Consider the following 57,671-nt stretch of genomic DNA (forward strand, 5'->3'; position numbering starts at 1 on the left):
CGGCAGTAGCGCCACTCCCAGCGGTCCTCGAAATGCGCCAGATGCGCGGCGACCTCCGCGTCGATCAGCTCCGGTGCGACGCCCTTCCAGCGGTCCGCCCGATCGGCCCGGGCGGCGTCGATGTCCGGGTAGGTCTCGTCGGCGCGCATGTCCTCGGCGGTCTCCAGCATGTCGTCGGGGTCGAGGCCGATGGCCGGGTCGAGTAGCACCAGGCGTTCGACCCGGTCCGGCGCCGCACGGGCCAGATGCACCGCGATGGCCCCGCCGAAGGAATGCCCGACGACGGCGACGTCGGCGATCTCGAGCCGGTCGAGCACCTCGATGGCATCGCGGACGTGCTGCTCGATACCCCAGGGCGGAGACCACGGGGAGCGGCCGTGCCCACGCAGGTCGACACCGATCCAGCGCAGCTCGGGTACCGCCTCGGCCAACGGCCGCCAGCGGGCGCCGTGCCCGGTCGCGCCGTGCAGGGCCAGGACGGGGATGCCATCGGGCGAGCCGAACATGTGGACGTTCAGCCGGCGGGCACTCTCGGGCAGCATCATCATGATGCTGCCATTTTGGGCCCGGCGCCCAGCGCCGACCTTGTCGGTGGCCCGTGGTTGCATCCTCCCGTGGTTCGTTCCTCACCGTCGCGATCCGCCCCGGCCCCGGAGCAGGCGCCCGCGCTGGTGCGCCGGCCGCGGGTCCCCGCGCCGGAGCCAGGGTGGGACGCCGCGTCCCGGCGGGTACTCGACCATCGGGAGGGCCCGCTGCGGGTGGTCGGCGGCCCCGGGACCGGAAAGACGACGCTGCTGCTCACGGCGCTGGCCCGGCGTGTGCGGGAGGGTGTGGCACCGGAGCGGATGTTGCTGCTCGTCGGCAGCAGGCGCGCCGCCGGAGAGCTCCGCGAGCGGCTCACCGAGCTGATCCACGGTACGGCCGAGGCCGGGCCGCGCACGACCCGCGAGATATTGGTGCGCACCGTGCACTCGTATGCCTTCGGCGTGTTGCGGCTGTACGCGGCGCGCAACGGCGATCCGCCGCCGCGGCTGCTGGCGAGCGCGGAGCAGGACGCCATGGTGCGCGAGCTGCTGGCAGGGGAGCTCGGCGGGGTGGTTCCCGACTCGGGCTGGCCCGAACGGCTGCGCCCGGCGCTCGGCCTGCCCGGCTTCGCCGCCGAGCTGCGTGAACTGCTCCTTCGTGCCGCCGAACGCGGACTCGGCCCCGCGGAGCTCACCGAGCTCGGCGAGCGCCACGACGTCCCGGAGTGGACCGCGGCCGGCCGGTTCTTCCGCAGCTATGAGCAGGTGATCCTGCTGCGCGGGGCCGTGGGCCGCAGCGCTCCGCAGGCCACCGCGCCCGCGCTCGACTCCGCGGAGCTCGTCGCCGCCGCACTCGACGCGCTCGCCTCCGATCAGGATCTGCTCGCCGCCGAACGCGCCCGCGTGCGCCATCTTTTCGTCGACGACGCCCAGGATCTCGACCCGCAGCAGATGGAGCTGGTGCGGGCGATCGGTTCGACGGCCGAGAGCATGCTGCTGGCCGGCGACCCCGACCAGGCGGTGCTGAACTTCCGCGGCGCCGACCCGAGGGGGCTGCGCGCCGTCGAGGCCGAGACGGCGGTGCTGACCGTCGACCATCGCGGTACCGACGTGCTGCGGGCCGCGGCGGCGCGGCTGGTGGGCAGGCTGCCCGGCGCCGGGGAGGGACGGACCCGCAGCGGGCCGCCGGGGGCGGCGCAGGCCGATCCGGACTCGCTGCGGGTGCGGGTGTTCTCCACCGCGGCGAGCGAGGCCGCCTGGATCGCCGACCAGTTGCGTCGCGCGCATCTCAACGACGGGGTGCCGTGGTCGGAGATGGCGGTGCTGGCGCGGTCGGCCCGGCGCGCCCTGCCGGCGTTGCGCCGGGCGCTGATCGCGGCCGGGGTCCCGATCGCGGCACCGCCGGACGAGCTGCCCCTTGCCCGCCAGCCCGCCGTGCTGCCGCTGCTGCTGGTGCTGCGCGGAGCGATCCGTCCGGAGCAGATCGACGCCGACGCCGCCGGCGCGCTGCTCACCTCGCCGCTGGGCTCCGCAGACCCGATGCGGATGCGCCGGCTGCGCCGGGGACTGCTGCGGCTACACGCGGCCGGGCAGCCGCCCGAGACCCGGCGCGCCGGGTCCGCGCAGCAGCCCGCGGACCCGGCGCCGGAATCGGAGTCCGAACGGGCCGGGAGCGATGCGCTGCTGGTCGAGGCGTTGCGGTCGGCGGCGGCGGGGCATCCGGATCCGCTGGCCGCGCTGCCGCGCAGCGAGACGGCTCCGCTGCGGCGGGTCGGCGCCCTGCTGGCCACGGCGGCGGCCGCGGCGCGCGCGGGACAGACCGTTGAGGAGGTGCTCTGGCGGGTCTGGCAGCAGACCGGGCTGGCGCAGCGGTGGGCCGAGGCCAGCGCGCGGGGCGGTCCGGTCGGCGCGGCCGCCGACCGCGACCTCGACGCCGTGCTCGCCCTGTTCGACGCCGCCGCCCGGTACACCGACCGGCTGCCCGGGGCCGACGTCGCCGGATTCGCCGACTACCTCGCCGACCAGCAGTTGCCCGGCGACACCCTGGCCCCGCAGGCCCCCCGCGGCGAGGCCGTCTCGCTGCTCACCGCGCACGCGGCCCGCGGCCGGGAGTGGCAGGTCGTCGCGGTCCCCGGGGTGCAGGAGGGCAGCTGGCCCGATCTGCGGCTGCGCGGCAGCCTGCTGGGCACCGAGCGACTGGTCGACCTGATGGCCGGCGTCGCCGAGCCCACGGCCGGTGCCGTCTCCCGGGTGGCTCCGCTGCTGGCCGAGGAACGCAGGCTCTTCTATGTGGCGTGCACCCGCGCGAAGCACACCCTGCTGGTCAGCGCGGTGCAGGGGGAGGACGAGCAGCCGTCCCGGTTTCTCGACGAGCTCGATCCGCTGCCGGCGGGCCCGCAGGAGGGCCGCACGGTGTATCGCCCCGGCCGAGCGCTGGTGCTCGCGGAGCTGGTGGGCGAGCTGCGCCGCGCGGTGTGCGAGCCCGAGACCGGGGACCCGGCCCGCGCGGACCGCCGTCGCCGGGCCGCCACCCAGCTCGCCCGGCTGGCGGCGGCGGGCATCCCCGGGGCGTCGCCCGACGACTGGTACGGCCTGGCCCCGCCGTCCAGCGACGCGCCGCTGCGCCCGCCCGGGGAGATCATCCCGGTCTCGCCGTCGGATATCGAGAGGATCGACGCGTGTCCGCTGCGGTGGGTTCTCGAACGCCACGGCGGCTCGGAGATCGGCGCACTCGCGGCCGTCACCGGGTCACTGGTGCACGCCCTGGTGCAGGCCCGCGCCGCCGGAGCCGACGCCGCGGAACTGGAGTGGGCGTTGCGTTCGGCCTGGTCGCGGCTGGACGCGGGAGCGCCCTGGTTCGGGCGCCGCGAGCTCGCGCGGGTGCGCGCCATGCTCGCCGCCTTCGACGCCTGGGTGCGCTCCAGCCGGGCGGAGGGGCTGCGGCTGGTGGCGGTCGAACAACCGGTGCAGCTCGATCTGGAGGGCCCCGCCCCGGGCGGCGTCGAGGCCGGGACACCGTCCGGAACCCCGCGGCGGCTGCGGTTGCGCGGCCGGGTCGACCGCCTCGAGGTCGACGCGCGGGGCAGGCCGGTCGTCGTCGACGTCAAGACGGGCAAGACGGCGCCGAGCGCGCGGCAGGTGGCCGAGCACCCGCAGCTGGCCGTCTACCAGCTGGCGGCCGCGCTCGGTGCGTTCGGCCGGTTGATCGACCAGGTGGGTGAGGGGATCGCACCGGGTGGGGGACGGCTCGTGTACCTCGCCGACCGCAGGTCCGCGGGTCAGCCGAAGGAGCCCGCCCAGCCGCCGCTCGGGGAGGCGGAGCTGACCCGCTGGCAGGAGGTCGTATGGCGTTGTGCGGACGAGACCGCGGGTGCCGTGTTCGTCGCGCGGGTCGGGCCGGACTGCGCTCGTTGTCCTGTTCGGAGCAGTTGTCCGGCGGATGAGTCCGGCCGTCCGGTGGTCAGCGGATAGGCCGTTCGCGGTAACTCTCGGCCCGTCTTCATCAACGGAATGTGATCGGCGCTGGCGGCGGCCCGACCGGGCCGAGGGCGGATCGGCCGCGCGATGTAGGTGGGATCCACGGTGCGGGGTACCGTCTGCTGCGGCCGGGCCGTTCACAGCTCCCTGCTCCCCGACCAGCGGCCGGGCCGGAGGTGACGTTTTCCGTGTCCGCTCGACGTCGGCGTGTGGCCCGTGCGGCTGGTGCTGCGATACTGGCCCTGCTGCTCGCGGCGTGCGGCAACCTGCCCGAGCCGGTGCTGGCGGTGGCTCCCGAGCCCGGTGGGGAGACACTGGCCGATCCGCCGAGCACGCTCCCGCCCATCCCGACCACCAGCGCGACCCGCACCACGGCGCCGTCCGCTCCGCCCACGACCACCCGTGCGCGGTCCAGTGCCTCGGGCCAGGCGGCCGGTTCCGGCCAGGCCGACGGTTCCGGCCAGGCCGACGGGAGCGGAGGGCCCCGGGTGGGCTGGAAGCAGATCGGCGGCGACGAGTTCAACGGTCCCGCGCTGAACACCGCCGTCTGGACGCCGTACCACAGCGCGGGCGGATTCGGGCACGGCCTGCGCCGCCCCGAGGCGATCAGCCAGTCCGACGGGCTGCTGCGGATCACGGCCAGCGGCGACGTCTCCGGTGGGATGGCCTACCACCCGGGCCAGTTGTACGGGCGCTGGGAGTTCCGGGCCCGCACCGACAAGGGACGCGGTTTCGGCTCGGCGATCCTGCTGTGGCCCGATTCCGAGCAGTGGCCGCAGGACGGCGAGCTGGACATCATGGAGGTTCCGTCGGAGAACCGGGACCGGGCGCACGTCGTGATCCACTGGGACGAGGGCGGCGACAAGGTCTTCGGCTCCAGCCACCCCGGTGACTACTCGCGGTGGCACACTTTCGCGCTCGACTGGCTGCCGGACCGGATCACCTGGTACGTCGACGGCGTCAAGCGGTTCGAGACGACCGACAAGAAGATCATCCCGACTACGCCGATGCATCTGGCCATCCAGCTCGACCAGGGCCCGAAGGCGAACTGGATCGAAGCGCCGGACGAGACGACGCCCGACGAGGTGCGGCTCGAGGTCGACTGGGTGCGGATCTACCGGCAGTGACCGCGAACCGGCCGCTCGCAGGTCACGCGCGAACAGGCGGTGCTCGGTCGCTGTCGGAGCGTTCGGGTAGAACGTCAGCGTGCAGCTGACCCCGGCGGCCCTCGCCGCCGCCCTCGGCCTGCCGCCGCCCACACCGGAGCAGGCGGCGGTGATCGCCGCGCCGCCGCGACCGGCGCTGGTGGTTGCGGGCGCGGGCGCGGGCAAGACCGAGACGATGGCGGCCCGCGTGGTGTGGCTGGTCGCCACCGGTCAGGTGTTGCCCGAGCAGGTGCTCGGGCTGACGTTCACCCGCAAGGCCGCCCAGCAGCTCGGGGCGCGGGTGCGGTCGCGGTTGCGCAGGCTGGCCGGCTCCCCGCTGCTCGACGAGCTCGACCCCAGCGGGCAGCGCAAGGCACACCTGCTCGCCGGGGAGCCGACGGTCTCGACCTACCACGCCTACGCGGGGCGGCTGGTGGGCGAGCATGCCCTGAGGCTGCCCGCCGAACCGGGCTCGCGGCTGCTGGGGGAGACGGCGGCGTGGCAGCTCGCCCACCGGGTGGTCTCGACGTGGGCGGCCGACCTGGAGATCGACCGGGTGCCCGCCACCGTCACGGCCTATCTGCTGGCGCTGGCCGGTGAGCTGGGGGAGCATCTCGTCGAGCCCGCCGCGGTCCGCAGGCTGGCCGAGCGGATGATCGCCGTGCTGACGGGTGCGCCGCGAGCGAAGGGCCAGCGGGCGGAGCCGGCGCAGGCCTACCAGCGGTGGATCGACACCCAGCGGATGCGCGTCGAGCTGCTTCCGCTGGTGGAGGCCTTCGCGGACCGTAAGCGCGCCGAGCGCGCCATCGACTTCGCGGACCAGATGGCCATCGCCGCGCAGGTCGCCCAGGCGCATCCGGAGGTGGGCGCGATCGAGCGGGAGACCTATCGCGCGATCCTGCTCGACGAGTACCAGGACACCGGGCATGCCCAGCGGGTGCTGCTGCGGGCGTTGTTCGGACGGCCGCCCGGCGAGCCGCCGCGCCCCCAGCCGCTCGCGGTCACTGCGGTGGGTGACCCCTGCCAGTCGATCTATGGCTGGCGCGGGGCGAGCGCGGGCAACCTCGCGCGGTTCCGCACCGACTTCCCGGTGCCCGGCGGCGGACCCGCCGACGAGTACGGACTGCTCACCAGCTTCCGCAACCCGCCGGAGGTGCTGGCGCTGGCCAATACGGTGTCCGAACCCATCCGGACGGCGCCCGGGGCCGTCGCCGTCGGACGGTTACGGGCCCGGCCGGGCGCGGGGCCGGGTGACGTCCGGGTGGCGCTGCTGCCCGACGTCGCGAGCGAGATCGACTGGATGGCCGACGCGATCGCGGCGCAGTGGCGCGCCGCGCAGCAGACGCAGGACGACCCGCCGACGTCGGCGGTGCTGGTGCGGCGGCGCGTCGACATGGATCCCATCGCGGCGGCGCTGCGCGCCCGGGGGCTGCCCGTCGAGGTGGTCGGACTCGGTGGGCTGCTCGACACCCCCGAGGTCCGTGACCTGGTCAGCGCCCTGCGCGTGGTGGCCGATCCGCTGGCCGGGCCGGCCGCGGTCCGGCTGCTCACCGGGGCCCGCTGGCGGCTCGGGGTGGCCGACCTGGCCGCGCTGTGGCAGCGCGCCCGCGAGCTCGCGCCACCGCTGCCCGGCCGGGGCCCCGGTCCGCTCAGCCCGACCGAGCTCGCCCTGGGAGCGCTGCCCGGTGAGCAGGCCGAGCAGGCCGGGCTGGTCGATGCGCTCGACGACCCCGGTCCCGCCGAGCGGTACTCGCCCGCCGGGTTCGACCGGATCCGCAGGCTGGCCCGCGAACTGGCCTGGCTGCGGTCGCGGGCCTCGGCGCCGCTGACCGACCTGGTCGCCGACGCCGAGCGGCTGCTGCTGCTCGACGCGGAGACCGCGGCCCGTCCCGGACCGGTCGGCCGGGCGCATCTGGACGCGTTCGCCGATGTGGTGGCCGAGTTCGCGGCCGGCGCCGAGATCGCCAGTCTGCCCGCCCTGCTCGACTATCTGCAGACCGCCGAGCAGGCCGAGGACGGGCTCACACCAGGGGAGATCGAGGTGGCTCGCGACCGGGTGCAGGTGCTCACCGTGCACGCGGCAAAGGGCCTGGAGTGGCAGGTCGTCGCCGTCCCGCATCTGGTCTCGCAGGTCTTCCCCGGACGCAAGATCAGCGGAAGCTGGCTCACCGACCCGTCCCAGCTGCCGGTGCCGCTGCGCGGCGACGCCGCCGACCTGCCCGGCCTGGACCTGCCGGAGGGGGCCGACCGCAAGGAGGTCACCGAGGCGGTCACCGACCATTCCGAGGCGCTCGACGAACGGCGGCTGGTGGAGGAGCGGCGACTGTTCTACGTGGCGCTGACCCGTTCCGAGCGGGTGCTGCTCGTCTCCGGACATCGCTGGGCGGCGGTGGGGGACAGACCGCGCACGCCCTCGGAGTTCCTCCTCGAGGTGCGCGCGGCGCTGGAGGCCGCACGGGGTGGCGGCCATGCTCCGGCGGTCGAGCAGTGGGCGGAGGAACCGGAGCCCGACGCGGCCAACCCGCTGGCCGGGCGGCAGCGGAGCGCGCAGTGGCCCCTGGACCCGCTGGGCGAGCGCTCGCCCGCCGTGCACGCCGCGGCCGCACTGGTGCGGCAGGCGATGCGGGAGCCGGCAGCCGGGACGGGTCCCCCGGAGCCGGAGGGGGCCGACCCCGAGGGCTGGGCCGCCGACGTCGAGGTGCTCCTGGCCGAGCGGGCCGCCGGGCGGGCCCGCCCGGCGGTGGCGCTGCCGCCTCGGTTCTCGGTGAGCCAGCTCGTCGAGCTGGCTGCCGACCCCGACGCGCTGGCCGCGCGGTTACGCCGTCCGCTGCCGCTGCCGCCCAACCCGCACGCACGCCGAGGCACCGCGTTCCACGCCTGGTTGGAACAGCGCTTCGGCGCGGCCCAGCTGCTCGACCTGGACGAGCTGCCCGGGGCGGCCGACGACGACGCGGCCGCCGATGCCGAGCTGGCCGAACTGCAGGACGCGTTCCTCGCGTCCACCTGGGCGGACCGGCGACCGGTGGAGGTCGAGGTCCCGTTCGAGACGGTGATCAGCGGGATCGCCGTGCGCGGCCGGATGGACGCGGTGTTCGCCGACCCCGACGGCGGCTTCACGGTCGTCGACTGGAAGACCGGGCCACCGCCGGACAGCTCGCGCATGCCGGCCATGGCCGTCCAGCTCGCCGCCTACCGGCTCGCCTGGGCGGGGCTGGCCGGGGTCGAGCTGGAGCGGGTGCGGGCCGCGTTCCACTACGTCCGAGTGAACCGCACCGAGCGCCCGGTCGATCTGCTCGACGCCCGGGGACTGCAGGAACTGCTCGACGCGGTTCCGCTCGCCTGAGGCTGCGTCCCGCTACCGCAGAGCCGACCCGGTGCCCGGGGGCGGCGCGGTCGCGGGCAGCGGCACGCGACCGCGCCGGGCTCAGGCGGCCGCGTGCACTCCCGGCCGGCGGTCGGCCCAGGGCATGGCCCGCTCGAGCTGGCCGGCCAACGCCAGGAGCGTCGACTCCCCGCACAGGTCGGCCGCGAACTGGACACCGATCGGCAGCCCACCCGCGGTGGTCGCCAGCGGGAGGCTGATCGCGGGCGCGCCGGTCAGGTTGAACAGCGGGGTGAACGAGGCGACGTCGAAGATCCGCCGGGTCCAGGCCTCGTGGTCGAGGTCGGCGTTCGCGTCGAGATAGCCCAGCGGCAGCGGCGGGGTGTTCGTGGTCGGGGTGAGCAGGACGTCGTATCGCTGGTGGAACGCGCCCATCATCCTGCTGATCCGGTTGACGATCCCGAACGCCTCGCCCATCTCGATGACGGTCAGCGCACGCCCGTACTCGTATCCGGCCAGCACGGTCGCCTCCAGCGTGTCCGCGCTGGGGGCCAGGCCCGACATGGTGCTGATCGCGTGCACCGACTCGGCGACGAACCCGCCCCACACGCGGTAGTGGGCGAGCATGAACTCCGCCCAGTCGAACTCGGGCGTTGCGCGTTCGACGTGATGACCGAGCCCCTCCAAGGTGGCGGCCACGCCGTCCACGGCGGCGGCGACCTCCGGGTCGACGGCCGTGCCGGCCCACGATTCGGTGTGCACGGCGATGCGCAGCGGGGCGGGATCGTGCTCCGGCTCGCGCGCGTAGGCACGCTCGGGCGCCTGCAGGCGGTACTTGTCCCCCGGCGCCCAGCCCGCCACCTCGTCGAGCAGGGCCGCGGCGTCGCGCACCGACCTGGTGACGGTGAACTCGCAGGCGAACCCGGAGAGCGCCTCCTGGTAGTCGGGGCCGATCGGGACCCGGCCGCGGGTCGGCTTCAACCCGACCAGCCCGTTGTAGGCGGCGGGGATGCGGATCGAGCCGCCCCCGTCGTTGGCGTGCGCGACGGGCACCGCCCCCGCCGCGACGAGCGCGGCCGACCCTCCGCTCGACCCGCCGGCCGACCGGGTGGGATCCCACGGGTTCCGCGTCGAACCGTGGATCAGCGGCTCGGTGTTGGCGTTGTACCCCATCTCCGGAGACGTCGAAAGGATCATGGTCGCCAGGCCCGCCTTCCGGAACCGGGCCATGAGCTCCGTGTCGTAGGGGAACGTCAGCCCGGTGGGACCGGTGATCCGGCTCCCCATGCGCGTGGGGACGTCCGCGGCGTGGCAGACCAGGTCCTTCAACGCGAACGGGACGCCGCCGAAGGTGCCGCTCGCGTCGTGGTCGAGCGGTGAGTCGAACGGCTCCGAGGCGCCGGCGTTCAACCGCGGCAGGACGGTCCGCAGCGCCTCGAGTGCCGCGGCGTGCACCTCGGCGGCCGTCACCTTGCCCGTCCTGATCAGCTCGGCGATTCCGGTGGCGTCCTGCGCGACGTAGTCGTCGAGATGCATCCGTGACCTCCTGGACCGTCGGGATTTCCCCGACCGTGCCGCCCCGGGCGCGCCCGAGCAATGGGCAGATCGGCCCCACTTCGGCAGCTGATCGCCACCAGGCCGGCTAGTGCACGACCGCCTTCGCCATGCCCGCACCGGTCAGCGACCGGACCTCCATCTCCGCATACTTCTCCCGATCCGCCTTCTCCCGGCCGACCAGTGTCCCGACGTAGCCGAGCAGGAACGACAGCGGGATCGAGACCAGGCCCGGGTTGTCCAGCGGGAACCAGTGGAAATCGACGCCCTGCAGCATCGAGGCGCTGCGGCCCGTCACCGGGTCGACCGGCTTACCGGAGACCACCGGGGAGAAGGCGATCAGCACGATGGTGACCGTCAGGCCGCCGTAGATGCTCCACAGCGCCCCGGTGGTGTTGAACCGCCTCCAGAACAGCGAGTACAGGATGGTCGGCAGGTTCGCCGATGCGGCGACCGCGAAGGCCAGCGCCACCAGGAACGCGATGTTCTGTCCGTTGGCCAGGATGCCGCCCGCGATCGCGACCAGGCCGATCACCACCGCGGTCCGCCGGGCGATCGTGACCTCGGTCTGTGCGGCGTTCTCCACCTGTCCACGTTTGATCACGTTCACGTAGATGTCGTGCGCGAACGAGGCGGACGCCGTGATCGTCAGACCCGCGACCACGGCCAGGATCGTCGCGAACGCGATCGCCGCGATGATGCCCAGCAGAACCGTCCCGCCGAGGTGGTAGGCCAGCAGCGGCGCGGCCGAGTTGGCCGCGCCCGGCGCCTTCTTGATCTCCTCCGCGCCGACCAGCGCACCCGCGCCGTAGCCGAGCACGAGCGTGAACAGGTAGAACAGCCCGATCAGCCAGATCGCCCACACCACGGAGCGGCGGGCTTCCCGCGCGCTGGGCACCGTGTAGAAGCGCATCAGGATGTGCGGCAGGCCCGCGGTGCCGAGCACCAGGGCCAGGGCGAGGGAGAGGAAGTCGAGCCGGGTCAGTCCGGACTTGCCGTACTGCTTACCCGGGCTCAGCAGCGCCTCGCCTGCCTGGCCGGCCCGGTCGACAGCCGCGCCGAGTACCGCGGACAGGTTCATGCCGTACAGGCCGAGCACCCACAGCGTCATGATCGCGGCACCCACGATCAGCAGAACGGCCTTGATGATCTGCACCCAGGTGGTGCCGCGCATGCCGCCGATCAGCACATAGGCGATCATCACGGCGCCGACGATCCCGATCACCACGGCCTGGCCGGTCTTGTCGGTCACGTTGAGCAGCAGCGCCACCAGGCCCCCGGCCCCGGCCATCTGGGCCAGCAGGTAGAAGAACGACACCGCCAGCGTGGAGGTCGCCGCGGCGGCGCGGACCGGACGCTGGCGCATCCGGAAGGCCAGCACATCACCCATCGTGAACCGGCCGGTGTTGCGCAGCAGCTCCGCGACGAGCAGCAGGGCGACCAGCCAGGCCACCAGGAATCCGATCGAGTACAGGAAGCCGTCGTAGCCGTTGATCGCGATGGCGCCCGCGATGCCGAGGAACGACGCGGCCGAGAGGTAGTCGCCGGAGATCGCGATGCCGTTCTGCGGGCCGGAGAAGCCGCCGCCCGCGGTGTAGAAGTCCGAGGCCCCGGCGGTGGCGCGCTTGCTCACCCGCACCACGATCACCAGGGTGACCACGACGAACAGACCGAAGATCGAGATGTTCAGGAGCGGGCTGCTGCCCTCGACGCCCTGGGCGAGGATCATCGCAGGTCCCCCTCGATCTCGGCGCGGATCCGCCCGGCGAGCGGGTCGAGCTTGCGGTCGGCGTAACGCACGTAGGCGCCGGTGATCGCGAATGTCGAGACGAACTGCAGCAGGCCGACGACCAGCCCGACGGTGATGTTGCCGAACAGCTTGATCGCCATGAACTCGGGCGCGTAGTTGGCCAGCAGCACATAGAGCAGGTACCAGGCCAGGAAGGCGGCGGTCAGCGGGAAGACGAAGCTGCGCAGCCGGCGGCGCAGCTCCTGGAACTCCGCGCTCGACTGGACCGTCTCCCAGTCCCGGGCCTCGAGTGGCGGTGGGAATTCGGTGGTGCTCACGCCTGCCTCCCAGGAACCTCGATGGTGGTCGGGCACAGGAAACGGGCTGGCGCGCGGCGCGTGGAAGTGGTCGCGGACACACCGTCGAGGAAAGCGACGAACGGCCGACGAACGGTCAACGAACCCGACGAACGGCATGCGGTGGGGGAGGCGGGCGGCGCTCGTCGAGGTGCAGCCGAAGCATCACCTGCTCAGCCCAGGCCGGCGGGGTCCCGCGCAGGGAGATCAGCATCATCGTCGCGAACGCCAGCGGAACCGAGCACAGCGCGGGCTGGGTGAGCAGCAGCGCGAACACCCCCGGTTCCAGCCCGGCCACCAGCCCGGCGCCCATCACGCCTGCCGACGAGAGCAGGCCGACCACCATCCCCACCGTCGCGCCGCGGGTGGTGAGCCGCGGCCACCAGATGCCGAGCACGAGCAGCGGACAGAACGTCGATGCCGCGACCGCGAACGCCGAGGTCACCAGTGCGCCGACGTCGACCCGGCCCGCGGGCAGCGCGAGCAGCACGACGACGCCGGCCGCGACCGGCGCGGTCAGCCGCAGCCTGCGCAGGGTGCCGGGGACGAGGTCGTGGGACAGCGCCCCGGACAGTGCCAGCAGCAGACCCAGCGACGTCGCGAGGAACGCGGCGAACGCTCCGGCCGTCAGCAGCGCGGTGAACATCGTCCCCACCCATCCCGAGTCGACCTGGCCCGGGAGCGCGACGACGACGGTGTCGGTCGCCCCGGACAGGTAGAGCTGCGGCAGCAGCACCCCGCCCAGCAGCCCGTAGATCGGTGGGAACAGGTAGAACGTGCCCAGCATCGCGACGGTGATCGCGGCGGTGCGCCGGGCACTGCGGCCATCGGGGCTGGTGTGGAAGCGGATCAGCACATGCGGCAGGCCCATCGTGCCCAGCGCCGTCGCAACCAGCACGGACCAGGTGGCCAGCAGCGGATAACCGGCGCCGTCGGCGTCGAGCAGGGGGCGTTGCCAGGCCTCGCTGCCGGGCGCGGCGGCGCCGCGCACCTGGGGCACCCGCGCGCCCGCCGGGAACTCCCATCGGGCACCGCCCGCCGCGACGTGGTGGCCGGGGGCCAGCGTCGTCGGCGGCCCGTCCTCGATGCGGACCGGGGTCGGTTCGGTGAGGGTGAGCCGGGAGTCGACCCGGAACTCGATGGCCGTCGCCTCCGGGAACGTCGTGAACTCGACGGGCGAGAGGGCCTTCTCCCGGACGGTCGGGCCGACCGCGAGCAGCAGCCAGACCGCCGGGACGATGAACAGCAGCAGTTTCAGGACGAACTGGAACGCCTGCACATAGGTGGCCGCACGCATCCCGCCCAGCGCGAGGGTGATGCTCACGGCCGCACCGGCGAGCACCACGCCGACCCAGTACGGGCTGCCGCTGACCAGGGTGAGGACCTGTCCGGCGGCGGTGAACTGCGGCACCAGGTAGAGCACCGCGATGACCAGCACCACGATCGCGCACAGCTTGCGCAGCGCCGGGGAACGCAGCCGGGCCTCGGCGAAGTCGGGCACGGTGAGCGCGCCGGTGCGGCGCATCGGCGCCGCGACGAGGGTGAGCATCGCCAGGTATCCCGCGGTGAACCCGACCGGGTACCACAGCGCCCCCACCCCGTCCTTGACCACCAGCCCGGCGACCCCGAGGAACGACGCCGCGGACAGGTACTCGCCGGAGACGGCCGCGGCGTTGAGGGTGGGGGAGATGCGTCGGGAAGCGACGAGGAAGTCCGATGTGGTGCGCATTGCCGCGATCCCGCGGGCGCCGATGAGCAGCGTGGCCAGCACCACCGGCACGATGGCGAGCGTGATCACCGTTCGGTCCCGTCCCCGGCGTCCTCGGCCCGCTCCGCTCGGCGCAGCTGCCAGAAGGCGAGCCCGGCGAGCACCGGGTAGGGCAGGACGGCGACGGCGAGCCAGGCCACCGGCACCCCGGCGAGGCGGATCTGCTGCAGCCAGGGCGCGAGGCTCAGCAGCAACGGCAGTCCGGCGAGCACCGCGAAGACCCCGAGCAGGCCGATCCCGGCCCGGCGCAGTTGCACCCGCCGGATCCAGCGGGCCTTGGCCAGCTCGCCGGGGGCGAGCCGGGGCACCGGGCCGGGCGGGAGCCCGCGGCGTCCGGACATCGCGATCCGGGTCTGCGGGCTGGTGACCGCGACCCGGCGCTGCCGGTTCACCGGCGCGAGGCGGTGCCGGCCGGACGGGGGCGCGCGGCCGTACCCGTCGTGATCGGCGTTTCGGCGCCGGGGACCGCGCGATTCGCGGCTCCGGCCGCCGAAACGGCGATCATCGCCGGCCCCGGGGCTCGAAGTCGCCGCGGGTGGCCGCCTCGAGGAGCAGGTTGCGCAGCTCGCGGGCATGCCTGCGGCTGACCGGCACGTCACCGGCGTCGGTATGGGCGAGCAGCCCGCCGCTGACGTCGCTGCGCAGTTCCTGCACCGCGTGCACCGCCAGCAGGAAGCTGCGGTGCACCCGCACATAGCCGACCTCGCCCCAGTGTTCCTCGAGCCGGGAGATCGGGATCCGCACCAGATGCGAGCCGTTGCGCGTGTGCAGCCGGACATAGTCGCCCTGGGCCTCGGCGAAACGCACGTCGGCACGGCGGATGAATCGCGTCCGTCCACCCAGCTCGACCGGCACGGCGGCGAGCCGGTCGACCGGCGCGGGCATCGCTGCGCCCTCCGGCGCGACGACCCGGCGCACCCGGCTGAGCGTTTCGGCAAGCCGCTCGGGCGCCACCGGTTTGAGCAGGTAGTCGACCGCTCCGACGCCGTAGGCCGACACGGCATGCTGGTCGTAGGCCGTCACGAACACGATCACCGGCGGGTCGGTCATCCGGGCCAGCAGCGAGCCGAGCGCGAGACCGTCCATCCCGGGCATGGCGATATCGAGGAAGACGGTATCGAACTGTTTCGCCTGGATCAGCCGCAGCGCGGTGAGCGCGTCCTCGGCCGCCTCGACCGACGCGACCCCCGGGTAGCGGCGCAGCAGCCGGCACAGCTCGTCGAGGGCCGGGCCGACGTCGTCGACGGCCAGCACCCGAAGCCCATCGGACGGCGAACTGCTCACTGGGCCACCACCCCCGGGTGAAATCGCGGCACCCGCATCACGACCCGGGTCCCGGCACCTTCGGCGGTTTCGATGACCAGACCGTAGTCGGGGCCGTAGATGGTCCGAAGTCTGCGGTCGACGTTGACCAGGCCGAGGCTCGGCCCCGCCGGCTGCCCGGCGAGCACCTCCCGCGCGTGCTGCGGGTCCATGCCCGGGCCGTCATCCTCGACGGCGATGACGCACTCGCTACCCATCGCCTCCCCGCTGACCTGCACCGATCCGCCGTGCTCGGCGCGCTCCACGCCGTGCTGCACGGCGTTTTCGACCAGCGGCTGCAGGGCGAGGAACGGCACCGCGACCGGCAGCACCTCCGGTGCGATACGGACCTGGACCCGCAGCCGGTCGCCGAGTACCGCCCTGGCGAGCGCGAGGTAGGCCTCGATCGCGCGGAACTCCCCGGCCAGGGTCGTGTAGTCGCCGTGCCGGGCGAGGTTGTGCCGGATGAACTCCGCGAAGTCGAGGATCAGGTCGCAGGCCCGGTCGGGATCCGAGCGGACGAACGAGGCGATGGTGGTGAGCGTGTTGTAGACGAAGTGCGGCGAGATCTCCGCGCGCAACGCTCGAAGCTCGGCCTGCTCGGCCGCCGCCGCCGAGGCCTCCAGCCGGCCGCGCTCCAGCGCCTCACCGACCCAGGCGGCGGCCTGCCGCGCCGCGGACGGGCGGACCGGCCCCGCGACGACGAAAACTCCCGACAGCTCCGCGCGGACCCGTAGCGGCAGCGCGACCAGCCCGTTCCGTCCGGCCTTGCGGTCGGCGCGCAGCACGGTCTCGGCGAGCTCGACCGCGTCCGGACGCGGGGTGCCCGACCAGGTCTGCTCGCTCTGCAGATCGACGAGGCCGACCGCCTCCGCGTCGAGCAGCGCGCGCAGCTCGCGGGCGGCGGCGCCGGCCCGTGGGCCGGTCAGCCCGTCGCGCAGGTTCGCTGCGATCCGGCTGCCCGCGGCGAGGGTGTCCAGCGCATCCGGGGCGGGCAGCCTGCGGATCCACCGACGCCAGCGGCGCGCGGCTCCCGGCGGGTCTGCGCGTGACTCTGCGCCTTGGGCAGCGATCACCTGGTGAGCCTAGCCTGTGAGTGCGTAACAGTGTTCTAACACTGTTACGCACTCACAGGCGGATGGTGCAGCGCTCGGTCCTCATCCGGTGGTCCAGCTTGGCGGGGTCGGCATTGCGGCACTGCACCAGCGACGCACCCACGGCCAGCACCGCGAGCAGCCCGTCCCGCAGCCCGTCCAGGGTGGACCACTCCATGGTCGACAGCACCCGGTCGCCCGCAGCGAGCCCCAGCTCGGTGGCCCGGCGCCGGGCGTCGGCCAGGACCTCGGCGACGGTGCCCCCGGCCAGTGCCGGGGCATCGTCCTCGACCGCCTCCCACGGTACGAAGTCGTCGCCCTGCACCCGCACCTCGGTGGCGAAGTCGATCACACCGGGGGGTAGTCCGGACAGGCCACGGCCGAACGCGTCGAGGGACAGCGCGACCACACCACCCGGCGGCGCCACGGCCAGCGCCAGATCCACCCGGTCCTCGTCGCAGAGCAGCCATTCGGCGTCCGCCGGATCGGTCACGACGTGACCCCCGCACCACCACACCGCCAGCAGCGCCGCGACGGTCTGCCAGTGCGCGGGCAGCAGCAGGGCGACCGGGGTGCCGGGCTCGACATCGCACTCCTCCCGCAGCAGGTTGGCCGCCTTCGCCGCCCAGTTGGCCGTGGTCACCGCGGACAGCTCGATGCGCTCGCCGGTGGCGTCGTCGTAGTAGGTGATGAGCGGACGGGCCGGGTCGCCGATGAGCGCGGGTCCCAGGACGGCGGCGGTCAGGGTCACGGGGGTGCCTCGCAAGCTCACTCCAGCTCGATCCAACTCGGGTCAGTCAATGCACGGTACGCCGCCGGCGTTGATCGTCGGTGCGGAGCCGTCCGGCGCAGCGGCCGCGCTGGTCCCGGGGGCCGGCTGAGCGGCCGGAAAATCGCCGCCCAGCACCACCTGCACCGCTGTGGCGGGTGCGTCCTGCGATGCCCGCTCGACGGCCAGGCCACCCAGCATGTCCGCCACCGCGCGCGCGGCGGGCTCCGCGTCGTCGCCCGCGTAGTACACGACCGAGGTGGCGCGGTGGGTCGCGTTCTGCACGGTGCCGCGGCGGTACCCGGCCGCGCTCAACCGATCGGCGACGTTGCCGGCCAGCCCCGTCGCTCCCGAGGCGTTGCTGACATCGACGGTGATCGAGGCCGGATCGACACCGGACGAGCGACCGGCGGTCGCCGGTTCGGCCGGGGCGGTGGTATCCGTGGCATGGACCGTCTCGGCGCTCGCCGCGGCCGCGGTGCGCTGCGCGATCGCCTCCCGGACCTGCGCCGGGTCGACCAGCACGACGTCGCCGCGAGCGTTGTTCTCCCCACCGAGGGTCGGGATGGTGGCGAAGTCGATCCGGCCCGCCGCGATCCCCGCGGCGCGCTGGGCGAAGGTGAGCAGGTCCCAGCCCGAGTCGATCACCAGCGACTTGTGCACGACGTCGACGAGCCTGCTGAGCGTCGCGGGATTGGACAGCGTCCCGCTGGAGAGAAGCTTGCCGGCCACCGCGGCCAGGAACACCTGCTGGCGCCGGATGCGGGACAGGTCACCCTCCGGCAGTCCGTGGCGCTGCCGGACGAACGACAGCGCCGCCGCCCCGGAGATCGTCTGCCGACCGGCCGGGAACCGGGCACCCGACAACTCGTCCTCGACCGGGGCCTTGAGACATACCTCCACGCCGCCGATCGCCGTGGTCAGGTTGTAGAAGCCGAGCAGGTTGATCTCGGCGTAGTGGTCCACATGCAGGCCGGTGAGCTGCTGGACGGTCGCGATGAGCGCGCTGCGACCCGCCGCGGCCGACTCCCGCTCGACCTCCGCCGGGTCCTTGCCTCCCGTGGCGACCAACCCCTGGGCGGTCAGCGCCTTCGTCGCCGGATACGCAGCGTTGATCTTGTCCCGGCGGTAGCCGGGGATGTCGACATAGGTGTCGCGGGGAATCGAGAAGGCGACCGCGCTGCCACCGCGGGCAGGCAGATGCAACAGGATGATCGTGTCGGAGTTGAGCACGCCGGTGTCCGGGCCGCTGTGCAGGGTCCGGACGATCTCCTCGGGCAGCGGGTTGCCCTGGGCATCGGTGCGGCTGTCGACGCCCACGAGCAGGATGTTCAGGCCGTCCCCCGAGCGATCACCGAAGATCACATCGGTGGTGGTGAGTCCGGCGACCAGGTCCCGGTAGAGGCTCCAGCCGGTTGCGGTGACCACGAGGACCAGCGCCGAGAGCACCGCGGCGCCGATCCGGAGTCGGCGCGGCCAGTCCGGCCGGGACCCCGGCCCGGGTGACCGGGTGAGCCGGGGGCGCCGCGCGGGCCGGGTCGGCCGCCCGCCCGCCCGCCCGGTCGCGAGGCGGGCCGCCGGGGACCGCCGGATACCGGATGGGTGCGACGGGCGGCCCGGCAGACGACTCCCGCCGCTCCGCTGATCCACCAGCCACCTCCGCTCCGCGTCCACTGGCCGCCAGTCACCGCCGGATGCGGAGATTCCTTCGGAGCCACGCCGACTGGTCGCTCAGAGTGCAGCACCGCGCGCCCAGCGGCGCGGCAGCGGCTCGGCGTGTCGCGACCGGCCCGCGTGAGGATCGGCACGCGTCGATACCCTCCGGGCGTGCCCGAGCCGTTGTCGCTGCTGCTGCCGGTCTGGGCGGGCGACCGGCCCGACTTCCTCGCGGACGCCTTCCGCTCCACGGTGGACGAGCAGACCCGGCGCCCGGATCAGGTCGTGATCGTCCGTGACGGTCCGGTCGACGCGCGGCTCGCGGCGCGCATCGACGAACTGGCCGCAGCCAGCCCGGTGCCGGTCGAGATCGTGGCCTTGGAGCGCAACGTCGGTCTCGGACCGGCGCTCGACGCCGGGCTGGAGGCCTGCGCCCACCCGATCGTCGCGCGGATGGATGCCGACGACATCAGCCTCCCGCACCGCTTCGCCGTGCAGTTGCCGATCATCGAAGCGGGCGCCGACCTCGTGGGATCCGGGTTGATCGAGTTCGGCGACCACGGCGGTGAGGAGCTCGGCCGACGCACCCCGCCGACCGATCCCGCCGGCATCGCCGCCCGCGCCCGCTTCGCCGACCCGTTCAACCACCCGACCGTCGTCTACCGACGTGACCTCGTGCGCTCCGTCGGCGGCTACACCGACTTCGCGCTGATGGAGGACTACCTGCTGTGGGCAAAGCTGATCATCGCAGGTGCCCGGGTGGCCAACGTCGCCGAACCGCTGGTGAAGTACCGCGTCGGGGCGGGGGCCTACGCCCGGCGCGGCGGCCTCGCCCAGCTGCGCGCCGAGCTGGCGATCCAGCGGCGGTTCCGGCGGCTCGGGTTCACCACCCGCGCCCAGTACGTCCGCAATGTGCTGGTGCGCGGGGGCTACCGGCTGGTGCCGGTGGGGCTGCGGCGGATGGCCTACCGGAGCCTCATCGCCGGGTACGGGGCGGGTGACCGTGCGCGGCGGCCGACCCGCCGAGGTGGAGCCGGCTGACGCGCGAGTTTCGCCCGCTAGGGTGAACCGCCGTGGAGCCCCACCTGATCGGCTACGGCGATGAGCTGGCTGTGATCACGGTGAGCCGGTCGGCCGAGGAACCGGTGGAACGGCTGCGCGCCTCCGCGGTCCGCGCGACCGGGCGGCCGTTCCGCTTCCTGGAGGCGACGACCGGTAGCGCTCGTGCCGCGCCGGAGGTGTTGGCGATCGGCGAGGACATCGGTTACCCGGGGGCGGTCAACCGCGCCGTCCACGGACTCGACCCGCGGGTGGGTTGGGTCGCGGTGGCCGAGCCGGACGTCGTGTGGGGCGACGGTGCGCTCGACGCGTTGCTGGCCGCGGGCGAACGCTGGCCGCGGGCCGGTGCACTCGCTCCCCGGCTGACCGATCCCGGCGGGGGCTCCCCGGGCGTACCGCTGCCGGGCCGGTGGGTCGCGGATGCGCTGCTGGCGCCGGCCTGGTCGAGGGCCGCGGAGCCCGTCCGCTGCGGCGACGGGTCCGACGCCGAGGGGCCGGCCGGGCTGCTCCGGGGTGCGTGCCTGCTGGTGCGGCGCATCGCGTTCGACTCCGTCGACGGTTTCGACGCCCGCTACCCGGTTCCGCTCGCCGAACGCGATTTCACCGACCGGCTACACCGGGCGGGGTGGCTGACCGTGGCGGTGCCCGGCGCGTCCGCGGTCCGGACCGGCACCGGGGCCGGGCCCGCGATGCCGCTCGATGAGCAGCACCGCCTCGCCCGGCGCTATCTGTCCGAACGACATCGTGGGCTGCGGCAGGCGCCGCGGCGCGCGATGTACGCGGCGTTGCTCGCGGCGCGGTGCGCGGCGCTGCGCCGTACCTGACCCTGCGAACGAGAGAGCGAAGGACCGTGCTGGACGACGTCGAAGCGGTGGTACTGGTCGGGGGGAAGGGCACCCGGTTGCGGCCGCTGACCCTGTCGGCCCCGAAACCGATGCTGCCCACCGCCGGGGTGCCCTTCCTGGCTCATCTGCTGTCCCGGATCCGCGCCGCCGGCGTCCGGCGCGTCGTGCTCGGCACGTCCTACCTGGCTGAGACGTTCTCGGCGTACTTCGGCGACGGCGCCGCCCTGGGGCTCGACCTGCGCTATGTCGTCGAGGACCAACCGCTCGGCACCGGCGGCGGCATCCGCAACGTCGCCGACCACCTCACCGCCGCCGACGTCCTCGTCTTCAACGGCGACGTGCTGTGCGGCACGGACCTCGGCGCCATCGTCGATACCCACCGCCGCACCGAGGCGGACGTGACCCTGCAGCTCGTGCGGGTCCAGGACCCGCGCGCCTACGGCTGCGTGCCGACCGATGCCGACGGGCGGGTGCGGGAGTTCCTGGAGAAGACCGACGACCCGCCGACCGACCAGATCAACGCCGGCTGCTACGTGTTCCGCCGCCCGGTGATCGATACGATCCCGCGGGGGCGTCCGGTGTCCGTGGAGCGCGAGACCTTCCCCGGGCTGCTCGCCGCGGGGGCCCGGGTCGTCGGCCATGTCGACAACGCCTACTGGCGGGACATGGGCACCCCGGCGGACCTGGTCCATGGCTCGGCCGACCTGGTGCGTGGGGTGGCGCCGTCGGCAGCGCTGCCCGGTCCCACCGGCGAGGCGATGCTGCTGGGGGGTGCGAAGGTCGCCGGAGGCGCCCTGGTGTTCGGCGGGACGACCGTCGGGCGTGACGTGCGCATCGGCGCGGGCGCGCGGGTCGAAGGCTCGATGCTGTTCGATGGCGCCGTGGTCGAGGAGGGCGCGATCATCGAACATTCCGTGATCGGAGCGGGGGCCCGGGTGGGCGCGGGCGCGAGCGTCATCGACACCGTCGTCGGTGACCGGGCGGTCGTCGGCGACCACTGCGAACTGCGCGGCGGGCTGCGGCTGTGGCCCGACGTCGTCCTCCCGCCGCACGGAGTACGTTTCTCCCCCGACGTCTAGGTCCCCTGTGAGTGCGTAACAGTGTTCTAACACTGTTACGCACTCACAGGGGGGGCGGATCTGGGCAGATGCCGGCCGGAGGCACCATGATCGAGCGGGAGTGGCGGCCGCCGTTTCCGCTGGACCTCGTCGGGGTGCTCGCCGGGCTGCGCCGTGGCCGCGGGGATCCCACCTGGCGGTCGATCGGCGACGGTTCGGGGCCACCGGGGATCTGGCGGGTCGCCACGACTCCCGACGGCCCGGCGACGCTGCGGGTGCACCGGCGCGCGGACGGCACCGTCGTCGCCGTGGCGTGGGGCCCCGGCGCGGGGTGGACCCTCGACGGGCTCCCCGCGCTCCTCGGTGCCGAGGACGATCCGGGGCGGTTCGTCGCGCACCACCCGATCGTGAGGGATGCGGTTCGGCGGCTGCCGGGCCTGCGGTTGGGCTCCACCCGCCGGGTCTGGGACGTCCTCGTCCCGGCGATCCTGGAGCAGAAGGTGACCTGCGTGGAGGCGCGCCGGTCGTGGCGGGAGCTGTGCCTCCGGTTCGGCGAACCGGCCCCCGGCCCCGCGCCCGAGGGGCTGCGGGTGCCGCCATCGGCGGCGCGGATCCGGGAAATCCCGGACTGGGAATGGCACCGCGCGGGCGTCGATGCGAAACGCCGCCGCGCGATCCTGGCTGCCGCCGCCGTCGCGCACCGCCTCGAGCAGGCCGTGGACCTCGGCGGTGAGGCAGGCCGGCAACTGCTGCGCCGGGTTCCCGGGATCGGGGTGTGGACGGCGGCGGAGGTCGCGCAGCGCGCATGGGGTGATCCGGACGCCGTCAGCTTCGGGGACCTGCACCTTCCGAGCCTCGTCGGCTGGGCGCTGGTCGGCCGCCCGCTCGATGACGCGGGTCTGCTCGCCGTGCTCACCCCGTACGCCCCGCAGCGGCAGCGGGCCGTGCGTTACGTCGAGCTCTCCGGCGTTCGCCGGCCCCGCCGCGGGCCGCGGTTCGCCCCCCGGAACTACCGGGCGATCTGACCGGCCGCTCAGCCACCCGTCGTGACCAGGCCCGTCTCGTCCGCGGCGCGCCGGCCCGGTCCAGCGCCACCGGTCGTTTCATGCGGAAAGGCCGCGGGACGCCCGTTCGCCGCGCTCGACGGGGCCGCCCGACCACGGCCACCGCTGCGGGCCGGAGCCGATCGGCGCGTGGCGCGCCGTAGGCTCGCACGGGTGAGAGTCGTCGTACTGGTCGGTGGGGTCGGAGGAGCCCGGTTCCTGCTCGGGGTCAAGGCCGCGCTGGGCCTGCCCGCCGTCGGGGCGGCCCCGCCGGGGTCGCCGCACGAGATCACCGCGGTGGTCAACGTCGGCGACGACATCTGGCTGCACGGCCTGCGGATCTGCCCCGACCTCGACACCTGCCTCTACACCCTCGGCGGTGGCATCGATCCCGAGCGCGGCTGGGGCCGGGCGGGTGAGACCTGGGCGGTGCGTGACGAGCTGGCCGCCTACGGGGCCGACCCCACCTGGTTCGGGCTCGGCGACCGGGACATCGCCACCCATCTGGTGCGCACCCGGATGCTGCGTGCGGGATATCCGCTGTCGCAGGTCACCGAGGCCCTGTGCCACCGATGGCAGCCGGGCGTGCGGCTGCTGCCGGTCACCGACGACCGGGTGGAGACCCACGTCGTCGTCGACAACCCGGAGTCCGGCCCCGACGCGCCACCGCAGGTGGCGATCCACTTCCAGGAGTGGTGGGTCCGCCACCAGGCCACGCTCCCCGCGTACCGGTTCGCCTCGGTGGGTGCGGACGAGGCGGCCGTGCTGCCCGAGGTCGGCGAGGCCATCGAGTCCGCCGACGTGGTGCTCGTCGCGCCGTCGAACCCGGTGGTGAGCATCGGGACGCTGATCCGGGTGCCCGGCATGGCGCAGGCGCTGGTCGCGACGAAGGCGAAGATCGTCGGGCTGTCTCCGATCATCGGCGGCCGCCCGTTGCGCGGGATGGCCGACGCCTGCCTCTCGGCGATCGGGGTGGACAGCACCGCGGAGGCGGTCGGACGGCACTACGGCGGCCGCGGCGAGGGCGGCCTGCTCGACGGCTGGCTCGTGCACACCACCGACAGCGCGGACGTCCCGGGCGCGCAGGTGCGGGCGGTGCCGTTGCTCATGACCGATGTGGCGGCGACCGCGGAGATGGCGACGCGGGCCTTCGAGCTGGCCGGGGTCGGCGTTGGCTGAGCAGCGCCCCAGGGATCACGCCGCGCCCGGCCGGGTCCAGATCCTGCCCGTCCGCGGCCTTCCGGAGTTCCGGCCCGGCGACGACCTGACCGCCGCGCTCGCGGCCGCCGCGCCGTGGCTGGTCGACGGCGACGTCGTGGTGGTGACGAGCAAGGTCGTCTCCAAGGTGGAGGGCAGGCTGGTCGACGCGCCGGTCGACCCCGAGGAGCGCGACGTGCTGCGGCGCACGTTGATCGACGCCGAGACCGAACGGGTGCTGGCCCGCCGTGGGAAGACCCTGATCGTGTCCAGCAAGCTGGGCCTGGTCCAGGCCGCCGCCGGGGTCGACGCCTCCAACGTGCGGCGCGACGAGCTCGCGCTGCTGCCGGCCGACCCCGACGCCAGCGCCGAGCGGTTGCGCGGCGGGCTGCGGGCGCTGCTCGGGGTGGAGGTCGCCGTCGTCATCACCGACACGATGGGCCGCACGTGGCGGGTCGGGCAGACCGACGTCGCGATCGGCTCGGCCGGGTTGGCCGTGCTGCACCGCTACGGCGGCGCGTCGGACTCCCAGGGCAACGACCTGGTGGTCACCGAGGTGGCGCTGGCCGATGAGATCGCCGCCGCCGCCGACCTGGTCAAGGGCAAGCTCGGCGGGCTTCCGGTCGCGGTCGTGCGCGGGCTGGCACCGGCCGACGACGGTTCGAGTGCCCGTGATCTCGTCCGGCCGCTGGAGGACGATCTGTTCTGGCTCGGCACCGAGGAAGCGATCGCGCGGGGGCGCGGCGAGGCCGTGCTGTTGCGGCGCAGCTCGCGCAGCTTCGCCGCCGAGCCCGTCGACCCGGAGGCGATCCGGCGGGCGGTCGGCGTCGCGCTGACCGCGCCCGCGCCGCATCACAGCGCGCCGTTCCGATTCGGCTGGATGCGCGATCCCGCACGGCGCACCGCGCTGCTGGACGCCATGCGCGACCGGTGGCGCGCCGACCTCGAGGGCGACGGCCGCCGGGCCGACGAGATCGAGCGCAGGCTCGCCCGTGGCGACCTGTTGCGCCGGGCGCCCGAGCTCGTGCTGCCGTTTCGCACCGGGGACGGGATGCACTGCTATCCGGACGAGCGGCGGCGGGCCGCGGAGCGGGAGATGTTCACGGTCGCGGGCGGCGCCGCGGTGCAGTCGCTGCTGATCGCGCTGGCCGCCGAGGGCCTGGCGTCGTGCTGGGTCGGTTCGACGATCTTCGCGCCGGACGTCGTGCGGGAGGTGCTGGGGTTGCCCGCCGACTGGCAGCCGCTGGGCGCGATCGCCGTCGGTGTCCCGCAGGAGCCGCTGGTGCCGCGCGCGCCGCGGGACGTCGGCTCGGGGCTCGTCGAGTGGTAGCTCCGGCCGCCGCGCGCGCGGCGCTGCGCGCCTGGGTCGCGCCCGACGCGCAGCAGCGCGCGCTGCAGCACGCCATCCTCGCCTTCCTCGACGCCCGCCCGCACGATGCGTGCGACCGCTCGTGCGAACCCGGGCACCTCACCGCCTCCGCGCTCGTCGTCGACGCCGCGGGCGAGCACACGCTGCTCACCCTGCATCCCCGGGTGGGGCGCTGGGTCCAGCTCGGGGGCCACTGCGAGCCCGGCGACGCGACGCTGCGGGACGCCGCGCTACGCGAGGCCACCGAGGAGTCGGGGATCGACGGTCTGACGATCGACGACGAACCGTTGCATCTCGACGTCCACCCGGTGACGTGTTCGCTGGGCACACCGACCCGGCATCTCGATGTCCGCTTTCTCGTCCGTGCCCCGGCCGGCGCCGAGGCGAGGATCAGCGACGAGTCGCTGGACCTGCGCTGGTGGCCGCTGGATCGGCTGCCGGACGACGCGGACACGGTCCCGGCGATGGTGTCGGCGGTCCGCGCACGGATCGCCGCGGCGGGCCCGCCTCAGCGCCAGAACAGCAGTTCCCGGTAGCCGGCCGAGGCCAGCCCCGGGTCGCCGCCGATCACGCCGAACACGAAGAACGACAGGCTGAAGAACCGCTGGGCCACCCCGGGCAGGCCGATGATCAGCAGGAACAGCACGATGGGAGCCCACGGCCGGACCTTCGCCGCGAGCTCGCGGGCGCCCGGCGAGAGGTAGGGCTCGAGCACGCCGAATCCGTCGAGGCCGGGCACCGGCAGGATGTTGAGCACGAACGCGAGGACCTGGATCAGCGCGAGACAGGACAGCCCGGCGGCCAGCCCGATCGGCATCGAGAGGGTGGCGACCATGATCGTCAGGGCCGCCCCGAGTACGAGGTTGACCGTCGGGCCCGCCAGCGAGACGAGGCTGCGGGTGAACCGGGACCGGAGCGCCCAGTGGTTGATCCACACCGCGCCGCCCGGCAGCGGGATCCCGCCGATCAGCAGGAAGATCACCGGAAGCACGAACGACAGCCCGACGTCGGTGTACCGCCGGATGTCGAGGGTGAGGTATCCCTTGTCCCGGACCGAGGTGTCGCCGCCGCGGTACGCCACGACGGCGTGACCGAACTCATGCAGGCACAGCGACACCATCCAGCCGCCGAGGACGAGGAGCACGACGCCCGCGGTCAGCAGGACCGACGTGCCCGTTCGGACCAGCTGTGGTTCGCCCGCGACGGTCAGTGCCCCGCCGGCGACGGCGATCCCCACGAGCAGCAGGAACCACGGGCTGATCCGGGCCGAAACTCCGCGCATCCGCCCAGTCTGCCGAACGGCCGCCGTCATCGTTGTGATCAAAACAGGGTCACCCGTATGGAAGTCTTTGCTTGCGGCCCACAAACATCAGCGTTGTACTTACATTGGTGTCATTCGCCGGGCGTGGGAAGGTGGGCGAGTGAACGAGAAGACACTGTCGCCGGCGGGGGCGGCGGACGGTGCCGAGGGACCGGGTTCGATCGAGGTGCTGGACGGTTCCACGGTCGGGTCCGAACAGGACTGGCAGGAGCGGGCGCTGTGCGCCCAGACCGATCCGGAGGCGTTCTTTCCGGAGAAGGGTGGTTCGACGCGCGAGGCCAAACGCATCTGTGCGGGCTGTGAGGTTCGGGCCGAGTGCCTCGAGTACGCGCTGGCCCAGGACGAACGGTTCGGGATCTGGGGTGGGCTCTCCGAACGTGAGCGCCGTCGGCTGCGGCGCGCCGTGAGCTGACGGGCACCCGAGGCCGGAAGCGGAGCGGCTGTGCGGCTAGGACGCCCCGCCGTCCACGGCATCGGGCTCGATGTTGAGGTACTCCGCCACCTGTTCGACCAGCACCTCGTGCAGCAGCTCGGCCAGGTCGGCCCCGCCGCGGGCCCTGGCCTCCAACGGGCGGCGGTAGAGCACGATCCGGGCCCGGGACGGCAGCCCCGCCTGGTCGACGCCCGCCGGGACGAGCTGGGCCAGCGGTACCCCGACGTCGGCCAGCACCCCGCTGCCCCAGACGACGTCGTCGGGCGAGGTCTGTTCGACCTCGGGAACCTCGTCCACGGCGAGGTCGAGATCGGTGAGCTCCGGACCCCAGCGCTGCTCGATGGGCTCGAGCGCCTCGAGGACCATGGCGTCGAACTTCTCGGCGCGGGTCCGCATCGCGGGGGTGGTCACCGGGTAGAGCAGCCCGCGCAGCCCCCGTCCGCGCCGGTCCCGCCGGCGGGGGGAGCGGCGCAGCGTGCGGCGCGCGGTGGTCACCCCTCGAATCTTACGACCGGCGACCAGCCGCGGCGCCCTGCGCGTCGCAGCCAGGGATGGCGACCCCCAGGCGCTATGGTCGGAGTCGTGGTGAGTGTGCGGAGGTGTTCGCGGACCGGGTGCACCGAGCTCGCGGTGGCCACGCTCACCTACGTCTACGCCGACTCGACGGCGGTCGTGGGCCCGCTGGCGACCCAGGCCGAGCCGCACTCCTACGACCTGTGCACCGCGCACGCGCACCGGCTCACCGCGCCGCGGGGATGGGAGCTCGTCCGGTTCGAGGGCGAGTTCGCGCCACCGCAGCATCCGTGCGACGACCTGACGGCGTTGGCGGAGGCCGTCCGGGAGGCCGGCCGGGTCGACCGTCCGGTCGAACCCTCGTCCACCACCGGCACCGGGCGGCGCGGCCATCTGCGGGTGCTGCCCACGCCCACCGAGAAGTAGCGACAGCCCGCGCCCGATAGGGTCGCCTCGTGCCAGATCTGTCCGCGATCGTGAAGGCCTACGACATCCGAGGTGTCGTCGGTGAACAGCTCGACGTCGACACGGTGCGCGACATCGGGGCCGCGCTGGCCCGCATCCTCGCCGCCGACGGCGACACCACGGTCGTCGTGGGCCACGACATGCGCGACTCCTCGCCGAGCCTGGCCGCCGCGTTCGCCGGCGGCGTCACCGGTCAGGGGCTTGACGTCGTCGACATCGGCCTGGCCAGCACCGACATGCTCTATTTCGGCTCCGGCAGCCTGGACCTGCCCGGCGCGATGTTCACCGCCAGCCACAACCCGGCGAGGTACAACGGGATCAAGCTCTGCCGGGCGGGTGCGGCGCCGATCGGCCAGGACACCGGGCTGGCGCAGATCCGCGCGGCGGTCGAGCAGGGCGTCCCCGCGGGCCCGGGTGGTGGCACGGTCATCCGCCAGGATCTGCTGACGGAGTACGCGGGGTACCTGCGGGCCCTGGTCGACCTGTCCGAGATACGCCCGCTCAAGGTCGTCGTGGACGCGGGCAACGGCATGGGCGGCTACACCGTCCCCGAGGTGTTCGAGTCGCTGCCGATCGAGATCGTCCCGCTGTACTTCGAGCTCGACGGCAGCTTCCCCAACCACGAGGCCAACCCGCTCGACCCGGCCAACCTGGTCGACCTGCAGAAGGCGGTCGTCGGCGAGGGAGCCGACGTGGGGCTGGCCTTCGACGGTGACGCCGACCGCTGCTTCCTCGTCGACGAGCGCGGCGAGCCGGTCAGCCCGAGTGCGATCACCGCGCTGGTCGCCGTGCGTGAGCTGGCCAAGGCCCCCGGTAGCACGATCATCCACAACCTGATCACCTCCCAGGCCGTGCCCGAGATCGTCGCCGAGCACGGGGGCCACCCGGTGCGCACCCGGGTCGGGCACTCGTTCATCAAGCAGGTGATGGCCGAGACCGGCGCTGTCTTCGGCGGCGAGCACTCCGCGCACTACTACTTCCGGGACTTCTGGCGCGCCGACTCCGGGATGCTCGCGGCGCTGCACGTGCTGGCCGCGCTCGGGGAGCAGGACCGCCCGATGTCGGAGCTGATGGCCCGCTACTCGCGGTACGCCGCCTCCGGTGAGATCAACTCGACCGTCACCGACCAGGCGAGCCGGGTGGCCGCGGTGAAGGCGAGCTACGGCGACCGGGCGGGGGTTGAGCTCGACGAGCTCGACGGCCTGACGGTGCGACTGCCCGGGGGCTCGTGGTTCAACCTGCGCGCGTCGAACACCGAACCGCTGCTGCGGCTCAACGTCGAGGCCCCCGACGCCGCCTCCGTCGCCCGATTGCGCGACGACGTCCTCGCGATCGTCCGCGCCTGAGTTCGCACAGGCACCCGGACGGACCCGGCATCCCACCCGCCATCCTGGCAGCATCGCGGTACACGGTGCGTTCGGCGCACTCTGCATGCAGAAAGAGGAGAACAGTGGCCGTCAAGCTCGACCCCCAGCTGCTGGAGATCCTGGCGTGCCCGTCGGACGACCATGCGCCGCTTCGGCCCGGCACGCCGAACGACCCGAACGCGGACGTGCTCACCTGCACATCCTGCGGTCGCCGCTTCCCCATCGTGGACGGGATCCCGGTGCTGCTGCTCGATGAGGCGCAGGAGCCCCAGGATCCGCCAAGCGGTGGGTGACCCGGTGCTCGACGACACCCTGCTCGTCGACCCCGCCGCATTGGCGGCGGTCGATACCGGCGGCGTGCTGCGCTCGGCGGCGACTGCGGGCGCCCAGGTCCGGTCGACCGCGCACGCGACGCAGGAGGCCGGTGTCCTGACGCTGAGCGGGCACCGGCCGCGGGCATTGGTCCTGCTGCGCCGCCCGGGTGCCTCGGCGCCCGCCGCCGGGATGCTCGCCGCCCTGCTGGGCGTGAGCTGCCCGGTGCCCGTGGTCGTTGCGGAGACGGCGCCGAGCTGGATCGGCCCGCTCGATGTGGTCGTTGCGCATACCGCCGATCCCGCGGACTTCGAGCTGGCCGAGGCCGTCGGCCGGGCGGTGCGCCGCGGTGCCGAGGTCGTGCTCTCCGCGCCCGGCGATGGTCCGGTGGCCTCCGCGGGCGCGGGCCGGGTCCGGTTGGTGGAGCCCCGGGTCCCGGTCCCGCCGGGGCTCGACCTGCCTCGCGCCCTGGCCGTCGGCCTGCTCACCGCGAGCGCGCTGGATCTGTTCGGCGTCCCGCTGGACCCGACGCTCGATCCGCTCGCCGACGAGTTGGACCGGGAGGCCGAACGTGACCAGCCCCGCCACGAGCCGTTCATGAACCCGGCCAAGACGCTGGCCCTGCGGCTGGCCGACCACACTCCGCTGCTGTGGGGCACCGACCCGCTCGCCGCCGCCGTCGCGAGGTACGCGGCGGGCGCGCTGGCGACCCACGCGGGCGTCGTCGCGCACGCCGACGACGTCGCGCGCGGGGCGACCGCGGCCGGGCTGCGCCGGGCGCTCGATGCGGCGGCGGCCCGCCACGACGTCTTTCACGATCCCTTCGACGACCCGACGGGGACGACGGCACCGCCGGTGCGGCTGGTGCTGCTGGCGACCGGTGAGGAGGATCCCGAGCCGGTTACCCTGCGACGGACCGGGCGGGCCTGGCCCGCGGCGGACACGCTGCATCCGGTCGACGAGATCCCGCGCGGGACACGGCACGCCGAACTGCTGCGCGCGGCGGTGCTGGCCCACCGCTTCGAAGTCGCCGCCGTCTATCTGGGGTTGGCCACCCGGACCATCGAGCCGGCCTGACCGGCCCCGAGGAGGAGTACCGACGATCGTGGAGCTGCTGGACAACCCCGTGCGCCCGTACGCCTGGGGATCGCGCACGGTGATCGCCGAACTGCTCGGTAAGCCCGTGCCCTCACCACATCCCCAGGCGGAGCTGTGGCTGGGCGCGCATCCGGCGGACCCGTCGCATCTGGTGCACGACGACGGTGCCACCGAGTCGCTGGTCGACGCGCTGGCCGCCGACCCGCGGCGCCTGCTCGGGCCGGACCGGGCCTGCCGCTGGGAGGGGAAGCTGCCGTTCTTGCTGAAGGTTCTCGCCGCGGACGAACCGCTCAGCCTGCAGGCGCACCCCAGCCTGGAGCAGGCGATCAGCGGGTTCGCTCAGGAGAGCGCCGCGGGAATTCCCGTCGACGCCTCCGAGCGCAACTACCGCGATCCCAACCATAAACCCGAGGTGATCTGCGCCCTCACCGAGTTCCACGCCCTCATCGGGTTCCGCGACGCCGCCGCGTCGGTGCGGCTGCTGCGTGCCCTCGACGTCCCCGAGCTCGCGGCGCACACCGAGCTGCTCGCCGCCCAGCCCGGGCCCGACGGGCTGCGGGCGCTGTTCACCACCTGGATCACCCTGCCGCAGTCGATGCTCGACGAGCTCGTGCCGGCGCTGCAGCAGGGCGCGATCCGGCTGGCCAGCGAGCCGGGCGAGTGGCAGCGGGAGGCGCGCACCGCGCTGGAACTGTCGGAGCGCTACCCGGGTGATGCGGGCGTGCTCGCGGCGCTGCTGCTCAACCGGGTGGTGCTCCAACCGGGTGAGGCGCTCTATCTGCCCGCGGGGAATCTGCACGCCTACCTCGCGGGCGCCGGCATCGAGCTGATGGCCAACTCCGACAACGTGCTGCGCGGCGGGCTCACGCCCAAGCACGTCGACGTCGCCGAGCTGCTGCGGATCCTCGACTTCCACGCGGGCCCCCCGCCGGTATGCAGCGGGCGGCCGGACGACGGGTGGATCCGCTACGACACCCCGGCCGCGGAGTTCCTGTTGCGGCGCTGGGAGTCGGGGCGCTGGGATCCCACCGAGCCGCCCGTCGCGGTTCCCGACGGTGGCCCGCGGATCGCGATCTGCACGGCGGGCTCCGCCTGCCTGCGCGGCGGCGACAAGGTCATGAAGCTGCGCCGGGGTGCCGCCGTGTTCATGGCCGACACCGACCGCGGGGTCGTCCTCGAATCGGCGGAGCCGGGTACCCAGTTGTTCCTGGCCAGTGACGGGCTCTGAGCGTCCTCACCGCTAGGGTTTCCCCACGCGAACGGCAGAAGGGAAACGCGGGTGGCAGCGAGCGGCGGGACCAGGGCGATCATCGCCGCCCTGCTGGCCAATGCGGGGATCGCGGCGGCGAAGTTCATCGGTTACCTGGTGACGGGCTCGTCGTCGATGCTGGCCGAGGCGGTGCACTCGGTCGCCGATACCTCCAACCAGGGGCTGCTGTTGCTCGGCGGCAAGCGCGCCAAACGGGCGGCGACCGCCGAGCACCCGTTCGGCTACGGGCGGGACCGCTACTTCTACTCGTTCATCGTCGCACTGCTGCTGTTCACCCTCGGCGCGGCGTTCGCGATCTACGAGGGCATCCACAAGCTGGAGCATCCCGAGCCGTTGAGCACCCCGATCGTCGCGGTGATCATCCTGGTGGTCGCGATCGGGTTGGAAGGGTTCTCCTTCCGCACGGCGATCCACGAGTCGGCTCCGCTGAAGGGCAGCGGCACCTGGTGGCAGTTCATCCGGCAGTCGAAGGTGCCGGAGCTGCCGGTGGTGTTGCTGGAGGATCTCGGTGCGCTGGTCGGGCTGGTCCTGGCGCTCGGCGGGGTCGGCCTTACCGTGCTCACCGGCAACCCGGTCTGGGACGCCGTCGGCACCCTGTGCATCGGCACCCTGCTCGGGGTCATCGCCATCATCCTGATCATCGAGATGAAGAGCCTGTTGATCGGCGAGGGTGCCGTGGCGCCGGTGCTGGCCAGGATCGTCGCGGAACTGTCGGCGGGGGATCACGTGCGGCGGGTCATCCACATCCGCACCCAGTACCTCGGCCCCGAGGAGCTGCTCGTCGCGGCCAAGATCGCGCTGACCCCGGGTGCGTCCGTCGAGCAGGTCGCGCGCGCCATCGACGCCGCCGAGGCGCGGGTCCGCGCCGCCGTGCCGGAGGCCAGGGTGATCTACCTGGAGCCCGACCTCGACCGCACCCCCGCCGGCGACGTCATGACTCCATGACGTGCTGGGAGCCCGCCAGCTGGTAGCCCGCGAACGTGTCGCGCAGCGTCTTCTTGCTGAACTTGCCGACGCTGGTCTTGGGGACCTCGTCGATGAACTCGACGGCGTCGGGCAGCCACCATTTCGCGACCCGCGGGGTGAGGAACTCGATGATCTCCTCGGCGGTGAGGGTCTCGCCGGGCTTGACGACCACGCAGGCCAGCGGCCGCTCCAGCCACTTCTCGTGCGGGACGCCGATCACCGCCGCCTCGGCGACCTTGGGGTGGGACATGATGTGGTTCTCCAGCTCGACCGAGCTGATCCACTCGCCGCCGGACTTGACCAGGTCCTTGGTCCGGTCGACCAGCCGGACGAATCCGTAGCGGTCGACGGTGGCGACGTCACCGGTGCGCAGCCACCCGTCCTCGGTGAACTGGGCCCCGCCGCCCTCGCCGCGGTAGTACTCCCTGGCGATCCACGGGCCCGCGGCCTGGATCTCACCGGTGGCCCGGTCGTCCCAGGGCTGTTCCTCACTGGTGGCGGGATCGACCAGCCGCAGGTCGACCAGCGGCACCGGCTGCCCCTGACGGGCCCGGATGTCCGCGCGCGCGTCCTCGTCGAGGGCGGCGTGCTGGGAGCGCGGGGTGGAGATGGTCGCGAGCGGACTGGTCTCGGTCATTCCCCAGGCATGCGTCATCGGGATGCCGAGCGCCTCGCGGTAGGCCTCGGACAACGAGCGCGGCACCGCCGAACCGCCGCACAGGATCGACCGCAGCGCGGACAGGTCGTGGTCGCCCAGCAGCGGCAGCGCGCCCATCCAGATCGTCGGCACCCCACCGGTCACCGTCACCCGGTGGCGGGCCAGCAGGCCGAGGATGGCCTGCGGGGTCATGTTCGGGCCGGGGAAGACGATGTCCGAGCCGGCGAGCAGGCAGCCGTAGGGCAGGCCCCAGGCGTTGGCGTGGAACATCGGCACCACGGGAAGCACCACATCGCGCTCGGACAGCGCGAGCCCGTCCGCGGTCAAGGTGATCAGCGAGTGCAGCACGGTGGACCGGTGGCTGTACACAACGCCCTTGGGGTTTCCGGTGGTGCCCGAGGTGTAACACATCGCGGCGGCGGTGTTCTCGTCCGCGATCTCGAACCGGCCCTGATGGGGTTGCGCGTCGGCCAGTAGCCGCTCGTAGTCGAGGACGCGCGGGTCCTCGGGGATCTCGACCTCGGCCCCGTCGTCGATGACGATGTAGTGCCGCACCGTGGTCAGCTTGTCGGCCAGGGGCCACAGCAGGGGGAGCAGCGAGCGGTCGACGAAGACGACCTCGTCCTCGGCGTGGTCGGCGATGTAGACCAGCTGCTCCGGGAACAACCGCAGGTTCAGTGTGTGCAGCACCCGCCCGGTGCACGGCGCGGCCAGGTACAGCTCGAGGTGCCGCCCGGTGTTCCAGCAGAACGTGCCTACCCGGCCGTCGGGGCTGATCCCCAGCGTGTCGAGGACCGAGCTCAGCCGCCGGACCCGTTCGGCCCATTCGGACATCGTCATGCGGGACTCGCCGTCCGGACCGGCCGTCACAATCGTTTTGTGGCCGAACAACTGCTCGGCGCGATGGAAGACGTGCGGCAGAGAGAGCGGTCGATCCTGCATGAGCCCGTACATGAGATCTCCTGTGTCGAGCGCGTGTGCCCCGTCACAGGCACCGTACCCGTTTCGGGGGGTTCCGCGGCGCGTGTGAAGCACGTGCTGACTCGTGCGTCGGCGAGGACCGCACCCGCCTGGTGCCAGTAGGCTCGGCAGCCATGAGCCCCGACGGACCGCACGCCGGCGCCGTCTGTGTCGATGTGGGGTCGGTCTGGACGAAGGCGGTGCTGGTCCAGCCGGATGGCGGCCTGGCGGGGTTCGCCGCGCACCTCACGACGCCGGCCGACGTGCTCGCCGGGGTCGACGCCGCGGTTCGCGCCGTGACCGCGCCCGGGGGGAGTGGCTCGCCGGACCTGCTGGCCTGTTCCTCGGCGGGCGGGGGGCTGCGGCTCGCCGTCGTCGGCACCGAGAAGCTGAGCTCCACCGAGGCCGGACACCGGGTCGCCCGCTCGGCGGGCTCACACGTGGTGCACGTTCACGGCGGGCCGCTGGAAGCGGCCGACGTGCGGGCCTTGCGGGGGAGCAGGCCGGGGGTGGTGCTGTTGATCGGCGGGCCCGACGGCGACGACCCGCGCGTGCTCCTGCACAACGCGGCCCAGCTCGCCAGGGCCCGGGTGCGCTACCCCATCGTGCTGGCCGGCAACACCGAGGCGCGCGCCGCGGCGCTGTCGGTGCTGCGCTCCACCAGCCGGACGGTGGTCGCCTGCGACAACGTGCTGGCACGCGCGGGCGAGCTGGCGCCGGAGCCGGCCCGGGCGGCGGTCGCGAGCGTGTTCGCCCGACATGTCCTGGGTGCGCGTGGCCCCGGGGCCGCACCCCGGTTCCGCCGGATGGCACGGCTGATGACCCCGGACGCCGTCGGTCGCGCCGCCACCGTGCTGGCCAAGCTGGTCGGCACGGGGACGCTCGTCGTCGACATCGGCTGTGCGATGACCGACGTGCACCTCGCACCCGTGGGCGGGCGGCCGGCCGTCGGCGCGCACTGCACCATCGAGGGCGACCTCGGGCTGCGCTGTGCCGCCGCGGGGGTGCTGCTGGAGGGGCAGGCCGAGGGAATCGTCGACCCGGTGGAGGCCGATCTGCTCGGCCCGATCGTCGAACGGATGAGCACCGAGACCGGCTCCGTTCCGCGCGGCCCCGGAGGTGCCGCCGAGGATCGCCGGATCGCCGCGCTCGCCGCCGTCATCGCCGTGCGCAGGCACCTGAGGAGCCTGGGCGACCTCGCGGTGGCACCGAACATCGGACTGGTGGTGTTCACCGGTGGTGTGTTCCGGCAGCGGGACCCGGCCGGGCTGGCCGCCCTGATCGCCACCCTGCGGGCCGATTCGATGCTCGCGCCGGTGCTGGCCGACTCCCGCGTGGTGGTCGACGCCGATTTCACCGTCGCACCCGCCGGGCTGCTCGCCGAGGACGGGCGTGGCGAGGCCGCCGAGGCCCTGCTCATGGACCACCTGCTGGGCTGATCCGGATCGGTTTCGAGGCCCGCCCGGCCCGTCGAAAGAGCACTGGGGTGAGCCGGCACCGGCGGGTACGGTGCCATTCGGAGACCGCCGCCACGAGGAGGCGTCACGCCGATGACCGCTGGAATCCCCGAGACCGTCGATCCGTTCGGCCGGTTGCACGAGCGCAACGGCGTCGAGTTCGCCGTCGCGGATCTCGAGCTCGCGGAGTACGGGCGCACGGAGATCCGGCTCGCCGAACACGAGATGCCGGGTCTGATGCAGCTGCGCCGGGAGTATGCCGAGGCACGTCCGCTGCACGGTGCGCGGATCGCCGGGTCGCTGCACATGACCGTGCAGACCGCGGTGTTGATCGAGACGCTGGTGTCGCTGGGCGCGCAGGTGCGCTGGGTGTCGTGCAACATCTTCTCCACCCAGGACGAGGCCGCGGCGGCGGTGGTGGTCGGTCCGCACGGAACACCGGCGCAGCCGCGGGGGGTGGCGGTGTTCGCCTGGAAGGGCGAGACGCTGCCCGAGTACTGGTGGTGCACCGAGCAGCTGTTCACCTTCACCGACGACGAGGGCAACACCGTCGGCCCGAACATGATCCTCGACGACGGCGGCGACGCGACGCTCCTGGTGCACAAGGGCGCGGAGTGCGAGGCCGCCGGCGTGGTGCCGACCGTGGCCGAGGACGACCACACCGTCTCCGCGGAGTACCGGGTCGTCCTCGACGCCCTGCGCCGGTCGCTGGCCGCGGATCCGCGCCGCTGGACCAGGATCGCCGAGGGGATCCGCGGGGTCACCGAGGAGACCACGACCGGCGTCAACCGGCTCTACCAGCTCGCCGACCAGGGCACGCTGCTGTTCCCGGCGATCAACGTCAACGACTCGGTCACCAAGAGCAAGTTCGACAACAAGTACGGAATCCGGCATTCACTCATCGACGGCCTCAACCGTGCCACCGACGTGCTGATCGGGGGCAAGGTCGCGGTCGTCTGCGGTTTCGGCGATGTCGGCAAGGGCTCGGCGGAGGCGTTGGCCGGGCAGGGCGCGCGCGTCATCGTCACGGAGGTCGACCCGATCTGTGCGCTGCAGGCGCTGCTGGAGGGCTTCCAGGTCGCGCGGCTCGAGGACGTGATCGGCAAGGCCGACATCGTCATCACCACGACCGGCAACAAGGACATCGTCACCACCCGGCACATGGCGGCGATGAAGCACCAGGCGATCCTGGGCAACGTCGGCCACTTCGACAACGAGATCGACATGGCCGGGCTGGCCCGCTACCCGGGGATCCACCGGATCACCATCAAGCCGCAGGTCGATGAGTGGGTGTTCCCGGATGGTCATTCGATCATCGTGCTCTCCGAGGGCAGGCTGATGAACCTCGGTAACGCCACCGGGCACCCGAGTTTCGTCATGTCGACCTCGTTCAGCAACCAGGTGATCGCGCAGATCGAGCTGTTCACCAAGTACGAGGAGTACAACCGCGACGTCTACCGGCTGCCGAAGATCCTCGACGAGAAGGTCGCCCGGATTCACGTGCAGGCCCTGGGCGGCGAGCTCACCGAGCTGACCAAGGACCAGGCCGAGTACATCGACGTGGACGTCGAGGGCCCGTACAAGCCGGAGCACTACCGGTACTGACCCCTACGCGGTACGGGCGGAGCCGGTTAGGTTGTCCTCATGTCTGCCGCCGCATCAGGGTCGTCGCCTGCGAACCCCAGCGGTGACGGGTGGGCGTTCTGCGCGCAGGGACACAAGCACTGGGGGGTTTACGGAGCGTCCGGGCTGCTGGTGCGCCACCGCGACCACGCCGGTCACGAGTGGGTGCTGCTGCAGCACCGGGCGCTCTGGAGCCACCACGGGGGGACCTGGGGCGTTCCGGGCGGAGCGCGCCATCTCGCCGAGACCGCCGAACAGGCCGCGCGCCGGGAGGCCGCCGAGGAGGCCCACGTCGACCTCGGCGCGTTGCGGACCACCGATGAGTTCGTCGACGACCACGGCGGCTGGTCGTACACGACCGTTGTGGTGCGGGCCACCGTTGCGCTGCCGGTCGCGATCCGGGGCGGGGAGAGCGTCGAGCTGCGCTGGGTGCGCACCGACCGGATCCTCGGGCTCGACCTGCATCCGGGTTTCGCCGCGACGTGGCCGAAGGTGTGCCGGCTGGGCTGAGCCCGCCCCGGTAGGTTGCCTGGCCGTGGGGCGGTTGATCGTCATCGAGGGAGTGGACGGCGCGGGCAAACGCACGCTGTCGGATGCGCTGGTCGCCGAGTTCGCGGCGCGCGGGGCCCGTACCGCCCGGCTGGCCTTCCCGCGCTATGCCGAGGACGTGCACGCCGAGCTCGCCCGTGACGCCCTCTACGGCAGGCTCGGTGACCTCGGCGAGTCCGTGCACGGGATGGCGGTGCTGTTCGCCCTGGACCGCCGCGATGCCGCGCCCGGACTGCGGGCGAAGCTCGCCGCCAACGACGTCGTGCTCGTCGACCGGTACGTCGCCTCCAACGCCGCCTACAACGCCGCCCGGCTCGGCCAGCGCGCCGACGGCGAGGTCGTGGCGTGGGTGCGCGCGCTGGAGGTGGAGCGCTTCGGCATCCCGGTTCCCGACCGGCAGCTGCTGCTCGCCGTGCCGCGCGAGGTCGCCGCCCGGCGTGCGGCGCACCGCGAACGAACCGAACCGGGTCGGCTTCGCGACGTCTACGAGGCCGACCCCGGGCTGCAGCAGCGCACCGCCGAGGTCTACCGCGAGCTCGCCGACGCGGCGTGGCTGAGCCCGTGGACGGTGATCGACGCCGAGCGGCACATCGACGCGGCCGCGCTCGCCGGCCACCTGCTCGGGTGAGCGGGCTGCCGGGGCCGAAGCACCTGATTTGCCCCCGGATGGGATGCTGCGCGCATGAAGTCGCGCGTTCTGGTGGTCGACGACGACCCGGCTCTGGCCGAGATGCTGACCATCGTGTTGCGAGGGGAGGGCTTCGACACCGCGGTGGTCGGCGACGGCACGCGCGCCCTGCCGGCCGTCCGCGAGCTGCGCCCGGATGTGGTGCTGCTGGACCTCATGCTGCCCGGGATGAACGGCATCGACGTCTGCCGTGCCATCCGCGCCGAGTCCGGGGTGCCGATCGTGATGCTCACGGCCAAGAGCGACACCGTGGACATCGTGCTCGGTCTGGAGTCGGGCGCCGATGACTACGTCGTGAAGCCGTTCAAGCCCAAGGAGCTCGTCGCCCGGATCCGGGCCCGGGTCCGGCGCACCGAGAACGAGCCCGCCGAACAGCTCACGATCGGCGACATCTCGATCGATGTGCCCGCCCACCAGGTCACCAGGGACGGCACGCCGATCGCGCTGACCCCGCTCGAGTTCGACCTGCTCGTGGCCCTGGCCCGCAAGCCGCGGCAGGTGTTCACTCGCGAGGTGCTGCTCGAACAGGTATGGGGCTACCGACACGCCGCCGACACCCGGTTGGTCAACGTGCACGTGCAGCGGCTGCGGTCGAAGGTCGAACGCGATCCGGAGCACCCCGAGGTGGTCCTGACCGTCCGCGGCGTCGGGTACAAGGCGGGGCCTCCGTGACGCGCCGATGATCCACGCCCGGGGGGTGCTGCCGCGGATCGCCGCGCGGGTGCGGCGGCGTGCGACGGCGCGCCGGATCCGGGTGGGCGTGCGGCATACGGGCCTGATCGTCGCCGAGGTCCAGTCGGCGTTCACGGTGGCCTGGCGGCGTTCGCTGCAGCTGCGGGTCGTGGTCAGCACCCTGGCGTTGTCGACCGCGGTCATCCTCGTCCTCGGTCTGGTGCTGCAGACCCAGATCGCCGAGCGGCTGGTCCAGGGCAAGTTCGAGGCGGCGGTGGTCCAGGCCGAAGCCGGCCGCGCCGTGCTCGAACGCGACCTTTCGGGCATCGACCCCGACCGGGAGGGCGCCCAGGGCACCCTCACCAACGCGCTGGACCGGCTGACGAACACGAGCACCTCCGAACAGCCGGGGGCGCCCGCCGCCGGGGAGTTCCGGGCGGTGCTCACCACCGGGCGTCGCGGGGCGCCGGAGGTCTCGGCGGGCACCGTCGAGGTCGTTCCGGGCGATCTGCAGGATGCCGTGGCCGCGGGCGGGCTGGCCACGAAGTACGTCTCGGTGGCCGACGTCCCCACGCTGATGATCGGTCAGCCGATCCATACCGCGGGCCGGGACCTGCAGTTCTATCTGCTGTTCCCGCTCGACGGCGAACAGCGCACGCTCGGCCTGGTCCAGTCGACGCTGATCGTCGGTGGGCTGGTGCTCATCCTGCTGCTGGCCGGCATCACGAGCCTGGTGACCCGGCAGGTGGTGCGTCCGGTCCGGCAGGCCGCCGAGGTCGCCGAGCGCTTCGCCGAGGGCAACCTCGATGAGCGGATGCCGGTGCGGGGCGAGGACGAGGTGGCCCGGCTGGCCGAGTCCTACAACGAGATGGCCGGGAGCCTGCAGGCCCAGATCCGGCAGCTGGAGGAGTTCGGGGCGTTGCAACGGCGGTTCACCTCCGACGTCAGCCACGAGCTGCGCACTCCGCTCACCACGGTCCGGATGGCGGCCGACGTGCTGTACGCCTCCCGGGGCGAGCTGCTGCCCGCGCTGCGCCGCAGCTCAGAGCTGCTGGTCACCGAGCTGGACCGGTTCGAGGCGCTGCTCGGGGACCTGTTGGAGATCAGCAGGCTCGATGCCGGGGTGGCCGAACTGGGCGCCGAGCGGCTCGATATGCACGGGGTCGTGTCCCGCGCGATCGAGGCGGTGCACGGCCTGGCCGAGGAGACCCGCACCCCGTTGCAGCTCGACCTGCCGACGGGGATCTACGCCGAGGTCGACCCGCGCCGGGTGGAACGGATCGTGCGGAACCTGGTGGCCAACGCCATCGACCACGGGGAGGGCAAGCCGGTCCAGGTCACCCTGGGCGCGGACGACCGCGCCGTCGCCGTGGTCGTCCAGGACCAGGGCGTCGGGCTGCGCCCGGGGGAGGCGGGGCTGGTGTTCAACCGGTTCTGGCGGGCCGAGGAGTCGCGGGCGCGGCGCAGCGGTGGAAGCGGGCTCGGTCTTTCGATCAGCCTGGAGGACGCTCGGCTGCATGGTGGCTGGTTGCAGGCGTGGGGCGAGCCGGGCCGGGGCGCGGCGTTCCGGCTGACGCTGCCGCGCACCGTCGGTGACCTGCTGGAGTCCAGCCCGTTGCCGCTCGGCCCGGTCGGCGCGCCCGAACCGGCCGACTCGACCACGGTGCCGACGCCTCCACTGGGCATCCCTCGCCTCACCGACGCCGGCTCGGTCGAGGCCACTGACCCCCTGACCGTGGCCCGCCAGGATGGGCGGCCCGCCGATGTGGCGAGCCCCGGTGGGGCCAACCGGTGAGCGGTCCGCTGCGCAGGCGAGCCCTCACCGTCCTCACCGCGCTGCTGGCCGTGGCCGGGCTGGCGGGGTGTGCCAGCGTGCCGGAGAGCTCGTCGGTGCAGGTGCTGCGCAAGGTGCCGGTGCGCGGCGCACCCGCCCTGCCCCCGGGGCCGGTCGACGGCACCAACCCGCTCGACCTGGTGCGCGGGTTCGTCTACGCCTCGGGTAGCAGCATCGACAAGCACGGCGCGGCCCGGCGGTTCCTCAGTCCCGAGGCCGAGGGCTGGGACGACGGTGCGGCGCTGAGGCTGCTCGACGAGCAGTTCGACACCGTCTACCCGCCGCGACCCGCCGAACTCGGGCGCGACGTCACGATCGTGCGGATCCGTGGCACCCAGGTCGGCACGCTCACCTCGACCGGGACGTTCCGGTCCGACGAGTCCCCGATCGAGGTCGACGTGACCGTGACGCGCCACGAGGGGCAGTGGCGGATCAGCCGGCTGCCCGACGGGGTGCTCGTGCGGCTCTCGGACTTCCGCTCCAACTACCGCACGGTCAAGACCTATTTCGTCGACCCGGTACGCGGCGTCACGGTAGCCGACATGCGCTACCTGCCCGTCGTTCCGGCCAGGGCCCAGGCCTCCCGCGCGGTCGAGCTGCTCCTGGACGGGCCTTCCGACGCGCTGGCGGGGGCGGCGACGAGCCTGCTCCCGCCGGGCGCGAGGCTGCGGGCCAACGTCGCCGAAACCCCCGACGGCGCGGTTCTCGTCGATCTGACACAGGTCGGTTCGCTCGACGAGGCGGGCCGCAGGCTGCTCGCCGCCCAGGTCGTGCTCACCCTGTCCGAGGTGAACGTCGGACGGGTCCGGCTGCTCGTCGACGGGTCCCCGCTGCTACCCGGCAAGAGCGATCTCACCCGCGACGATGTCGCGGCGCTCGCCGATGGCGTGGACCCGAGGGGCGAGGTGTCCGGTTTCGTGGTCGCGGGCGGACGCGTGCGGCAGCTGACCAGCGGCGAGCCGGGTACCCCGATCCCCGGCCCGGCCGGCGGCGGTGACGTCGAGGTGCTGTCCGCCTCGACCGCGGTGGGTGGCGGCAGACTGGCGGTGGTGTCGCGGGAGTCGGGCCGCCCCCGGCTGCGCGTCGGCCCGCCGGACGGGCCGCTCCAGGCGGTGGCGCTCGACGCGACGTCGATGACCCGCCCGACGTGGACGGCGGACGGCGATGAGGTGTGGACCGTCGTGGACGGGTCCACCGTGGCGCGGGTCCTGCTGGGCCCTGCGGACGAACCCCGGCGCGGGCGGGTCGACGGGACCGCGCTGGCCGCCCTCGGCGAGATCCAGGACCTGCGGCTGTCCCGGGACGGGATGCGCCTGGCCGCGGTGGTCAACGGCAAACTGGTCACCGCGGTGGTTGCCCGCCCCGGCGACGGCACCGCCGTGATCCGCAACGTCCAGCTGCTGCGGCCCGGTGAGCTCGACGAGGTCGTGGGGGTCTCCTGGCGGGCGCCCGAGTCGGTCCTGGTCGTGAACAACCGGGCCGACCGGCCGGTGATGGTGGTGACCGTCGACGGGCTGACCGTGCAGACCGTGCCCAACATCAACCTCACCCCGCCGTTGCGCGCGGTCGCGGCGTTCCCCGGCCGAGCGCTGCTGGTCGCGGACCAGAGCGGGGTGTGGAGCTACTCCGGCGGGGAGCTCGACACCTGGCGGCAGGTCCTGGGTGGGGTTCCGGATGCGATTCCCTTCTATCCCGGCTGACTCATCGGTCACGTCGGGAACGGCGGTCACGCAGCTTGTGGATAGCTCGGCCGCGCCCGGCCGAGCGTGCCGGCCGGCTCCCCCATCCTGTCGGTCATGGACCTGCGCGAGCTGAGCACCGGGCTGCTCGACCTGCTGTTGCCGGGCGCCTGCGGAGGGTGCGGCCGGGCCGGGCCGGGCTGGTGCGCGAGCTGCGATGCGCAGCTGTCGCGACCGTACTCGATCGCTCTGCCCGGCGGTCCGGACGTGCTCGCGGTGGGGCGCTACCACGGCCCCCTGCGCACCGCGCTGTTGGCGTTCAAGGAACGGGGGCGGCGCGACCTCGGTGCCGCGCTCGCGGGGCTGCTCGCGGCGGCGGTGACCCCGGCCCTGCCCCGCGTGCCGTGCCGATCATCCACCCCCGACGGCCCGCGGGCGGCACCGGTCAGCTGGCTCGTGCCCGCGCCGTCCCGTCCCGCGGCGGCGCGAGCCCGGGGCGGGGATCACGTGCTGCGGCTGTGCCGACTGCTCGCGGGCCTGCTCGCCGGGGCGGGCCATGAGGTCGCGCTCGCCCCGGCGCTCCAGCTGGGTCGGCGGGCCCGCGACTCGGTGGGACTCGACGCCGGGGAACGCGTGGCCAACCTGGCGGGACGGCTGCGGGTCCGGCCGGCGGGGCTGCCACCGCCGGGTACCGCGGTGCTCCTGGTCGACGATGTCGTCACCAGCGGTGCGACCCTGCGGGCCTGCCGTGACGTGCTGGCCGGTGCCGGGGTGAGGGTGGACCTGGCGCTCGTGCTGTGTGACGCCACGGGGCGCGCGTCGATGCCCGGGCGCCGCCAGAGCCTCAGCTGGCGTGGCTGACCCGGGCGCCGCTCGCGGGCCGTCGGCGGCCCCGGGGAACCGGGAGCCGTCCCGGCCCGGCTCCGCCCGGGGCGTAGTCCATCGCCCGGAGCCAGATCCCGTTGCGGGTCTGCACCAGGCCCAGCGTCACCGGGTCGATGCAGACGCCGCCGCTGCGGTGGTCGTCCCACAGCGTCGCGTCGTCGAATACCCGCCCGCATCCGCCGGTTCGGCGACAGCAATGTGCCCGCTCGACCCCGACCCATTCCAGCCCACAACATGACATCCGCACCAGCCGCACCCGCGCAGGCTACGGCCACGGTCTGACGAGGCGGTGTCCGCGGGGAGCGCGCCACGACGTGCCCGGCCACTCGGACGGCGCACGCATCACCCGGTGGGGCTCGTGCGGCTCGGGTGTCGCGGGGGCGGGCGCAACGGCCGAACGTACCCCGGGAGCGCCGTCCGAGGGAATGCCGATCGCTCATTACCACACGGCCCGGGATCGCTCTGCGCTACCCCCTGTTGTCGAACCGTGATCCCGACTACGGTGCATCCAACGTTGGCATCGCCCCGTGGGAGGACCACCGATCGTGTATCCGGGGCCACGTGCCCGGCGCATCGGTGCAGCTCGCGGAGCCCCGACGCCGAGAGCGAGGGAAGTCCGTGGAGATCGTTGTCACCGGTCGGAACGTCGAGGTGCCGGACCATTTCAGGATTCACGTCGCCGAGAAGCTCGGCCGCTTGGAGCGGTATGACTACAAGATCGTCGGACTGGAGGTCGAGCTCTTCCACGAACGCAATCGCCGCCAGCTGAAGAACTGCCAGCGGGTGGAGATCACCGGCCGTGGCTGCGGTGCGTCCGTCGCCCGGGCCGAGGCGTCTGCGCAGGACTTCTACGCGGCCCTCGATGCCGCGGTCGGCAAGCTGGAGGCCCGGCTGCGCCGGTCGCATGACCGCCGCAAGGTCAGCGGCCGCAGGGCCAGGCTGGTCGTGACCGGGCGCGGTGGACCCGGTCACGTCGCCGTCCTCGACGACCTCACCGAACTCGAGCCCGGTGCGATCCCCGCTCCCCGAGAGCACGGGGAGACCCTGGCGGACGGTGACCGCATCCGCGGCGCGTCCGGAGAGGACGACAACGCCGAGCCCGGACCGGGCCGGATCGTCCGGCGCAAGGTGCACAAGGCCGACCCGATGACCGTGGACGACGCGCTGTCGCGGATGGAGCTCGTCGGGCACGACTTCTACCTGTTCTCCGACGCGGAAACCGGCGCGCCGAGCGTGGTCTACCGGCGCAAGGGCTACGACTACGGGGTCATCCAGCTCGGCCGATAGGCCCATCCGGCGGAGGGTTCTCGGCGGGTGCGGCCCGGGGGAGTTGATCGTCATCTCCCGGTCGCTCTCGCCGAGGCCACGGACCCCGTGACGCTGGTGCCTCTACCATGGGTCGGGTGGCACGGTTGCCCGTGCCCGGTAGCTTCGTGCCCTGACCGCGATCGTGAATGAGGTCAACCAGTGTCGTTCTTGAACCGTCTGCTCCGCGCCGGTGAGACGAAGCTGGTGAAGCGACTCGGTAGGGTCGCCGATCACATCGACCTGCTCGAGCCGGAGACGCAGGCGCTGTCCGACGCCGAACTGCGGGCCAAGACGCAGGAGTTCCGAGAGCGCCACGCGGCGGGTGAGGACCTCGGCGAACTGCTCCCCGAGGCGTTCGCCGTGGTGCGCGAGGCCGCGACCCGCACGCTCGGTCAGCGGGCCTTCCCGGTCCAGCTCATGGGCGGCGCGGCGCTGCATCTGGGCAATGTCGCCGAGATGAAGACCGGTGAGGGAAAGACGCTCACCTCGGTGTTCCCGGCCTATCTCAACGCGATCTCGGGCAAGGGCGTCCACGTCGTCACCGTCAATGACTATCTGGCCCGGCGTGACTCCGAGAACATGGGCCGCATCCACCGGTTCCTCGACCTGTCCGTGGGGGTGATCCTCTCGGAGATGCCGCCCGCGGTTCGGCGCGTCCAGTACTCCGCCGACATCACGTACGGCACGAACAACGAGTTCGGCTTCGACTACCTGCGTGACAACATGGCGTGGAACTCGGCCGACCTGGTGCAGCGCGGGCACAACTACGCCATCGTCGACGAGGCCGACTCGATCCTCATCGACGAGGCCCGCACGCCGCTGATCATCTCCGGTCCGGCGGAGCAGAGCGCACGCTGGTATCAGGAGTTCGCGCGCATGGCGCCCATGCTCGATCGGGACCTCCACTACGAGGTCGACGAGCGCAAGCGCACCATCGGCGTCACCGAGGAGGGTGTCGCCTTTGTCGAGGACCAGCTCGGCATCGACAACCTCTATGAGGCCGCGAACACCCCACTGGTCGGATACCTGAACAACGCGATCAAGGCCAAGGAGCTGTTCAAGAAGGACAAGGACTACATCGTCCGGGATGGGCAGGTGCTCATCGTCGACGAGTTCACCGGCCGGGTGCTGGCCGGGCGCCGCTACAACGAGGGCATGCACCAGGCCATCGAGGCCAAGGAGGGCGTGGAGGTCCAAGCGGAGAACCAGACGCTGGCCACCATCACCCTGCAGAACTACTTCCGGCTCTACGACAAGCTCGCCGGGATGACCGGCACCGCCCAGACCGAGGCGGCCGAGCTGCACCAGATCTACAAGATGAACGTGGTGCCGATCCCGACGAACCGGCCGATGGTCCGGATCGACCAGGCCGACCTGATCTACAAGACCGAGCCGGCGAAGTTCGCCGCGGTCGCCGCGGACATCGCCGAGAAGCACCGCAGGGGCCAGCCCGTGCTGGTCGGTACGACGAGCGTGGAGAAGTCGGAGTACCTGTCGAAGCTGCTCGTGCAGCTCCAGGTGCCGCACGAGGTGCTCAACGCGAAGTACCACGAGCGCGAGGCGGCGATCGTTGCCCAGGCCGGGCACGCGGGTGCGGTCACCGTCGCGACGAACATGGCGGGCCGCGGCACCGACATCATGCTGGGCGGCAACCCCGAGTTCCTCGCCGATCTCGAGCTGCGCCGCCGCGGGCTGGACCCGGTGGAGACCCGCGAGGAGTACGAGGCCGCCTGGGACGGCGTACTGGCGAAGATGAAGGAGCAGGTGGCGGCCGAGGCCGAGGAGGTCAGGGCCGCGGGCGGGCTGTACGTGCTGGGCACCGAGCGGCACGAGTCGCGGCGCATCGACAACCAGCTGCGCGGTCGGTCGGGCCGGCAGGGCGACCCGGGGGAGTCCCGCTTCTACCTCTCCCTCGGTGACGACCTGATGCGCCGCTTCAACGGCGCCATGGTTGAGTCGATCATGAACCGGTTCAACCTGCCGGACGACGTGCCGATCGAGGCCGGCATGGTGACCAAGGCGATCCGCTCCGCGCAGACGCAGGTCGAGCAGCAGAACTTCGAGATCCGCAAGAACGTCCTCAAGTACGACGAGGTGCTCAACAAGCAACGCACCGTCGTCTACGACGAGCGGCGCCGGGTGCTGGCGGGTGAGGACGTCAAACAGCAGATCCAGCACATGCTCGCCGACGTCATCGAAGCCTACGTACAGGGCGCCACGGCCGAGGGTTACGCCGAGGACTGGGACCTCGACAAGCTGTGGCGGGCGCTGGGTGCGCTCTATCCGATCTCGATCCGCTGGCAGGACCTCGCCGAGGGCGGCCTCGACGACGCCGACCACGTCGACCTCAGCAGGGAGAGCGTGGTCGAGGCCGTGCTGGCCGACGCGGAGCGGGCCTACGCCGCGCGCGAGGCCGAGATCGACCAGATGATCGGCGCGCAGGGTGGTATGCGGGAACTCGAACGTCAGGTCCTGCTGCAGGTGATGGACCGCAAGTGGCGCGAGCACCTCTACGAGATGGACTACCTCAAGGAGGGGATCGGGCTGCGGGCGATGGCGCAGCGCGACCCGCTGATCGAGTACCAGCGCGAGGGGTACGACATGTTCTCCGCCATGCTCGAGGGCATCAAGGAGGAGACGGTCGGTCACCTGTTCAACGTGCGGGTGCAGGTCGCCGAGCCGCAGCCTTCAGCCGAGCTCGACGACGGCAGGGCCCGGGCCGCCGCGGCCGGTGCCGCCGCCGTGAACGGGGAGGCCCCGGGCACGCCGGTGGGCGCCCGGCGCGAGCCGCAACCGGCCTCCGCTGCGCAGCAGGCGCCGGTGCCCTCGGCAGCCGGGGCCCAGGCTCCGCAGGGCCGCAACCGCAGGCACGACCGGCCCGCGGTGCCGCAGGAGGATCCGGCCGAGACCACCTCGGTGCTGCCCGCCGCGTACCGAGCCCGTCCACCGGAGGACCTGCGCTACACCGGGCCGACCGCGGAGGGCGGCGAGGTCACCCGGGGCGGCCGTGCCGAAGGCCAGCGCCGGACCGGCCAGCCCAACCGAAGCGAACGTCGCGCCCAGCAGCGCCAGGCGCAGAAGGCGGCCCGCCGCCGCGCTCGCTGACGGTTCGGCCGGCCCAGCGGGTCGGCGCCGGACCTGGCGGATAGCCGGGCGCGCGGCACCGGCCGGCACCGCCCGGAACCTCCGTCAGTCGTGGTCGGGCAGCCCCGACAGGTGATGGGTGGCCGCCTCGATCGCCTCGCCCAGCAGCCGCCGCACGTGCCCGCCCCGGGCGCGGTAGTACACCCGGCGCCCCTCTCGGCGGCTGCGGACCAGTCCGGTCATCCGCAGTTTGGCCAGGTGCTGGGAGACCGCGGGGCGCGCGGCGTCGGTCCTTTCCGCGAGCGTGCCGACGTCGTACTCGGCACCGCAGAGTAGCCAGAGGATTCGAAGCCGGGTCGGGTCGGCGAGCATCCGGAACGACTCGGCCGCGGCCTCGGTGAGGCTGCGATCGGGCAGCCGTTGCCACATCTCGGCACCTGCACCGTCGTCGCGTGCGTACATGAGCACGTATTATGCCCGCGGCGATCGGGGATGGAGGCGTGATGCGCGCTGCGAATCACGGGCACGGGCATGGGCATGGGCACGGGCATGGGCAGGGGCACGGGCATGGGCAGGTGCCCGGCGGCGGGCCGTGGCGAGCGCTGCGCCACCTCTTCGTCCCGCACAGCCACGACGCGTCCGAGCGAATCGACTCCGCGTTGGAGAGCTCCCGGGCCGGGATGCGCGCGCTGTGGGTCTCGCTGGCCCTGCTCGGCGCCACGGCCGCCTTCCAAGCCGTGGTGGCGGTGGCCTCCGGCTCGGTGGCGCTGCTGTCGGACACGTTGCACAACATCGCCGACGCGCTGACCGCCGTCCCGGTCGGCGTCGCGTTCCTGCTCGGCCGCCGTCCCGCCACCCGCCGCTTCACCTACGGCTATGGCCGCGCCGAGGACGTCGCCGGGATCGTCGTCGTGTTGGTGATCATCGGATCGGCTGTGCTGGCCGGTGTGGAGTCGCTGCGCAGGCTGGCCGAACCTGCGGACATGCGCAACATCGGGGCGGTGGCCGTCGCGGCCGTCGTCGGCTTCCTCGGCAACGAGATCGCCGCCCAGGTGCGGATCCGGACGGGGAGACGCATCGGGTCGGCCGCGCTCGTCGCCGATGGGCTGCACGCTCGCACCGATGCCCTGACCTCGCTGGCCGTGCTGCTGTCCGCCGGCGGTGCCGCGCTGGGCTGGCGTTGGGCCGACCCCGTCGTCGGGTTGCTGATCACCGCCGCCATCGCCGCGGTGACGATCGGTGCGGCCCGGCAGGTGCTCGCCCGGCTGATGGATGCCGTCGACCCCGCGCTGGTCGAGCGGGCCACGGGCGTGCTGGGGTCCGTCGAGGGGGTCAAGGGGGTGGAGCGGGTGCGGCTGCGGTGGGTCGGCCACGCACTGCACGCGGAGGTGACCCTGGGGGTCTCACACACCCTGTCGCTGGTGAACGCTCACCGGGTCGCGCACGACGCCGAGGACGCGCTCATCCGCGGGGTGCCCCGGCTCACGGCCGCGACCATCCACGCACATCCCGCCCCCCTGTGAGTGCGTAACAGTGTTAGAACACTGTTACGCACTCACAGGGGTACGTTACGTGCGGTGATGGATGTGGACGGGACCTCTCGGGTATTTCTGCTGCGCCACGGGGAGACCGAATGGTCAGCCACGGGCCGGCACACCGGCCGCACCGACGTTCCGCTCACCGAACGCGGCCGCGCGCTGGCCCGGGCTGCCGGCGCGGTGCTACGGGCGCTGCGCGGCTCGGCGGCGTCGCCGCCCGCCCTGGTGCTGACCAGCCCGCGCCGCCGCGCGCGGACGACCGCCGAGCTCGCCGGGCTGCGCATCGACCGGGTCGACGGCCGGCTCGCGGAGTGGGACTACGGAGAGTACGAGGGCCGCACCACCCCCGAGATCCGCAGGACCGACCCCGGCTGGACGATCTGGTCCCACCCGACCCCGGGCGGCGAGACAGCCCAGCAGGTCACCGCCCGCGCCGACGCGGTGCTCACCGAGGTGCGAGCCGTGTTGCCGCGCGGCGATGTCATCCTGGTCGGCCACGGCCACTTCAGCCGGGTGTTGCTGGCCCGCTGGATCGGTCTGCCGGCGAGCGCGGGCGTGCACGTGGCCATGGACGCCGCAGCGTGGAGCGTGCTCGGCAGCGAGCGCGGTGCGCCGCGGCTGGACCACGCCAACATCCTCCCGGTGCTCCCGGGATAGCGCGGACGGCGGTGCGCCCGGGGCGCGGGAGATACTCGCCCGGTGACGAATCCGGTGCGCGAGATGAGCGGGGACGACCTCGAGGCGGTCGTCGGGCTGGTTCACGAGCTGGCTGCCTACGAGCGTGAACCCGAGTCCTGCCGGCTCACCGTCGAGCAGTTGCGAGCGGCCCTGTCCGGTCCCTCGCCCGCCGTGTTCGGCCACGTCGCGGAGGTCGACGGGGTCGTTGCCGGGTATGCGCTGTGGTTCCTGAGCTTCTCGACCTGGGAGGGTGTGCGCGGGATCTGGCTGGAGGACCTCTACGTCACCCCGGCCCACCGCGGGCAGGGCCTCGGGCGGGCGTTGCTGGCCGAACTGGCCGCGATCTGCGCCGAGCGCGGCTATCCGCGGCTGGAGTGGTCGGTGCTCGACTGGAATGCGCCCGCGATCGGGTTCTACCGCTCGCTCGGGGCGGTTCCCCGGGAGGAGTGGACGACGTTCCGGCTCACCGGTGACGCGCTGGGCGCGCTCAGCCACCCGACGAGCCCGGCAGCCTGTGCTGATCGTGCAACGCCACCGACCACGCCCGCGAGCGCTCGCTGATCAGCAGCAGGAGCGTCGAGATCACGAGCGCTCCGGTGACGATTCCCCAGGCGAGCTGCTTGGACGGCCCCAGCAGCGAGTAGACGACGGGCAGCAGCAACAGCTGCGCCACGATCGCGGGGGTCCGTGCCCAGCGCTTCCCCACGATGAGGCAGGCCCCCACGGCGGTGAGCGCCCCCCCGAGGAGCAGGAAGTACGCCGCCTCGCCGAGCGTGTTGCCCAGCCCCATGCTGGCGTTCGCCGCGCGGACCGCGAGCACGACCGCGAACCCGATGCCCACCAGCCCCTGCACGCAGACGCTCAGCCCGGCCCACTTGATCTGCGGCGGCGGAACCGGTGTGGGCTGCGCGCCATCGGAGGTATCCCGGGACTCCACGGACTCGAGGATAGGCGGGCTACTCTGCGAGGCGTGCGTGCGCTGCTCGTCGTCAACCCGCAGGCCACCTCCACCACGCCGGCCGGACGTGACGTGCTGGCGCACGCGCTGGCCAGCGAGCTCAAACTGGATGTGCTGCTGACCCGCTACCGCGGGCACGCGGCCGAGGCCACCGCTCAGGCGGTCGACGAGGGCGTGGAACTCGTGGTGGCGCTCGGCGGCGACGGCACCGTCAACGAGGTCGTCAACGGCCTGTTGGTCGCCGGTGACGGTCGTGCGCCGGACAATCCGTGGGAGGCGCCCGCGCTGGCCGTCGTACCCGGCGGTTCGGCCAACGTCTTCGCCAGGGCGTTGGGGCTGCCGCGCGACCCGCTCGAGGCCACGGCGGCGATTCTGGCCGCGCTGGAGGCGAAGCGCAGCAGGCTGGTGGGGCTCGGTCGCGCCGACGACCGGTGGTTCACCTTCAACGCGGGACTCGGCTGGGACGCCGACGTCGTCGCCGCCGTCGAGCGGGCCCGCGCGAAGGGCCGGGAGGCGACTCCGCTGCGCTATGCCGGAACTGCGGTCCGCCAGTACGTGCGTCAGCGCCGCAATCCCCCGGCGATGACCGTCACCATCCCGGACGCCGAGCCGCTCTCCGACGTGCGGCTCGCGTTGGTCAGCAACACCGACCCGTGGACGTACCTGAGCGGGCGGGCCGTGCGGACCAACCCCGGGGCTTCCTTCGCTGCCGGGTTGGCGCTGTTCGCCCTGCGCAATCTCGGTCTGCCGACGATCGCGCCGGTGCTGGGGCAGGTCCTGCGGGCCAACGGCGATCCGCGCGGCCGGCACGTCGCGCGGCACGACGCCGTCGCCTGGGTGCGGGTTCGTACGGACGAGCCGCGAGCCCTCCAGGTCGACGGTGACCACCTGGGCGAACGGAGCGAGGTCGAGTTCGTGGCCGTGCCGAACGCGCTGCGCGTCGTCGTATGAGAGGGTCAGCTCGTCGCAGCCAGGCAGTGCTGTCCACCCGTTAGGCTGAATCCTTCAGTCCATTCACCGCTGCCATCGGACCGTCGAGCCGAACGGGGCTCGCACCAGGTCAGACAGTCCTTCAAGGTAGATGCCGCGCACATCGCAAGACTGCGAGGAAGTTTCTCGCATGGTCTGCCGTTGTTCGGGTACCGACCAGCGGTAGACCGGGGGCCGAGGCTGCTCGCTCTTCGTGACGAGGCGGCCGATCGACAACCGATCGTGTCGTTTCTCGTCGCGGTGAGTGGTGAGGATCATCACCGTCGAAGACCTCGTCCCTTGAAGACGTGCCGCGCTCGTGAAAGCATTCACAAGCGCGGAAACACCGTGACAGACGATCGGCGCGACCCCGATCGCGCAATACAAGGAGCAGAGCAATCATGGATTGGCGCCACCGCGCTGTATGCCGCGACGAGGACCCGGAGCTGTTCTTCCCCGTGGGGACCAGCGGGCCTGCGCTGCTGCAGATCGCCGAGGCCAAGTCCGTCTGCCGACGCTGCCCCGTGGTCACCGAGTGCCTCACCTGGGCCCTCGAGAGCGGCCAGGACGCGGGCGTCTGGGGCGGTATGAGCGAGGACGAGCGCCGGGCGCTGAAGCGCCGCGGTGCACGCACTCGCGCTCGGACGGCCTGAGGAACAGCAGGCTCCGCGACCGAAGCGAGCCCACAAGCTCCCCTCACCCACCGCGGGCCCGAACGCCGGACGCCACCGGCTTCGGGCCCGCGGTGTGTCGCCGGGCGCTGTCAACAGATCCGGGAACGGATCCGGCGCTCCTGGCGGAGACCATCGGCCGCAACACCGGCGCGACCACGGTACCGAGGACAACGGTCACGAACGTGAGGTTATCTCCCCACGATCGGGATGCTGATGACGGCCTCCGTACCGCCCTCCGGCCGGGGCCTGAGCTGCAACTCCGATTCGAGTTCGGAGTCGAGCAGCGTGCGGACGATCTGCAGGCCGAGCCCATCGGCGGCGTCGGGATCGAACCCCTCGGGCAGCCCCCGGCCATCGTCGGCCACGAGCACATCGAGCCGCCCGGCCGATCGTCGGGCCGACACCACCACCTCACCGGTCTCCCCCGGGCTGTAGGCGTGGGCCAGCGCGTTGTGCACCAGTTCGGTGAGCACCAGGACCAGTGGCGTCGCGAGCCTGGCCGACAGGGTGCCGAAGCTGCCCTCGCGTAGGACCTTGGCGCGCACCTCGGCGGTCGCGCCGTCCCCGATCGCGGGCAGCACGGTGTCCACGAGGTCGTCGAGATCGACCTGTTCGGCGACGGAGTACGCCAGCGCCTCGTGTACCAGGGCGATCGACGTCACTCGGCGCACGCTCTCGGTGAGCGCCCGGCGGGCCTCCGGGATCGCGGTGCGGCGGGCCTGAAGGCGCAGCAGCGCCGCCACGGTCTGCAGGTTGTTCTTGACCCGGTGGTGGATCTCCCGGATCGTTGCGTCCTTGCTGATCAGGGCGAGGTCGCGGCGCCGCAGATCGGTGACGTCCCGGACGAGCACCAAGGCGCCAGCCGCGTCCCCGCGGGGCCGCAGCGGCAGCGCACGGACCAGCATGACCGCGCCCCGAGCCCGGATCTCCAGCCGCAGCGACGGACGCCCCTCCAGCGCCGCCTGAATGCGGGCGGCGACGTCGGCGGCGTCGAACGGGTCCCGGACGAGCTCGCGGGTCGCGACGGCCAGCGACAGGCCGACCAGATCACTGGCGTGTCCCATCCGGTGGTAGGCCGACAGCGCGTTGGGGCTGGCGTAGGCGACCAGGCCCCGCGAGTCGAGCCGGATCAGCCCGTCGCCCGCCCGCGGGCTGGTATCGGCGCCGGTCACCGTCGGATTCTGCGGGAACGTGCCGTCGGCGACCATCTGGCACAGGTCCGAGGCGCTGCCGAGATAGGCGATCTCCAGCGGGCTGGGAACCCGTGGCATCGCCAGGTTGGTATCCCGCGACAGCACGGCGATCACGTCGTCCCCGTGCCGGACCGGGATGGTCTCACGGCGCACCGGCACGTCCAGATGCCACCGCGGGTCCTCCTCGCGACAGATCCGGCCCTCCACGGCGGCGCGACGCAACTGCGGGTACTCCGTTGCGGCCACCCGCTCGCCGACGACGTCCTCGGGGTAGGCGGTGGGCGCGGTGTCCGGCCGGGCCTGGGCGACGCAGAGAAACTCGGTCGGTGCGCTCCGATCGTCGTCCGGACCGCCGCCGCCCGGGTCCGCCCCGGCCTTCCAGGGCAGCGGGATCCACAGCAGGAAGTCGGCGAAGGACATGTCGGCCAGCAGTTGCCATTCGGCGGCCACCCGCTGCAGGTGCTCCACCGCGCCACCGGACAGCTGGGTGTGCTCGGCGAGCAACTCACTGAGGGTCGACACGCGCTCTCGTCCACCTTCCCGAAGGGGCCCCATGGTGCTGGGAAGACTTATCCAACCACGTGGAACACTGGACCGGATCCAATGAGATGAGCGCAATGAGGAGGCACGATGTCCCGCCGGGCTCGCAAGAAGCGCGACCGCAAGAAGAGCAGCGCCAACCACGGCAAGCGGCCGAACAGCTGACGTCGCGACGGGGCCGATGCCGCGGCACGGCCCCGTTCCGTCAGGCCCGGCGTTCCACCCGCATGGTGCGCACCTCGACGGTCGTCCCGGACGGGCCGGACTCCACCGTCACCTCGGCCTGCTCGAGCACCGCGCGCCGAATCTGCTCGCGCAGCCGCGCCCTCAACCCGCTCGGGGCGTGCTCGCCGCCGCACTTGCGGGCCAGCAGCGCCTTGAGCTTCTCCTCGATCCCGTACTCGGCCAGACACGGCCCGCATTCCTCGAGATGCTGTGCCAGCAGGGTTCGTCGCCGCTCGTCGCATTCGTGGTCGAGGAACAGCCACACCTCGGCAAGTACCTCCGCGCAGTCGGGATCGTGGTGGTCGCCACAGCCGCTCACTGGGCCACCCCACATCGCACGGCCGCACATCGCACGGCGCAGGCGGCGTTGAACCGGCTCACCGGGCCACCTCCTGCTGCCGGCCATCGCGAATGAAGCCGCGTTCGCGCGCAGTCTCGGTGAGCATCTCCCGCAGCTGACGGCGGCCGCGGTGCAGCCGCGACATCACGGTACCGATCGGAGTGCCCATGATCTCGGCGATCTCCTTGTAGGCGAAGCCCTCGACGTCGGCCAGGTAGACGGCCATCCGGAAGTCCTCGGGCAGCTGCTGGAGCGCCTCCTTGATCGCCGTGTCCGGCAGGTTGTCCAAGGCCTCCATCTCGGCCGACCGCAGACCGGTCGAGGTGTGCTCGCTGGCCTGGGCGAGCTGCCAGTCGGTGATCTCGTCGGTCGGCGACTGCTGCGGCTGGCGTTGCCGCTTGCGGTAGCCGTTGATGTAGGTGTTGGTGAGGATCCGGTACAGCCATGCCTTGAGGTTGGTGCCGTCGCGGAAGGTATGGAATGCCGAGTATGCCCGGAGGAAGGTCTCCTGGACCAGGTCCTCGGCATCGGCCGGGTTCCTGGTCATCCGTAGCGCGGCGCCATAGAGCTGGTCGAGCAGTGGCATCGCGTCGCGCTCGAAACGAGCGGCGCGTTCGGCGGCCGTCTCGTCCGGGGCGCGGTCCACGCGCTCGGTCGTTCCGCTCTCGACAGGGTTCTGCTCACGCTCGGTGGATATGGCCGGTCCTGGCGTCGCCGGAGTGGCGGGCACCGCGCTCCTCTCACGCGAGGCGATCCTCGCGACCACCTTGGGGCTGGTCGCCGCCGTGACGACCGGCTGCAGCCTCAAGGGTACGCGTCTGCCCCGGTCCCGGCGCGTCAATGGGACCTCCATTACACCGTGGGTCACGGCTGCGTCAACGTCTCGCACCGGCAGATCATTCCCGGCTGCATCGGTTGCCCCGCCCACTCGAGTGCCCGGGCCGCGCGGCGACAGGCCGGCCGGCCCAACGGCCTAGGCTCACGGCCGTGGCGGGCAAGGGCACACCGGCGACCGTGCTGCTGGCGAGACAGAAGATCGCACATACCGTGCACACCTACGTCCACCAGGGCGGCCAGGCGTACGGTCCCGAGGCGGTCGAGGCGCTGGGTCTGGACCCCGCGCGGGTGTTCAAGACACTGGTCGCCGAGGTGGATGGGGCCCTGACGGTCGGGATCCTGCCGGTCATGAGCTCGCTGGACCTCAAGGCGCTCGCCGCGGCCGTCGGCGGGAAGCGCGCCCGGATGGCTGAGGTCGGTGTCGCCGAACGCGCCACCGGCTATGTCGCGGGTGGAATCTCGCCGCTGGGGCAGCGCACCCGGCTACCCACGGTGCTCGACGTCTCCGCGCGGGACCTGCCCACCTTGTTCTGCAGTGGCGGGCGGCGGGGCCTCGAGGTGGAGCTCGACCCCGCCGATCTGGTCCGGCTGACCGGCGCCCGGATCGCCCGGATCACCGCTGCGGGGCGGGAACGGGGCTGAGCGGCAGCCGCGCCAGCCAGTCGCCGACCGCGCGCCCCACCCCCACCGGATCCGCCTTGAGGCTGTGGTCGCCCGGCAGCAGCGCCACCGCGCGTCCCGGCGCGGGTTCGGGTCGGCCGAACGCGTCGCGTTCGCCCTGTACGACGAGCACCGGCACGGCGACGCCGTCGAGTTCGGCGCGGCGGTGCTTGTCCGGCTTACCCGGCGGATGCACCGGGAACGCGAGGCACAGCACGGCGACGGCACCGGCCGCGGCGGCGGTCCGGCAGGCGACCCGCGCTCCGGAGCTGCGGCCGCCGGTCACGAGCGGCAACTCCGCGAACCCGTTCGGACGCACCGCCGCCACCACAGCCAGCCAGGAGGCGTCCAACTGTCCGGCGGGGGCCGGGGCCCGCCGACCCGCCACCCGGTAGGGCTGCTCGACAAGCCCGACGTGCAGCCCGACCCGGCGTGCGGCGCCGGTCGCCGCGACCAGGTCGGGAGCGTCGACGCCGCCGCCCGCGCCGTGTCCGAGCAGCAGCAGCCCACGCGCGGGGCCGTCCGCGGCATGCAGCCGTACCCTGGCCGGGCCGTGCGGGGTGGGAACCTCCAGGACGACCTGCGGACCGTCGCTCATGTGGGGGTCGGACCGCCGGAGTTGAGCAGGTCGAGCTGCACCGGCTCGGTGA

The 57,671-nt window shown here is 72.9% G+C and carries 54 protein-coding genes and 1 pseudogene (2 of these 55 cut by a window edge); 34 read left to right on the forward strand and 21 right to left on the reverse strand.

From position 1 onward, the window contains the following. Positions 1–542: the 5' portion of an alpha/beta fold hydrolase gene (locus tag ACFQE5_RS15040; RefSeq protein ID WP_379585597.1), read on the reverse strand. It extends 241 nt beyond the left edge of the window; the window shows 542 of its 783 coding nt (coding positions 1–542); its start codon is at positions 540–542; its stop codon lies beyond the left edge, outside the window. Between the two features lie 72 nt (positions 543–614). On the opposite strand from ACFQE5_RS15040, the gene ACFQE5_RS15045 reads away from it, so the two are divergent. The 3 genes from ACFQE5_RS15045 to ACFQE5_RS15055 all read left to right on the forward strand — a co-directional run bounded on the left by ACFQE5_RS15045 (position 615) and on the right by ACFQE5_RS15055 (position 8,489). Further along, on the forward strand, positions 615–3,995 hold the full coding sequence (locus tag ACFQE5_RS15045; protein WP_379585598.1) for an ATP-dependent helicase: 3,381 nt from the start codon (positions 615–617) through the stop codon (positions 3,993–3,995). Positions 3,996–4,210: 215 nt separating this feature from the next. After that, positions 4,211–5,128 (forward strand): glycoside hydrolase family 16 protein, encoded by a 918-nt coding sequence (locus ACFQE5_RS15050; RefSeq protein ID WP_379585599.1) that lies wholly within the window; start codon positions 4,211–4,213, stop codon positions 5,126–5,128. Positions 5,129–5,207: 79 nt separating this feature from the next. Then, positions 5,208–8,489, forward strand: a complete 3,282-nt coding sequence (locus tag ACFQE5_RS15055; RefSeq protein ID WP_379585600.1) for an ATP-dependent helicase — start codon at positions 5,208–5,210, stop codon at positions 8,487–8,489. A gap of 81 nt (positions 8,490–8,570) precedes the next feature. Here ACFQE5_RS15055 and ACFQE5_RS15060 read toward each other — a convergent pair whose 3' ends face one another. The 9 genes and pseudogenes from ACFQE5_RS15060 to ACFQE5_RS15100 form a co-directional block, all read right to left on the reverse strand. Next, positions 8,571–10,004, reverse strand: a complete 1,434-nt coding sequence (locus tag ACFQE5_RS15060; RefSeq protein WP_379585601.1) for an amidase — start codon at positions 10,002–10,004, stop codon at positions 8,571–8,573. Positions 10,005–10,110: 106 nt separating this feature from the next. After that, on the reverse strand, positions 10,111–11,751 hold the full coding sequence (locus ACFQE5_RS15065; protein WP_379585602.1) for a solute symporter family protein: 1,641 nt from the start codon (positions 11,749–11,751) through the stop codon (positions 10,111–10,113). Further along, positions 11,748–12,089 (reverse strand): DUF485 domain-containing protein, encoded by a 342-nt coding sequence (locus ACFQE5_RS15070; RefSeq protein WP_379585709.1) that lies wholly within the window; start codon positions 12,087–12,089, stop codon positions 11,748–11,750. Before ACFQE5_RS15070 ends, ACFQE5_RS15065 begins: the two co-directional genes overlap by 4 nt. A gap of 72 nt (positions 12,090–12,161) precedes the next feature. Next, positions 12,162–13,905: pseudogene (locus ACFQE5_RS15075) on the reverse strand (sodium/solute symporter); the annotation flags it as partial. Beyond that, positions 13,902–14,267, reverse strand: coding sequence for a hypothetical protein (locus ACFQE5_RS15080; RefSeq protein ID WP_379585604.1), 366 nt, complete (start codon positions 14,265–14,267; stop codon positions 13,902–13,904). The gene ACFQE5_RS15080 and the pseudogene ACFQE5_RS15075, both read right to left, overlap by 4 nt. Before the next feature lie 109 nt (positions 14,268–14,376). Further along, positions 14,377–15,159: a LytR/AlgR family response regulator transcription factor gene (locus tag ACFQE5_RS15085; RefSeq protein WP_379585605.1), complete on the reverse strand. Its 783-nt coding sequence runs from the start codon at positions 15,157–15,159 to the stop codon at positions 14,377–14,379. Continuing rightward, the gene (locus ACFQE5_RS15090; protein ID WP_379585608.1) at positions 15,156–16,253 is read right to left on the reverse strand and encodes a sensor histidine kinase; all 1,098 of its coding nucleotides are present in this window, start codon (positions 16,251–16,253) and stop codon (positions 15,156–15,158) included. The genes ACFQE5_RS15085 and ACFQE5_RS15090 overlap by 4 nt, the downstream gene beginning before the upstream one ends. A gap of 52 nt (positions 16,254–16,305) precedes the next feature. Next, positions 16,306–17,037, reverse strand: coding sequence for a TIGR03089 family protein (locus ACFQE5_RS15095; RefSeq protein ID WP_379585610.1), 732 nt, complete (start codon positions 17,035–17,037; stop codon positions 16,306–16,308). A gap of 27 nt (positions 17,038–17,064) precedes the next feature. After that, complete coding sequence (locus ACFQE5_RS15100; protein WP_379585611.1) at positions 17,065–18,690, reverse strand: LCP family protein; 1,626 nt, start codon at positions 18,688–18,690, stop codon at positions 17,065–17,067. Positions 18,691–18,867: 177 nt separating this feature from the next. On the opposite strand from ACFQE5_RS15100, the gene ACFQE5_RS15105 reads away from it, so the two are divergent. The 7 genes from ACFQE5_RS15105 to ACFQE5_RS15135 all read left to right on the forward strand — a co-directional run bounded on the left by ACFQE5_RS15105 (position 18,868) and on the right by ACFQE5_RS15135 (position 25,803). After that, on the forward strand, positions 18,868–19,737 hold the full coding sequence (locus ACFQE5_RS15105) for a glycosyltransferase (protein ID WP_379585612.1): 870 nt from the start codon (positions 18,868–18,870) through the stop codon (positions 19,735–19,737). 32 nt (positions 19,738–19,769) lie between these two features. Further along, positions 19,770–20,579, forward strand: coding sequence for a dTDP-Rha--alpha-D-GlcNAc-pyrophosphate polyprenol alpha-3-L-rhamnosyltransferase (locus tag ACFQE5_RS15110; RefSeq protein ID WP_379585613.1), 810 nt, complete (start codon positions 19,770–19,772; stop codon positions 20,577–20,579). Positions 20,580–20,608: 29 nt separating this feature from the next. Then, entirely contained in the window at positions 20,609–21,679 is a 1,071-nt protein-coding gene (locus ACFQE5_RS15115) for a sugar phosphate nucleotidyltransferase (RefSeq protein ID WP_379585711.1), read from the forward strand. A gap of 86 nt (positions 21,680–21,765) precedes the next feature. Further along, positions 21,766–22,683: a DNA-3-methyladenine glycosylase family protein gene (locus ACFQE5_RS15120; protein ID WP_379585615.1), complete on the forward strand. Its 918-nt coding sequence runs from the start codon at positions 21,766–21,768 to the stop codon at positions 22,681–22,683. A gap of 192 nt (positions 22,684–22,875) precedes the next feature. Further along, positions 22,876–23,880, forward strand: a complete 1,005-nt coding sequence (gene cofD, locus ACFQE5_RS15125) for a 2-phospho-L-lactate transferase (protein ID WP_379585617.1) — start codon at positions 22,876–22,878, stop codon at positions 23,878–23,880. Then, positions 23,816–25,228, forward strand: a complete 1,413-nt coding sequence (locus ACFQE5_RS15130) for a coenzyme F420-0:L-glutamate ligase (protein ID WP_379585618.1) — start codon at positions 23,816–23,818, stop codon at positions 25,226–25,228. The genes cofD and ACFQE5_RS15130 overlap by 65 nt, the downstream gene beginning before the upstream one ends. Next, positions 25,222–25,803: an NUDIX hydrolase gene (locus ACFQE5_RS15135; RefSeq protein WP_379585619.1), complete on the forward strand. Its 582-nt coding sequence runs from the start codon at positions 25,222–25,224 to the stop codon at positions 25,801–25,803. Before ACFQE5_RS15130 ends, ACFQE5_RS15135 begins: the two co-directional genes overlap by 7 nt. Here ACFQE5_RS15135 and ACFQE5_RS15140 read toward each other — a convergent pair. Next, positions 25,776–26,549, reverse strand: coding sequence for a site-2 protease family protein (locus ACFQE5_RS15140; RefSeq protein ID WP_379585621.1), 774 nt, complete (start codon positions 26,547–26,549; stop codon positions 25,776–25,778). The genes ACFQE5_RS15135 and ACFQE5_RS15140 overlap by 28 nt on opposite strands. A 199-nt stretch (positions 26,550–26,748) precedes the next feature. Here ACFQE5_RS15140 and ACFQE5_RS15145 point away from each other — a divergent pair, with 199 nt between their 5' ends. Further along, a complete protein-coding gene (locus ACFQE5_RS15145; RefSeq protein ID WP_379585712.1) occupies positions 26,749–27,000 on the forward strand; it encodes a WhiB family transcriptional regulator in 252 nt (83 codons plus the stop codon). A gap of 36 nt (positions 27,001–27,036) precedes the next feature. Here the strand turns inward: ACFQE5_RS15145 and ACFQE5_RS15150 are convergent, their stop codons facing one another. After that, positions 27,037–27,516, reverse strand: a complete 480-nt coding sequence (locus ACFQE5_RS15150; protein WP_379585623.1) for a metallopeptidase family protein — start codon at positions 27,514–27,516, stop codon at positions 27,037–27,039. A 96-nt stretch (positions 27,517–27,612) separates the two neighbouring features. Between ACFQE5_RS15150 and ACFQE5_RS15155 the strand changes: the two genes are divergently transcribed. The 6 genes from ACFQE5_RS15155 to ACFQE5_RS15180 all read left to right on the forward strand — a co-directional run bounded on the left by ACFQE5_RS15155 (position 27,613) and on the right by ACFQE5_RS15180 (position 32,991). Next, positions 27,613–27,960: a DUF3499 domain-containing protein gene (locus ACFQE5_RS15155; RefSeq protein ID WP_379585714.1), complete on the forward strand. Its 348-nt coding sequence runs from the start codon at positions 27,613–27,615 to the stop codon at positions 27,958–27,960. Between the two features lie 29 nt (positions 27,961–27,989). After that, complete coding sequence (locus ACFQE5_RS15160; protein ID WP_379585625.1) at positions 27,990–29,345, forward strand: phosphomannomutase/phosphoglucomutase; 1,356 nt, start codon at positions 27,990–27,992, stop codon at positions 29,343–29,345. A gap of 104 nt (positions 29,346–29,449) precedes the next feature. After that, positions 29,450–29,659, forward strand: coding sequence for a Trm112 family protein (locus ACFQE5_RS15165; protein WP_379585627.1), 210 nt, complete (start codon positions 29,450–29,452; stop codon positions 29,657–29,659). Continuing rightward, positions 29,652–30,755, forward strand: a complete 1,104-nt coding sequence (locus tag ACFQE5_RS15170; RefSeq protein ID WP_379585628.1) for an SIS domain-containing protein — start codon at positions 29,652–29,654, stop codon at positions 30,753–30,755. Before ACFQE5_RS15165 ends, ACFQE5_RS15170 begins: the two co-directional genes overlap by 8 nt. Positions 30,756–30,783: 28 nt before the next feature. Then, complete coding sequence (gene manA, locus ACFQE5_RS15175; RefSeq protein ID WP_379585629.1) at positions 30,784–32,004, forward strand: mannose-6-phosphate isomerase, class I; 1,221 nt, start codon at positions 30,784–30,786, stop codon at positions 32,002–32,004. A 51-nt stretch (positions 32,005–32,055) separates the two neighbouring features. Continuing rightward, positions 32,056–32,991, forward strand: coding sequence for a cation diffusion facilitator family transporter (locus tag ACFQE5_RS15180; RefSeq protein ID WP_379585631.1), 936 nt, complete (start codon positions 32,056–32,058; stop codon positions 32,989–32,991). On the opposite strand, the gene ACFQE5_RS15185 is transcribed toward ACFQE5_RS15180, so the two are convergent. Further along, the gene (locus ACFQE5_RS15185; RefSeq protein ID WP_379585633.1) at positions 32,978–34,624 is read right to left on the reverse strand and encodes a long-chain fatty acid--CoA ligase; all 1,647 of its coding nucleotides are present in this window, start codon (positions 34,622–34,624) and stop codon (positions 32,978–32,980) included. The genes ACFQE5_RS15180 and ACFQE5_RS15185 overlap by 14 nt on opposite strands. A gap of 140 nt (positions 34,625–34,764) precedes the next feature. Between ACFQE5_RS15185 and ACFQE5_RS15190 the strand changes: the two genes are divergently transcribed. The 8 genes from ACFQE5_RS15190 to ACFQE5_RS15225 all read left to right on the forward strand — a co-directional run bounded on the left by ACFQE5_RS15190 (position 34,765) and on the right by ACFQE5_RS15225 (position 43,993). Then, positions 34,765–36,069, forward strand: coding sequence for a glutamate mutase L (locus tag ACFQE5_RS15190; RefSeq protein ID WP_379585635.1), 1,305 nt, complete (start codon positions 34,765–34,767; stop codon positions 36,067–36,069). Positions 36,070–36,180: 111 nt separating this feature from the next. Then, complete coding sequence (gene ahcY / locus ACFQE5_RS15195; protein WP_379585637.1) at positions 36,181–37,692, forward strand: adenosylhomocysteinase; 1,512 nt, start codon at positions 36,181–36,183, stop codon at positions 37,690–37,692. Between the two features lie 39 nt (positions 37,693–37,731). Next, the gene (locus tag ACFQE5_RS15200) at positions 37,732–38,220 is read left to right on the forward strand and encodes an NUDIX domain-containing protein (protein WP_379585639.1); all 489 of its coding nucleotides are present in this window, start codon (positions 37,732–37,734) and stop codon (positions 38,218–38,220) included. A 25-nt stretch (positions 38,221–38,245) separates the two neighbouring features. Beyond that, entirely contained in the window at positions 38,246–38,887 is a 642-nt protein-coding gene (locus ACFQE5_RS15205) for a dTMP kinase (RefSeq protein WP_379585641.1), read from the forward strand. Positions 38,888–38,941: 54 nt separating this feature from the next. Further along, positions 38,942–39,619: an MtrAB system response regulator MtrA gene (gene mtrA / locus ACFQE5_RS15210; protein WP_379585642.1), complete on the forward strand. Its 678-nt coding sequence runs from the start codon at positions 38,942–38,944 to the stop codon at positions 39,617–39,619. Positions 39,620–39,626: 7 nt separating this feature from the next. After that, a complete protein-coding gene (gene mtrB / locus ACFQE5_RS15215) occupies positions 39,627–41,414 on the forward strand; it encodes an MtrAB system histidine kinase MtrB (protein WP_379585644.1) in 1,788 nt (595 codons plus the stop codon). Then, on the forward strand, positions 41,411–43,153 hold the full coding sequence (locus ACFQE5_RS15220; protein WP_379585645.1) for an LpqB family beta-propeller domain-containing protein: 1,743 nt from the start codon (positions 41,411–41,413) through the stop codon (positions 43,151–43,153). Before mtrB ends, ACFQE5_RS15220 begins: the two co-directional genes overlap by 4 nt. 96 nt (positions 43,154–43,249) lie before the next feature. Beyond that, on the forward strand, positions 43,250–43,993 hold the full coding sequence (locus ACFQE5_RS15225; protein WP_379585646.1) for a ComF family protein: 744 nt from the start codon (positions 43,250–43,252) through the stop codon (positions 43,991–43,993). Here ACFQE5_RS15225 and ACFQE5_RS15230 read toward each other — a convergent pair. Further along, a complete protein-coding gene (locus ACFQE5_RS15230) occupies positions 43,977–44,273 on the reverse strand; it encodes an FDXHR family putative zinc-binding protein (RefSeq protein ID WP_379585647.1) in 297 nt (98 codons plus the stop codon). The two genes, ACFQE5_RS15225 and ACFQE5_RS15230, sit on opposite strands and share 17 nt — an antisense overlap. A gap of 362 nt (positions 44,274–44,635) precedes the next feature. Here ACFQE5_RS15230 and hpf point away from each other — a divergent pair, with 362 nt between their 5' ends. Together hpf and secA are read left to right on the forward strand one after the other, a co-directional pair. Beyond that, positions 44,636–45,304 carry a ribosome hibernation-promoting factor, HPF/YfiA family gene (hpf, locus tag ACFQE5_RS15235; protein ID WP_379585649.1) on the forward strand — a complete coding sequence of 223 codons (669 nt, stop codon included), beginning with the start codon at positions 44,636–44,638 and terminating at the stop codon, positions 45,302–45,304. A 180-nt stretch (positions 45,305–45,484) separates the two neighbouring features. After that, the gene (gene secA / locus ACFQE5_RS15240) at positions 45,485–48,430 is read left to right on the forward strand and encodes a preprotein translocase subunit SecA (protein WP_379585650.1); all 2,946 of its coding nucleotides are present in this window, start codon (positions 45,485–45,487) and stop codon (positions 48,428–48,430) included. A gap of 84 nt (positions 48,431–48,514) precedes the next feature. Here secA and ACFQE5_RS15245 read toward each other — a convergent pair whose 3' ends face one another. Next, positions 48,515–48,871 (reverse strand): ArsR/SmtB family transcription factor, encoded by a 357-nt coding sequence (locus tag ACFQE5_RS15245; RefSeq protein WP_379585651.1) that lies wholly within the window; start codon positions 48,869–48,871, stop codon positions 48,515–48,517. A 41-nt stretch (positions 48,872–48,912) separates the two neighbouring features. Here ACFQE5_RS15245 and ACFQE5_RS15250 point away from each other — a divergent pair, with 41 nt between their 5' ends. From ACFQE5_RS15250 to ACFQE5_RS15260, 3 genes are all read left to right on the forward strand, one after another. Next, entirely contained in the window at positions 48,913–49,932 is a 1,020-nt protein-coding gene (locus ACFQE5_RS15250; protein WP_379585652.1) for a cation diffusion facilitator family transporter, read from the forward strand. Positions 49,933–49,989: 57 nt separating this feature from the next. Further along, positions 49,990–50,604, forward strand: a complete 615-nt coding sequence (locus ACFQE5_RS15255) for an acid phosphatase (protein WP_379585716.1) — start codon at positions 49,990–49,992, stop codon at positions 50,602–50,604. A 63-nt stretch (positions 50,605–50,667) separates the two neighbouring features. Further along, complete coding sequence (locus ACFQE5_RS15260; RefSeq protein ID WP_379585718.1) at positions 50,668–51,186, forward strand: GNAT family N-acetyltransferase; 519 nt, start codon at positions 50,668–50,670, stop codon at positions 51,184–51,186. Here ACFQE5_RS15260 and ACFQE5_RS15265 read toward each other — a convergent pair. Beyond that, positions 51,113–51,562, reverse strand: a complete 450-nt coding sequence (locus ACFQE5_RS15265; RefSeq protein WP_379585654.1) for a hypothetical protein — start codon at positions 51,560–51,562, stop codon at positions 51,113–51,115. The genes ACFQE5_RS15260 and ACFQE5_RS15265 overlap by 74 nt on opposite strands. A gap of 33 nt (positions 51,563–51,595) precedes the next feature. Between ACFQE5_RS15265 and ACFQE5_RS15270 the strand changes: the two genes are divergently transcribed. Continuing rightward, positions 51,596–52,534, forward strand: coding sequence for a diacylglycerol/lipid kinase family protein (locus tag ACFQE5_RS15270; protein WP_379585656.1), 939 nt, complete (start codon positions 51,596–51,598; stop codon positions 52,532–52,534). A 419-nt stretch (positions 52,535–52,953) separates the two neighbouring features. Then, a complete protein-coding gene (locus tag ACFQE5_RS15275) occupies positions 52,954–53,205 on the forward strand; it encodes a WhiB family transcriptional regulator (RefSeq protein ID WP_379585658.1) in 252 nt (83 codons plus the stop codon). A 209-nt stretch (positions 53,206–53,414) separates the two neighbouring features. Here the strand turns inward: ACFQE5_RS15275 and ACFQE5_RS15280 are convergent, their stop codons facing one another. Then, positions 53,415–54,941 (reverse strand): sensor histidine kinase, encoded by a 1,527-nt coding sequence (locus ACFQE5_RS15280; RefSeq protein WP_379585659.1) that lies wholly within the window; start codon positions 54,939–54,941, stop codon positions 53,415–53,417. A 108-nt stretch (positions 54,942–55,049) separates the two neighbouring features. Between ACFQE5_RS15280 and ACFQE5_RS15285 the strand changes: the two genes are divergently transcribed. Beyond that, positions 55,050–55,124 carry a 50S ribosomal protein bL37 gene (locus ACFQE5_RS15285; protein WP_147201326.1) on the forward strand — a complete coding sequence of 25 codons (75 nt, stop codon included), beginning with the start codon at positions 55,050–55,052 and terminating at the stop codon, positions 55,122–55,124. Between the two features lie 40 nt (positions 55,125–55,164). Here the strand turns inward: ACFQE5_RS15285 and rsrA are convergent, their stop codons facing one another. Both rsrA and ACFQE5_RS15295 read right to left on the reverse strand, forming a co-directional pair. Beyond that, the gene (rsrA, locus tag ACFQE5_RS15290) at positions 55,165–55,503 is read right to left on the reverse strand and encodes a mycothiol system anti-sigma-R factor (protein ID WP_379585661.1); all 339 of its coding nucleotides are present in this window, start codon (positions 55,501–55,503) and stop codon (positions 55,165–55,167) included. A gap of 58 nt (positions 55,504–55,561) precedes the next feature. Beyond that, positions 55,562–56,254, reverse strand: a complete 693-nt coding sequence (locus ACFQE5_RS15295; protein WP_379585662.1) for a sigma-70 family RNA polymerase sigma factor — start codon at positions 56,252–56,254, stop codon at positions 55,562–55,564. Positions 56,255–56,511: 257 nt separating this feature from the next. Here ACFQE5_RS15295 and ybaK point away from each other — a divergent pair, with 257 nt between their 5' ends. Then, the gene (gene ybaK / locus ACFQE5_RS15300; RefSeq protein WP_379585663.1) at positions 56,512–57,003 is read left to right on the forward strand and encodes a Cys-tRNA(Pro) deacylase; all 492 of its coding nucleotides are present in this window, start codon (positions 56,512–56,514) and stop codon (positions 57,001–57,003) included. Here ybaK and ACFQE5_RS15305 read toward each other — a convergent pair. Beyond that, positions 56,975–57,619, reverse strand: coding sequence for an alpha/beta hydrolase family protein (locus ACFQE5_RS15305; RefSeq protein ID WP_379585665.1), 645 nt, complete (start codon positions 57,617–57,619; stop codon positions 56,975–56,977). The genes ybaK and ACFQE5_RS15305 overlap by 29 nt on opposite strands. Beyond that, positions 57,616–57,671: the end of an SOS response-associated peptidase gene (locus ACFQE5_RS15310; protein WP_379585720.1), read on the reverse strand. It continues 757 nt past the right edge of the window; 56 of the gene's 813 nt are visible here — the last part of the coding sequence; its start codon lies off the right edge, out of view — the gene reads right to left on this strand; the stop codon is at positions 57,616–57,618. The genes ACFQE5_RS15305 and ACFQE5_RS15310 overlap by 4 nt, the downstream gene beginning before the upstream one ends.

Source organism: Pseudonocardia hispaniensis (assembly GCF_042658695.1).
Taxonomy (GTDB): Bacteria; Actinomycetota; Actinomycetes; order Mycobacteriales; family Pseudonocardiaceae; genus Pseudonocardia; species Pseudonocardia hispaniensis.

Coding starts and splice junctions, on each gene's coding strand:
- ACFQE5_RS15060 (WP_379585601.1), bottom strand. CDS start 10,004: ATGCATCTCGACGACTACGTCGCGCAGGACGCCACCGGAATCGCCGAG.
- ACFQE5_RS15065 (WP_379585602.1), bottom strand. CDS start 11,751: ATGATCCTCGCCCAGGGCGTCGAGGGCAGCAGCCCGCTCCTGAACATC.
- ACFQE5_RS15120 (WP_379585615.1), top strand. CDS start 21,766: ATGATCGAGCGGGAGTGGCGGCCGCCGTTTCCGCTGGACCTCGTCGGG.
- ACFQE5_RS15130 (WP_379585618.1), top strand. CDS start 23,816: ATGTGGCGGCGACCGCGGAGATGGCGACGCGGGCCTTCGAGCTGGCCG.
- ACFQE5_RS15140 (WP_379585621.1), bottom strand. CDS start 26,549: ATGCGCGGAGTTTCGGCCCGGATCAGCCCGTGGTTCCTGCTGCTCGTG.
- ACFQE5_RS15185 (WP_379585633.1), bottom strand. CDS start 34,624: ATGTACGGGCTCATGCAGGATCGACCGCTCTCTCTGCCGCACGTCTTC.
- ACFQE5_RS15190 (WP_379585635.1), top strand. CDS start 34,765: ATGAGCCCCGACGGACCGCACGCCGGCGCCGTCTGTGTCGATGTGGGG.
- ahcY (WP_379585637.1), top strand. CDS start 36,181: ATGACCGCTGGAATCCCCGAGACCGTCGATCCGTTCGGCCGGTTGCAC.
- ACFQE5_RS15200 (WP_379585639.1), top strand. CDS start 37,732: ATGTCTGCCGCCGCATCAGGGTCGTCGCCTGCGAACCCCAGCGGTGAC.
- mtrA (WP_379585642.1), top strand. CDS start 38,942: ATGAAGTCGCGCGTTCTGGTGGTCGACGACGACCCGGCTCTGGCCGAG.
- mtrB (WP_379585644.1), top strand. CDS start 39,627: ATGATCCACGCCCGGGGGGTGCTGCCGCGGATCGCCGCGCGGGTGCGG.
- ACFQE5_RS15225 (WP_379585646.1), top strand. CDS start 43,250: ATGGACCTGCGCGAGCTGAGCACCGGGCTGCTCGACCTGCTGTTGCCG.
- ACFQE5_RS15245 (WP_379585651.1), bottom strand. CDS start 48,871: ATGTACGCACGCGACGACGGTGCAGGTGCCGAGATGTGGCAACGGCTG.
- ACFQE5_RS15250 (WP_379585652.1), top strand. CDS start 48,913: ATGCGCGCTGCGAATCACGGGCACGGGCATGGGCATGGGCACGGGCAT.
- ACFQE5_RS15255 (WP_379585716.1), top strand. CDS start 49,990: ATGGATGTGGACGGGACCTCTCGGGTATTTCTGCTGCGCCACGGGGAG.
- ACFQE5_RS15260 (WP_379585718.1), top strand. CDS start 50,668: ATGAGCGGGGACGACCTCGAGGCGGTCGTCGGGCTGGTTCACGAGCTG.
- ACFQE5_RS15275 (WP_379585658.1), top strand. CDS start 52,954: ATGGATTGGCGCCACCGCGCTGTATGCCGCGACGAGGACCCGGAGCTG.
- ACFQE5_RS15305 (WP_379585665.1), bottom strand. CDS start 57,619: ATGAGCGACGGTCCGCAGGTCGTCCTGGAGGTTCCCACCCCGCACGGC.